Origin of the sequence: Bacillus sp. DHT2 (assembly GCF_026241455.1) — a bacterium.
Classification (GTDB): domain Bacteria; phylum Bacillota; class Bacilli; order Bacillales; family Bacillaceae_G; genus Bacillus_A; species Bacillus_A pseudomycoides.
Genome location: NZ_JAPHWH010000007.1, coordinates 173014 through 230684, shown reverse-complemented (window position 1 = coordinate 230684; position 57671 = coordinate 173014). Strand labels below are relative to the sequence as shown.

The window sequence follows — 57671 nt, the reverse complement described above, 5'->3', positions numbered from 1 at the left end:
TGATAATGTAATCCCGCAACATTTAGAGTCAATCACTGCAAAATTACGAGAAGCTGGTGTACAAGTTGAGACGAACGATGATCAAATTAAGGTAAATGGGGATCGTAAATTAAAGATTGTTGATATAAAAACACTTGTGTATCCAGGATTTCCGACAGATTTACAACAACCTTTTACAACTCTTTTAACAAAGGCGCATGGAACGGGAGTTGTAACGGATACGATTTACGGTGCTCGTTTTAAACATATTGATGAATTGCGCCGGATGAATGCACAAATTAAGGTAGAAGGCCGTTCTGCTATTGTGACAGGACCTGTTGCTTTGCAAGGAGCAAAGGTAAAAGCGAGCGATTTACGAGCGGGTGCTGCACTTGTAATTGCAGGATTAATGGCTGAAGGGATTACAGAAGTGACAGGGCTTGAACATATTGACCGAGGTTATGAAAATATAGTAGACAAGCTTAAAGGTCTTGGTGCGAACATTTGGCGAGAACAAATGACGCGGCAAGAGATTGAAGAAATGAAAAATGCATAATTTGCAATGATTGTTGGCAATGTACTCTTGATATGGAGTTTTGCTTATTATTGCAAGATGAAGATGAAGTGGTGGTGCTTCCGTTAATGGGGGATGAAGAATTACTGCTGACGAAAGCTACACTTTATAGAAGGAACCGGTTCACAAAATGCGGCATAAATATTAAGACTTAAAAGGAGAGGGATTATTGTGGAAAGAAGTTTATCTATGGAGTTAGTACGTGTAACAGAGGCTGCAGCATTATCATCAGCGCGTTGGATGGGACGCGGAAAAAAAGATGAAGCAGACGGTGCAGCAACATCAGCAATGCGCGATGTGTTCGATACAATTCCGATGAAAGGTACAGTTGTAATTGGTGAAGGGGAAATGGATGAAGCGCCAATGCTATACATCGGGGAAAAATTAGGTACAGGATACGGACCGCGCGTCGATGTTGCAGTTGATCCGTTAGAAGGAACGAATATCGTAGCAGCTGGAGGCTGGAATGCACTTGCTGTTATTGCGATTGCGGATCACGGTAATTTGTTACATGCTCCTGACATGTACATGGATAAAATTGCAGTTGGACCAGAAGCAGTTGGTGCAGTTGATATTGACGCACCTATTATTGATAACTTACGCGCTGTTGCAAAAGCGAAAAATAAAGATATTGAAGATGTTGTAGCAACAGTTCTAAACCGCCCGCGTCACCAAGCGATTATTGAAGAAATTCGCAAAGCTGGCGCTCGTATTAAATTGATTAATGATGGCGATGTAGCTGGAGCAATTAATACAGCATTTGATCGTACAGGTGTTGATATTTTATTCGGTTCTGGTGGTGCACCTGAAGGCGTTCTTGCAGCAGTTGCATTAAAATGTTTGGGCGGGGAAATTCACGGGAAGCTTCTTCCTCAAAATGAAGCAGAATTAGCTCGTTGTAAAAAAATGGGTATTGAAGATATAAATCGTATCCTTCGTATGGAAGACTTAGTGAAAGGTGACGACGCAATCTTTGCAGCAACAGGCGTAACAGATGGTGAATTACTACGTGGTGTTCAATTTAAAGGCAGTGTTGGTACAACAGAATCCCTTGTTATGCGTGCAAAATCCGGAACAGTTCGTTTCGTTGACGGACGCCATAGCTTAAATAAAAAACCAAATTTAGTAATTAAATAAAGAGAAAACAGAAGCAATATAAAAAGCGGAGGCAAATTTTCTTGTCTTCGCTTCTTGTATTTGTGTTACAACGTATTGATTAAAACTGGATAAAAGGGTTACAATAGTGAATATTACCCTACTTGAACTTATTGCCTTTCATTATTATGTATTTGCCTTCCGTATATTTTCCCTTTACCCATGTGAAAAGAGAATAATGTCAAAGTGTGGTGTCTGAATGAATTTGTCAATTGCAGCATTAGAAAACATGAAATTAAAAGAGTTATACGAGCATGCGAAAGAATTTAAGATTTCGTATTACAGCAAATTAACAAAGAAAGAGTTAATTTTTGCTATATTAAAAGCTCGTGCAGAAAAAGAAGGTTTCTTCTTCATGGAAGGTGTACTCGAAATTATTCAATCTGAAGGATTTGGGTTCCTACGTCCAATCAACTATTCTCCAAGCTCAGAAGATATTTATATTTCAGCTTCGCAAATTCGTCGTTTTGATTTGCGTAATGGAGATAAGGTTTCTGGTAAAGTACGCCCGCCGAAAGAAAACGAACGCTATTTTGGATTGCTGCAAGTCGAAGCAGTAAATGGTGATGATCCAGAATCAGCAAAAGAGCGTGTGCATTTCCCTGCATTAACACCGTTATATCCAAATCGTCAAATGAAATTGGAGACGGAGCCGAAGAAACTATCAACACGCATCATGGATTTAATTGCACCAGTTGGATTTGGACAACGTGGTTTAATTGTCGCGCCTCCAAAGGCTGGTAAAACGATACTATTAAAAGAAATTGCTCATAGTGTCACAACAAATCATCCAGAAGCAGAATTAATCGTACTCTTAATTGACGAACGTCCAGAGGAAGTAACGGATATTGAACGTTCTGTTAAAGGTGATGTTGTAAGTTCTACGTTCGATGAAGTACCGGAAAACCACATTAAGGTGGCTGAGCTTGTATTAGAACGTGCGATGCGTCTTGTAGAACATAAAAAAGACGTTATCATTTTAATGGATAGTATTACCCGTTTAGCACGTGCTTACAATCTTGTTATTCCACCAAGTGGACGTACGTTATCGGGTGGTATTGACCCAGCTGCGTTCCATAGACCAAAACGATTTTTCGGGGCAGCTCGTAACATTGAAGAGGGCGGTAGCTTAACGATTTTAGCAACAGCACTTGTTGATACAGGGTCTCGTATGGATGATGTTATTTACGAGGAGTTTAAAGGAACAGGTAATATGGAACTTCATTTGGATCGCTCGTTAGCTGAGCGTCGTATCTTCCCAGCGATTGATATTCGCCGTTCTGGTACGCGTAAAGAAGATCTATTAATTCCGAAAGAACATTTAGACAAGCTATGGGGCATTCGCAAAACAATGCGTGATACACCAGACTTTGTTGAAAGTTTCTTACGCAAGATGCGTCAAATGAAAACAAATGAAGAATTTTTACAAAACATTGTTGCAGATTCCAAAAGATATGTAACAACGAAGTAAAGGGAAACGGTGATGACTCGCTTATTTTTATGCTAAGCGAGTTTTTTCATGTCTTTTTGTGGAGAAGTTTAGCTGGTTAGAGTTAAATGAGCCGTCTCCGCTTTTAGGTATATCCAGTTTCAGCGGCAAGAATGGTCGGTGGCTTCGCTTCTTCCTACGAGGCAAAAGGCGCCTCGTAGGAAGAAGCTCCATCCCCCTCTCATTCTGAACGAGCCGCTTTCGCTTTTAATTTATAAAAGACAAAAACAGGTAGTTGCAAAATGAAGTTAGCCTTGTTATAATTTCATCATATGTGTTTCATCATTATAGTTGTATTCGCAGCTAAAGATGAAAAACTCTGTTTCGAAAATGATTCAGGGCGGAAGGAGATGAAAAGAATGAAAGCAGGAATTCATCCGGATTACAAGAAAGTTGTATTCATGGACACAAACACAGGCTTCAAATTCTTAAGCGGATCTACTAAAGGATCTAGCGAAACGGTTGAGTGGGAAGATGGAAACACTTATCCATTACTAAAAGTTGAGATCAGTTCTGATTCTCACCCATTCTACACTGGACGTCAGAAGTTTGCTACTGCAGACGGACGTGTTGACCGCTTCAATAAGAAATACGGTCTTAAGTAATAAAAAACATAAAACAGGCAAGTGTATCTATTCGCTTGTCTGTTTTTTTTGCGAAAATATTAAACCTTTACCCTACTTTGGATAAAAAAGTAGATGAAAGGAGAGCTCCATGTACTTAATAAATCAAAACGGTTGGGTTGAAGTGATTTGCGGAAGTATGTTTTCTGGAAAATCAGAAGAGCTCATCCGCCGCGTGCGCCGTACACAATTTGCAAAGCAACATGCGATTGTATTTAAACCATGTATTGATAACCGTTATAGTGAAGAAGATGTTGTATCACATAATGGATTAAAGGTAAAAGCAGTTCCTGTTTCAGCTTCAAAAGATATATTTAATCATATAACAGAAGAAATGGACGTTATTGCAATTGATGAGGTGCAATTCTTTGATGGGGACATTGTGGAAGTGGTGCAAATATTGGCAAATCGTGGCTATCGTGTCATTGTAGCCGGTTTAGACCAAGATTTCCGTGGTCTACCATTTGGACAAGTTCCTCAGCTGATGGCGATTGCTGAACATGTAACAAAATTGCAAGCAGTTTGTTCTGTATGCGGGTCTCCAGCAAGCCGTACACAACGTTTAATTGATGGAGAACCGGCTGCATTCGATGATCCAATTATTTTAGTTGGGGCTTCAGAGTCATATGAGCCGCGTTGTCGTCATTGTCATGCAGTACCTACAAAACAAAAATAAGTAAAACTCGCTACAGTAGGGCGGGTTTTTTTCGAAAATAGATGAAGAGTGGGGCTGCCTGTACTTTTAAAATAATATCTAGTTTCGGTGGCTTCGCTTCTTCCTGCGAGGAAAAAGGCACCTCTATGTCAGAAGCTCCATCCCCCTCCCATTCTGAGCGAGCCGCCTACACTTTTAAAATAATAATTTGCGTTTTTTTGATTAAGTACCATATACTATTTGTATTAAAGACTAGGATGTTGAGGTGAATGATGTGTTAGATCGTTTGCAAGCTGTAGAAAATCGTTATGAGAAGTTAAACGAGCTGTTAAGTGATCCAGAGGTTATTAGTGATTCGAATAAACTTCGTGAATATTCAAAGGAACAATCTGATATGCAAGAAACGGTAGAGGTGTACCGTGAGTATAAAGATGTTCGTGCGCAATTACGAGATGCGAAGGCAATGTTAGAAGAAAAGTTAGATGCTGACATGCGTGAAATGGTAAAGGAAGAAGTTTCTGAGTTAGAGGGACAAGAGAAAGAATTATCAGAGCGTCTGAAAATTTTACTTGTTCCAAAGGACCCGAATGATGATAAAAACGTTATTGTGGAGGTTCGTGGTGCTGCTGGTGGCGATGAGGCTGCTTTATTTGCTGGTGATTTATACCGTATGTATAGCCGTTATGCTGAGGTACAAGGTTGGAAAACTGAAATTATCGAAGCGAGTTATACAGAGTTAGGTGGATATAAAGAGATTATCTTTATGATCAACGGTAAAGGCGCTTTCGCAAAGTTGAAGTTTGAAAATGGTGCACACCGTGTGCAACGTGTTCCGGAAACAGAATCTGGAGGACGTATCCATACTTCTACAGCAACTGTAGCTGTATTACCGGAAGCAGAAGAAGTAGAAATCGATATTCATGAAAAAGATGTTCGTGTTGATACATTTGCTTCTAGTGGTCCTGGTGGACAAAGTGTTAATACAACGATGTCAGCGGTACGTTTAACGCATTTACCGACTGGTGTAGTTGTATCTTGTCAGGATGAAAAATCGCAAATTAAGAACAAAGAAAAAGCAATGAAAGTATTACGTGCACGTGTTTATGATAAATTTAGACAAGAAGCGCAAGCTGAGTACGATCAAAACCGTAAACAAGCTGTTGGTACGGGAGACCGTTCAGAGCGTATTCGTACGTATAACTTCCCGCAAAACCGTGTTACAGACCATCGAATCGGTTTAACGATTCAGAAGCTAGATCAAATCTTACAAGGTAAGTTAGATGATTTCATCAATGCCTTAGTGATGGAAGATCAGGCGCAAAAGATGGAGGCAGCTGAGTAATGCGTGTCTATGAAGCCCTGAAATGGGCTTCTTCTTTTTTACAAGAAAATGGGCGAGATGAAAATGCGGGAGAAATTGTCCTTTGTCATGTATTAAAGACGAATCGAACAGGCTTAATGATGAACATGCGTGAAGAAATGTCTGAGGAACAACAGAAGACGTTTACGAACTTTATCCACAAACATGTAGGTGGGATTCCTGTTCAATATATGATGGGATATGAAATGTTTTATGGTCGTTCGTTTTTCGTAAATGAAGAAGTATTAATACCAAGACCAGAAACGGAAGAGCTTATAGTAGGTGTATTAGATAGAATCCAGCGTATGTTTGGTAAGCAGGAACTGCATATAGCTGATATTGGTACGGGAAGTGGAGCAATTTCAATTACGCTCGCTTTAGAAAATCAAAATCTTCGTATGTATACAGTAGATATCGCACAGGAATCTATTGAAGTTGCGAAAGAAAATGCAAAAGCATTAGGTGCAAATGTAAGGTTCTATCATGGTGATTTATTATCACCGTTTTATGAAACGGGGCAAAAATTAGATGTTGTTGTTTCAAATCCCCCGTATATTCCAGAAGAAGACTGGAGAGGTCTTTCTCCGGTTGTAAAAGAGCATGAACCGAAGCGTGCGCTTGTTGGCGGGGAAGATGGGCTTGATTTTTATCGCCGTTTTATGGAAGAGTTGCCAAACGTCTTGCAAAGAAAAGCAATTGTTGCTTTTGAAGTAGGCATAGGGCAAGGTGAAGATGTTAAAAGGTTATTGCAGCAGACATTTCCGCATGCCCATGTAGAAGTTGTATTTGATATTAACGGAAAAGATCGTATGGTATTTGCGGAAATGGAGTAAGGATAGAACCTTACTCCATTTTTCTATATAAATCCATTTTGCCTTTTCAACATATAAGTCGCGGCTATGAAAAATAAAAGGTGACCTGCCCGCATCTGTGCACGGCTAGATGCTCTCTTTCATCCAAAAAGAAAGGTTTTAAATCTTTTTTTCAATTTGTATTTACATACACTCGAAAGTTTTTCTATAGATTTAGAATTTAATAGTTTAGAAAGAGGTAAGAGTGTCTACACTGTTTACAGAAGGGACGGTGTAGGAGATGAAAAAACAAGCGATTGCCTATTTTCTTTTATTATTAATTGGTGCACAGTTACTTGTGCAGTTTGGATATATGAAAGTTGATGCGAAGGGAAAAACTGTTATTCCGAAAGAAGCTGTTCGATTACGTATTTTAGCAAATAGCGATTCGAAGGAAGATCAGGCGCTAAAACGTAAAGTGCGCGATGAAGTAAAGATGCAAATTGATGGTTGGGTAGCAGATTTGAAATCGTTTGAAGACGCACGTCGCGTTATTCAGAGTCACATCCCAGAAATTGAAAAAACGGTTGCTAATACGTTAAAACGCGAAGGAAGTAAAGAATCATTTCAAGTTACATTTAGCAAAAACATTAAATTTCCTACAAAAGTATATGGGAATTTTATTTATCCAGCAGGGGAATATGAAGCAGTACTCATTTCAATTGGAAAAGGTGAAGGGGCAAATTGGTGGTGCGTGTTATTCCCGCCAATGTGTTTTCTAGATTTCTCTAGTGGATCGGCTGTAAAAAAAGAAGAGCATGTTGTAAAAGCAGAATCAATGGATGAGGAAGAACGGCCAGTAAAAATACAGGAAGAAAAAGAAGAGGTATCGGAAAAACAAAATCAAGATGTTCTGTCGAAACAAAAAAAGGGACAAGAAACATCGAAAAAAGAGGTTATTTCAAAAGTACAAACTCCTGTGAAAGAAACAAATGAAAAGATTGCACAAGAAAAAAGCGTAAAACAGGGAGAAAAACAGCCTGTGGAAAAAATAGAAAAACCTCTGGAGAAGAAACAAAAACAAACAATTGAAACAGTAGAAACAGAAGAGCAAGAGGAAAAACCGAAAGTGAAATTATTTATTGTAGAAGCATTCACATCGTTATTTTCTAAATAAGTACTAGTTTGGAATCCTTCCTCATATATAGAAATGAGGAGGGATTTGTTGTGAAAAAGACTTATTTTGCTACAAACGCTGATGTTGAGAGATTACATTCTTTTTTCGGACAAGCTAATAAAAAAGATGATAAAATAAATGAGTTATACGAGCAATTTATGATATTGGAAGATGACGGAGAGATACAAGCTGTAATTGGTTATGAACAAAAAGGAGAAAATGCACTCATTCGTTCTTGTTTGTTCACACCCATTGTGGATAACAAGACTTTCTTATATTTTTTTGAAATGTTTTTGCAGTATATGAAAGAGAAAAGTATGGGGCAAGTATATTTACTCACAAATCATCCACAATCTGTGACGATCTTTCAGTTTTTTAACTTTATAACTGTGGAAAAACATAAAGTTCCAGAGGATATTCAGCAGTTAGAACATTTTTGTGAAAATATAAAACAGCAGAATGTAATAATACTAAATTGTCAGCTATTCACAAAGTTATCCACTGATTAATTGGGTTTATCCACATTTTGTGGATAAACCTTGTTTGTCTTTTGGATAAATCTCATAGTAAACTAAATATAACAAGTATTTCATGGGAAAAAAGGACGTGGGAAAAAATGCATACAAATATGTGGACTGTGGATAATGTTGTGGAAATAAAAAAAGATTATCCACAATTACAAAAAGCAGCAAAATTACTAAGGGAAAATGAAGCGATTGCTTTTCCGACAGAGACGGTATACGGGCTAGGAGCAAATGCGATGAATGATGAAGCAATTGCGAAAATTTTTGAAGCGAAAGGCAGACCGAGTGATAATCCCCTGATTGTCCATATTGGTTCTAAATCGCAGTTAAAAGGAATTGTTAGAGAAATACCAGAGGTTGCAGAAGTCTTAATGAAGCACTTTTGGCCGGGACCATTAACAATTATTTTACCGAAAAAAGAGGGGATTTCTGAAAAGGTTACGGCTGGTTTAGATACAGTTGGAGTTAGAATGCCGGATCATCCAGTGGCGCTAGCTCTTATTGAAGAAGCGAATGTACCTGTTGCAGCACCCAGTGCCAATCGTTCTGGGCGTCCGAGTCCAACACTAGCATCTCACGTATATGAAGATTTAAATGGAAAGATTGCTGGTATTGTTGATGGTGGTGCGACTGGCGTTGGGGTTGAATCAACGGTAATTGATTGTACAAGTGAAGTACCGACGATTTTACGTCCAGGTGGGATTACGAAGGAACAGCTAGAAGAAGTGATCGGAACTGTTTCGTTAGATCCTGCGCTAAAAGATGAGAAAGAAAAACCGAAGGCACCAGGGATGAAATATACACATTATGCACCGAAAGCACCACTTAGTATTGTTGAAGGGTCTCGTGATTTTATTCAACAGCTTGTAGATCAGAAGAAAGACGAAGGGTATACGGTAGGTGTATTAACGACAGAAGAATATCAACATGAATATAAAGCGGATGTTGTATTGTCTTGCGGAGTGCGAAGTGATTTAGCAAGCGTTGCAACTAAATTATACGATGTGCTGAGAACATTTGATGCCAGCAAAGTAGATGTGATTTTTAGTGAGTCATTTCCGAATGAAGGAATTGGAAATGCGATCATGAACCGTTTAACGAAAGCGGCAGGGCATCATATTATTATTGAAGAGTAGGCGAGTTGAAAAATTAAAACCTATTTTTTAGGGTGGAAGAGAGGATCCGCTCATGCATAGAAGTGGTCAGTACCTTTTTGGCCCCATGCCGAGTGAAACCAGAAGGAGAGAAAGAGCGCGGGGTCACCTTTTGTTTTTCATGGCCCTAATGTGAATGTTGGATAATTGAAATGGATGTATCCTGTAAAAGCCCGATTAGTGGGGCTAATAATCAGTAGGGGATGAAGAAAACTCCCACTGATTAAAGTTTCACTTTATACAGAAAAATTTCGTAGATTCTATTTCTCCTCGGATGAGCATATTGTGAAGTAGCAAGTCCGAGGAGGGACATGGATGACGGTTGAACAACTAGTACCTTTGATTATAATGGCATTTGCCTTAGGGGTGGATGCATTTTCTGTAAGCCTCGGCATGGGTATGATAACGCTCAGAATGCGACAAATTATTTATATCGGTATGACAATAGGGCTGTTTCATATTGTTATGCCGTTTCTCGGTATGATACTAGGTCGTTTTTTATCAGAGAAATTTGGGCATATTGCGACTGTTGCTGGGGCTATTCTGTTAATTGGATTAGGATTTTATATTGTGTATTCTTCCATTTTAGAAAGTGAAGAAACAAGGTCTGCTCCGGTAGGAATTAGCTTATTGGTATTTGCATTTAGTGTAAGTATAGATAGCTTTTCAGTTGGGCTTAGCCTCGGGATTTACGGAGCGCAAATGGTTGTAACAATATTGATGTTTGGATTGGTCAGTATGATATTAGCATGGGGTGGTTTACTTATTGGAAGACATGCAAAGCATATGCTCGGTACATATGGTGAAGTACTCGGCGGTATTATTCTTGTTGGGTTTGGATTATGTCTTCTTTTTCCAATATAATCTTGCTATCATATAAGAAAATGGTACATTTAGTTTTTGACATTTTTATCAAGATAGTTATGTAGGTTTATTGTTTACGGGGCTATTTTATAAATAGTAGTACTTTGCTGGATGAAATGAAATTGGGAATGGTAACGGAAGCCTCTTTCCTGTACAACCTTACTGTTTCTATTATTGCTTGTCGCACTAAAAATAACTCTAACTCTTATACATAGAAGGGATGGTACAAGTGACAAGAGTAAAACAAATTTTGGGTATTATTATTAGCTTTTTCGTATTTTGGTTTAGTATGCTCGGTGTACAAATGTTTGCTGAGTTTTTAGATATAAGTTCTTTAAAATTTATTGAGGGAAAAACAGATACGGCTCGTATGTTTTATTCGCCGTATCCATTTTTTATCGTTTTTCTTATTACATTGCTCTCTTTATATTTCTTTGTTGTAAAGCTTGGAAAACCGAAGAAGGAAAATGCGCCTACGCTAGAAGAAAAGCGTGAAGAAATATAAAAAAAATCCCCCGCTTATAATGGCGGGGGATTTTTTGTTGTGGAATGAACGAGCTGTCGCCACTTTTAAATTGGCCTTACAAGCTCAAATTGTTCTCCTAATTTTGCGTAGTTGTGTCCTGCTAGGCGGCTTACTGGTTTTAGTCCTTCTGCATGAATTCGTCCGTTTTCATATAAATGTTCTGCGACGTGGAACCGGACAACGCGGCCGATAAGAAGGTCACATGCTGGGGAGTCTTCTGTTCCACCTAGTGGGATGGCGCGTTCTAATACGCATTCCATTCGAATATTCGCTTCTTTTACGCCTGGTACGGAGATGACATCACTTTCGATCGGGGTTAGTTTCGCTAATTCAATTTCACTTTGATTTGGAGGGAGGTTTGCAGCGGTTTCGTTGATGGCCTCCACATAGGATTCGTCGGAAATATGTACAACAAATTCACCTTTTTCAATGGCGTTTCGAGAAGTATCTTTTCTTTCTCCTCCTTTACGTTGTACGGAAACAGAAATGAGCGGCGGATTAGCAGCAACGATATTAAAATAGCTATATGGAGCCCCGTTTAAAACACCATCTTTTGTTACAGAAGTTACGAATGCTACAGGGCGCGGAATGATACTCCCTGTTAATAATTTGTAATTATCTTTTTCTGTTTGTTCGTTTGGATTAATCGAAAGCATATTTGTAATCTCCCTTCCTCGATATGAATACTTCTTTGTTTGTTTACAAGATAATGGAGGGAAACTCCTGCTAAAAAAATATTTTTTTGACGTTTTTTGTAAATGAGAAAAAAGAATAGGAGTAGATTCCAGCTTGGAATCTACTCCTATCATTAATAAATATATAAATACATTTTGATTTTTCAACATATAAGTCGCGGCTATGAAGAATAAAAGAGGATCTGCACTCATTTTCTCGCTTTGTTTTCACTTGGCATGGGGCTGGAAAAGGACCTGACCACTTCTATGCATGGCCGGATGCTCTCTCCCACCTAAAAAAAGTTTTTTTCAATTTGCACTTATATATCTTGAAATTGAGATAACTGATTAAAGTAAAACGTAAGCGCCAGGTCCAGTTAACGCAACGCCAACTGCAATAGCGATTAAGATCATGTTATATTCAAACCCGTTTTGTGTTACCCAGTAGCCATTTTTTCCGTGTACAGTAAAGATTGCAACTAGCATTGTACCAACGATAAATAATGAGCCAACCCAAGTGAAGATACCTGCAGCGAATAAGAAACCACCTAATAGCTCAGTTGCGCCAGCCATAAATGCCATGAATACGCCAGGGCGTAAGCCGATTGATTCCATCCAGCCGCCCGTTCCTTTCAGACCGTGACCACCAAACCAGCCAAATAATTTTTGAGTACCGTGACCCATGAATGTAATTCCGATAATAAGACGAATAAGAAGAAGACCGATGTTCATCATTTATAAAACCTCCAAAAAAGTTATTTACTTACCTTATGTAAGTTATGATAAATTAGTTGCTTACTTTAGTCAAGTGACTTTTTTATAAAATTTGAAGAAAATTTTACAAATCAATAATTAAAAATAAATATGTTGTAAAGACCTCTAGACAAGTGGAGGAGAAAATACAAGTAAGAAGTTAATTCTCATAATTGTTATTCAGACAATCTGAATTGACTGGAATTTTGCAAAGCGATACAATAAGGGTCTATTGGTAATAACGTAATTCTTTTCGAAAGCGTTTTTACAATATAATATTTGAAGTATGAAGTCTTATGTGTATCTCAATCTTTACTAGGGATTGCCCTATACATTTTCAACCTAATTATAAGGAGGACTATCCTATGTTTAAAAAATTATTTGGCCTTGGTTCAAAAACAAATGTAGAAACACTCGTAGCTCCATTAACTGGAGAAGTGAAAAATATTGAAGAAGTACCAGATCCAGTATTCGCTGGTCGTATGATGGGCGACGGTGTTGCAATCGTTCCCACTGAAGGTGTAGTTGTATCACCAGTAGATGGCGAAATCGTACAATTATTCCACACAAAACATGCTGTTGGAATTAAAGCGAAAAACGGTACAGAAATTTTAATCCATGTTGGTTTAGAAACTGTAAAAATGGAAGGCGAAGGTTTCGAGGCTCACGTATCTGAAGGACAAGCTGTGAAAGCTGGCGATAAATTAATTTCTTTCGATTTAGAATTAATTCGCGAAAAAGCAAAAAGCACAATTACTCCAATTGTTATTACAAATACAGATGCAGCTGAATCTATTAATACAACTGTAGGTGTTTCAGCTACAAAAGGTTCAACAGAAGTAATGAAAGTTACAATGAAATAATGATTTTTTGTAGGGAATCCATTTTATATGAAATGGATTCCTTATTTTATTTAGTCATAAGTTTTTTTCGTGGGATGTTTTAGTGATGTATGGTACTATATTGAAGGTACTTGGAACTAGGGTTTCACATATATGTGGATAAGGCGTATTTCTCTTAGAAAAAATAAAAGGGAAATGCGCCTTTTGTATGTTCACATTTCTTTTGTTCCATTGTAATGTACGTTATGATGAATGTAGGACATTCACCATAAGGAGTGGATTTGGATGAAGCGAGTGTTGTTTGTTTGCACTGGAAATACATGTCGTAGCCCAATGGCAGAAGCGTTGCTTCGTCACTATGGGGAAGAGAAATTTGAGGCGAAGTCTGCTGGTGTTTTTGTCAGTTTTGGAAGTGATGCATCTTTACATGCAAAAGATGCATTAGCAGAAAAGGGGATTAAAGTAGCGCATGCTTCGCAGCAAATAACGAATGAATTACTTGAGTGGGCTGATATGGTACTCACGATGACGGAAAGCCATAAACAACTTGTGGTTGAATATCATCCGAGTGCTAGGGAGAAAGTGCATACATTCTATGAATTTGTAGAGGGTACAAGTAAAGATATTTCAGACCCGTTTGGCGGTTCTCTTTCTATTTATCAATCAACATTAGTAGAGATGGAAAAACTTGTACAAACTTTATTGGAAAAATATTCAGAAGGTTAATGTTTCGTGTATAATACGATATTGGAGATGATCTTGCTTGGAATGAGCAAGTGAGTATCAAACTTTTGCAATCATTCATCAGTGGGGATAAGTAATCCTATTTGATAGAAGTTTCACTAAAATTTTGGAGGGGTCAAAATGAAAGTAGTAGTAGCATCTGATCACGGTGGAATGAATATCCGCAAAGAAATCGTAAGTTTATTAGAAGAATTGAATATTGAATATGTTGATTTAGGATGTGAATGTGAAGCAGGTTCTGTTGATTATCCTGATTTTGCATTTCCAGCGGCAGAAATGGTTGCAAATGGTGAAGTAGACCGTGGTATTTTAATTTGTGGAACAGGCATTGGTATGTCAATTGCAGCAAATAAAGTACACGGTATTCGCTGTGCGTTAGTACATGATACATTTAGTGCAAGAGCAACAAGAGAACATAATGATACGAATATGTTAGCGATGGGTGAGCGTGTAATTGGTGCTGGTTTAGCGCGTGATATCGCAAAAATTTGGCTAACAACTGATTATGAAGGCGGACGTCACGAAAATCGCGTAGGGAAAATTAAAACATACGAAGCGAAGTAATCTTCTATTAGGACATACTATAATTTGTTGAACCAATCTGTGAAAGGAAGAGGCGTCATGACGGAAATAGTAAAAATGAAAGAGCAGCTACAAATATCGCTTTCTGATTTTCAAGAGCAAGCTTCTTTACAAAGCGGGCAAATTTTTGTAGTGGGCTGTAGCACGAGCGAGGTGCTCGGAGAGAGAATTGGGACATCAGGAACGATGGAAGTGGCGGAAGCGATTTTTTTTGAGCTAAAACAATTTCAAGAGCAAGCTGGTATAGAGTTGGCATTCCAATGTTGTGAGCATTTAAATCGTGCTTTAGTAGTAGAGAGAGAAGTGGCAATGAAGTATCAATTTGAAATTGTAACTGTTACGCCTGTTAGATCAGCCGGTGGTGCATTAGCAACATATGCCTATCACAATCTAAAGGATCCTGTAGTCGTGGAATTTATAAAAGCAGATGCGGGCATGGATATCGGTGATACACTTATTGGTATGCATCTAAAACATGTTGCGGTTCCAATTCGTACACGTGTAAAAGAGATTGGAAGTGCACACGTAACGATGGCTAAAACACGTGCGAAACTTATTGGTGGGGCACGTGCTGTATATGCGGCAGTAGAAGAAACAGTTACTTGTAGCTAAAAATAAAGAAGAAACAGAAATACTGTATCCTTTATATAACATGTAAAGAGGTATGTAGTCTGACTTGGTAAAGGATAAAAGAAAAGACCGAACTCGGTCTTTTTTTCTTTTATGATATAGAAAGTCATGTTAGAATGTAGTTGAAAACATGAAGGTTCTAAAGAATTACAACTTGAATTTTCGTTTTTTCTCAATAAATAAGAAAAAACTATCGGGAATCAGTGTAATTCGTTCAGAAAAGGGGGATTTTGGTGGATCATTTAAAACGTCAAGATGAAAAGGTATTTGCTGCAATTGAAGCAGAACTAGGAAGACAGCGTTCAAAAATTGAATTAATTGCCTCAGAAAACTTCGTAAGTGAAGCTGTAATGGAAGCACAAGGTTCTGTTTTAACAAACAAGTATGCAGAAGGATATCCTGGTAAACGTTACTATGGCGGTTGTGAGCATGTAGACGTAGTAGAGGATATTGCACGTGATCGCGTGAAAGAAATCTTTGGCGCAGAGCATGTGAACGTTCAACCACACTCTGGTGCACAAGCGAACATGGCTGTATACTTCACGATTTTAGAGCAAGGCGATACAGTACTTGGTATGAATTTATCCCACGGTGGTCACTTAACACACGGAAGCCCTGTTAACTTTAGTGGAGTACAATATAATTTCGTAGAATATGGCGTTGATGCTGAATCACACCGCATCAATTATGATGATGTGTTAGCAAAAGCAAAAGAACATAAGCCAAAATTAATTGTTGCAGGTGCAAGTGCGTACCCTCGTGTTATCGATTTCAAGAGATTCCGTGAAATCGCAGACGAAGTTGGTGCATACTTAATGGTAGATATGGCACATATCGCAGGTTTAGTTGCAGCAGGTTTACATCCAAACCCAGTACCACATGCACATTTCGTTACAACAACAACACATAAAACATTACGTGGCCCACGTGGCGGTATGATTTTATGTGAAGAAAAATTTGCAAAGCAAATTGATAAATCAATCTTTCCTGGTATTCAAGGTGGACCACTAATGCACGTAATTGCTGCGAAAGCTGTTGCATTTGGTGAGACACTTCAAGAAGACTTTAAAACATATGCACAAAATATCATTAATAATGCACAGCGCTTAGCAGAAGGTCTTCAAAAGGAAGGACTTACACTTGTTTCTGGTGGAACGGACAACCATCTTATCTTAATCGATGTTCGTAACCTAGATATTACAGGTAAAGTTGCAGAGCATGTATTAGATGAAGTTGGTATTACTGTAAACAAGAACACAATCCCATTTGAAACAGCAAGCCCATTTGTAACAAGCGGTGTACGTATTGGTACAGCGGCGGTAACATCTCGTGGCTTCGGATTAGAAGAAATGGATGAAATTGCAGCAATTATTGCTCATACGTTAAAAAATCATGAGGATGAAGTTGCATTAGAAGAAGCACGTAAGCGTGTAGAAGCATTAACAGATAAGTTCCCAATGTATACAGATCTATAATAGATTAGATGAAGACTGCTGAAGCATATATTGTTTCAGCAGTCTTTTTTTCATTTGAAACACAAGTTCTTAATAGATAGTTTTTCAGAATACCTTCTATAAGTGATAGTTTCTACCGTAGAAGATATGAAATTGTAGTTTTCTCTGTCTGCGAGTGGCAGGATAAATGGGTTTTAAGGTAGTGAAATTTGGATATTTTCACATAGGAGAGCGGGTTAGCTAAGTGAGAACATAGATAACTTCCGAAGTATGTATACAAACAATGAATAATTTTTGGATATATAATGAAGGATACAACTTCCATAATTGGTAAAGATATTAGGTAGGTTCATAATAGGTTTGAAACTTTTCCAAATTTGCCCTTGAATATTAGTAGCGTTTTCTTTACAATCGTAAATAGTGTAAAACGGCGTGTACGCACGCATGAATATCATCTGAAGGAGAGATTCACATGGGAAAACTGTATGTATTTGATCACCCGTTAATTCAACATAAGATTACATATATTCGCGATAAAAATACAGGTACAAAAGAATTTCGTGAATTAGTGGATGAAGTAGCAAGCTTAATGGCATTTGAAATTACACGCGATCTTCCACTTGAAGAAATCGAAATTGAAACACCTGTAAGCAAAGCGAAAACAAAAGTGATCGCTGGTAAAAAGCTTGGTCTAATTCCGATTTTACGTGCAGGCTTAGGAATGGTAGACGGAATTCTGAAATTAATCCCAGCAGCAAAAGTAGGACACGTTGGTTTATACCGTGACCCAAAAACATTGCAACCGGTAGAATACTATGTGAAACTTCCAACGGATGTAGAAGAACGTGACTTTATCGTACTTGATCCGATGTTAGCGACAGGTGGTTCTGCAGCTGAAGCAATTAACTCTCTGAAAAAGCGCGGTGCGAAGCAAATTAAATTAATGTGTATCGTAGCTGCACCAGAAGGAGTAAAAGTAGTACAAGAAGAACATCCTGATGTTGATATTTATGTGGCGGCATTAGATGAAAAATTAAATGACCATGGTTATGTTGTTCCAGGTCTTGGCGATGCTGGTGACCGTTTATTTGGAACGAAGTAAGACAACAGACGAGAGGGAATTCCCCACTCGTCTTTTTTGTATAAATATTGAGGGCAGGGGAGGAGTGTGGTATTTTTTGTATATGCAACATAACTTGCATATTTTTCACATATAATATAGAAGTCAAACGTCTAATAAGCCCTATATTATAGAAGAAAAACGTTATATCGTAAAAATATAATCGTGACAAACTTGTGAACTTTTTCTTCTATTATAAGGAGAAAACTTGAAGGAATCAGATATCTTTGACCAGTATTTAGAAGGGGAACGTTTTCATTTTTGGCAAGAAATTACTAATACTCAAATTTTTTGATTTTTTACGATTTCTCGTTGACAGTGCTAATACCCTATTGTATGCTAACTACGGGGATGGATGGTAGGGCTTTCAGTGACAAATTTGCATCTATTCCGTGACGAAAAAGTAAACTTTTTATTTTGTATAGAATTTATGCAAGAAAATGAGTTATTATTAACACATCGTGAATGAGGGTTACATATTGGAGGGATGAATCCTTGCAAAAAAACGATCGCAACCCGGTAAAAGCTTATGCTTTAATGTCAGGTATTCTTGCTCAATTAGTTGGTTCCATTCTTGTTGGGATTTTTGGTGGGCAATGGATTGATAGTAAGGTTGGAACGTTTCCGTTGTTTCTTATTATAGGCTTATTGCTAGGATTAGGAACAGGGATTTACGCAATGATTCGACTCATTCGACATTACTATTCGGGAGAGCAATGATGATAGATGTACATGGACTTGTCCACAGACAAAAGAAATATATGTACTACTTGCTTGCGCTTCTAGTGCTAGGATGGGGATTTACCTCTTACAAGGATGTATTTCCTGGACTGATTATCGGAACGATTTTCAGTTTTCTTAGTTTGCGCATCATTGCACGTAGAACAGACAAGCTATTAGATCGCGTTACAAATGGAGAACACGTGAAATTTAAAGCGACGGCTGTTAGTACATATTCGAGATTTGCCACGATTGGGTTATTAATTTTATTTGCCGCGAAATATCAGCATTTAATTGCGATGTGGAGCTTAGGTGTAGGATTGCTGACAGGATATCTTGTCATGATCATAGATTTTCTTTATTTAGAGTATAAGAGCAGGGAAGAGAGGTGAATTACTAGTGGAACACGGTAAATTAGTTGAATTTCTAGGTTTAACGTTCGATTTGTCCTCAGTCATGATGGTTACTGTGGCAGCAGTTATTGTTTTCTTAATCGCTGTTATTGGAACTCGCACATTAGCTCTTCGTCCAACAGGAATGCAAAACTTTCTTGAGTGGATTTTAGACTTTGCGAAAGGGATTATTAACAGTACGATGGACTGGAAAACAGGTGGACGCTTTTTAACACTCGGCGTTACACTTATGATGTTTATTTTCGTATCAAACATGCTCGGCCTACCATTCATGTATTCAACAACTGAGGCTGGTGAACACATTGCATGGTGGAGATCGCCAACGTCTGACCCAGCAGTTACATTAACATTAGCCGTGATGGTAGTTACCCTCACCCATTATTATGGAATTAAGATGAAGGGTACAAAAGAATACTTAAAAGGATTTTTCCAACCTATGAAGTTCTTATTTCCTTTAAAGGTTATTGAGGAATTTGCTAACACATTAACGTTAGGTCTTCGTCTATTCGGTAACATCTATGCTGGTGAGATTTTATTAGGATTACTTGCTAAATTAGGCGGAAGTACAGTACTTGGAGCATTAGGTGCTATTGTGCCGATGTTAGCATGGATGGGATTCAGTGTATTCGTTGGTTCAATCCAAGCGTTTATCTTTACAATGTTAACGATGGTTTATATGGCTCATAAAGTAAGTCATGACCATTAATATACTTTAATAAGTAAGTAAAAAAATCTATTTTTTTATAATACAAAGGAGGACAAATTAAATGAGTTTAGGTGTAATCGCAGCTGCAATTGCAATTGGTTTATCAGCATTAGGTGCAGGTATTGGTAACGGTCTTATCGTATCACGTACAATCGAAGGTGTTGCTCGTCAACCAGAATTAAAAGGCGCACTTCAAACAATTATGTTCATCGGGGTTGCATTAGTTGAGGCACTTCCAATCATCGGTGTAGTTATTGCATTCATCGTAATGAACAAATAAGGGAGACTCCCCTTACATAGATGGCGAAGAGTGTTTTTGGACTTTCTTCGCCATTGCTTTATGAACGAAATGGTTGTCTTTTTTTTCATATAGTCAATTTAGATATCACGAAGGGAGTGAATCCTTGTGCCAACTTTAATTTTAGGAGCTGCCATTCCATTTGGAACGATTGCTTATACATTGTTAGTTTTCCTAATTTTATTAATTATGCTACGTAAATTTGCTTGGGGTCCTTTGATGGGAATTATGAAGGAACGTGAAGAGCATGTTGCTAGTGAAATCGATGCTGCAGAACAAAACAATGCAGAGGCGAAGAAATTAGTAGAAGAACAACGTGAAATGTTAAAACAATCACGTGTTGAAGCACAAGAGTTAATCGAAAGAGCGAAAAAGCAAGCAGAAGATCAAAAAGATGTTATTGTTGCTGCTGCAAAAGAAGAAGCAGAATCTATTAAAGCATCTGCTGTACAAGAAATTCAACGCGAAAAAGAGCATGCGATTGCTGCTCTGCAAGAACAAGTCGCTTCTTTATCTGTTCAAATTGCTTCTAAAGTAATTGAGAAAGAATTAAAAGAAGAAGACCAAGTGAAGTTAATTCGCGATTATATTAAAGAAGTAGGAGAAGCGCGATGAGCAATGAGATTGTAGCAAAACGTTATGCTGTCGCTCTTTTTCAAATTGCAAAAGAAAAACACGTATTAGAAATGTTTGAGGAAGAATTGCTCCTTGTACAAAACGTTTTTGTAAAAAACGGAGAACTACATAGCTTTTTAACACAACCAAACATTTCAAAGGAGCAGAAAAAAACGTTTCTTTCTAACGTGTTTGCTTCTGTTTCTGAATCAATTTTAAATACGTTATATATTTTAGTTGATAACAAACGTATTGAAATTCTACCTGAAATTGCAAATGAATATGTTGCTCTTGCTAATGAAGAACGTAACGTAGCTGATGCAACTGTATATTCAGTTCGTCTTCTATCAGAAGATGAAAAGCTTAACATTGCAGAATCATTTGCAAAAAGAACAGGAAAAGATGCAATCCGTATAAAAAATGTTGTAGATGAAGATTTACTAGGCGGCATTAAAGTACGCATTGGAAATCGCATTTATGATGGTAGTTTACAAGGAAAATTAGCACGTATTCAGCGTGAACTTATGAAGAATAGATAGGGGTGAAGCACATGAGCATCAGAGCTGAAGAAATTAGCGCACTGATAAAGCAACAAATTGAGAACTATCAGTCTGAAATCGAAGTTAGTGATGTTGGTACAGTTATCCAAGTTGGTGACGGTATCGCGCGTGCTCATGGTCTAGATAACGTTATGGCTGGTGAACTTGTAGAGTTCTCTAACGGCGTTATGGGACTAGCACAAAACTTAGAGGAAAATAACGTAGGTATCATTATTTTAGGACCTTACACAGAAATCCGTGAAGGTGACGAAGTTCGTCGTACTGGTCGCATCATGCAAGTGCCAGTAGGAAAAGAACTAATCGGTCGTGTTGTAAACCCATTAGGTCAACCAGTAGATGGTTTAGGCCCAATCAATACAACAAGCACTCGTCCAATCGAAAGTCCAGCACCAGGTGTAATGGATCGTAAATCTGTTCATGAGCCACTTCAAACAGGTATTAAAGCGATCGATGCTCTTGTACCAATCGGTCGTGGTCAACGTGAGTTAATCATCGGTGACCGTCAAACTGGTAAAACAGCAGTTGCACTTGATACAATCTTAAATCAAAAAGATGAAGATATGATTTGTATCTACGTTGCAATTGGACAAAAAGAATCTACAGTACGTAACGTAGTAGAAACACTACGTAAGCACGGTGCGTTAGAATACACAATCGTTGTAACTGCATCAGCTTCTCAACCAGCTCCATTATTATACTTAGCTGCTTATGCTGGTGTAACAATGGGTGAAGAGTTCATGTACAATGGTAAACACGTATTAGTAGTATATGATGACTTATCAAAACAAGCAGCCGCTTACCGTGAGCTTTCATTACTATTACGTCGTCCTCCAGGTCGTGAAGCATATCCAGGGGATGTATTCTACTTACATTCTCGCTTACTAGAGCGTGCGGCAAAATTAAGTGATGCAAGAGGCGGCGGTTCTTTAACAGCTCTACCTTTCATCGAAACACAAGCAGGGGACGTATCAGCTTACATTCCAACAAACGTAATCTCTATTACAGATGGACAAATCTTCTTACAATCTGATTTATTCTTCTCTGGCGTACGTCCAGCGATTGATGCAGGTACTTCAGTATCTCGTGTTGGTGGATCTGCTCAGATTAAAGCGATGAGTAAAGTATCAGGTACACTTCGTCTTGACCTTGCGTCTTATCGTGAGTTAGAAGCGTTCGCTCAGTTCGGTTCTGACCTTGATAAAGCAACACAAGCGAAATTAAACCGTGGTGCTCGCACAGTTGAAGTATTAAAACAAGGATTACACAAGCCGTTACGAGTAGAGAAACAAGTTATTATTCTTTACGCTTTAACACGTGGATTCTTAGATGATATTCCAGTAGCGGATATCACTCGTTTTGAAGAAGAATTCCATGCTTGGTTAGATTCAAATGCAGCTGAGCTATTAAGTGAAATTCGCACAACAAAGAAACTTGCGGATGACGACAAATTTGCAGCAGCAATCAACGGATTCAAAAAAGTATTCGTAGCTTCTGAATAATAAAAAGCGGAAGCGGCTTCTGCCGCTGAAACTAGATTATATAAACAGGCAATTCTTACAAGAATTGCTGACGGTTATGTAGAGGAAAAGAGTAGGTGCACCTATTCTTTTCCTTCAATCATGAGCAAGAATATCTTGCAATGTAGATTAGAAAGATGAACGAAAAGGATTCTTACTAATCGTGCCAACTTCCGGAAAAAAGGTGGTGAAAACCTGTGGCATCTTTACGCGATATAAAAGCGAAAATTAACTCGACTAAGAAAACGAGTCAAATTACGAAAGCGATGGAGATGGTATCTGCATCGAAGTTAAGTCGTGCAGAGCAAAATGCTAAATCTTTCGTTCCGTATATGGAAAAGATTCAAGAAGTAGTAGCGAGTATTGCGCAAGGTAGCAAAGGGATCAATCATCCAATGCTAACAGCGCGTCCTGTAAAACGTACAGGATACATCGTTATTACATCTGATCGCGGACTAGCAGGTGGTTATAACAGTAACGTATTACGTACAGTAAGTAACGTAATTCGTGAACGTCATAATATGGATTCAAACCAATATTCAATTATTGTGCTTGGACGACTAGGACGTGATTATTTAAAACGTCGCGGCTTTAACATTATTGATGAAGTAGTTGGATTATCTGACCACCCATCATTTACAGATGTTAAAGACCTTGCTTCTCGAGCAATCGCGATGTTCGCAGATGGTGCTTATGATGAACTGTACATTTACTACAATCATTTTGTAAGTAAAATTTCACAAGAAGTAACGGAAAATAAAATTTTACCGCTTACGGAAGTGACATCTGACAAACCGACGACAGCTTATGAATTTGAACCTTCTGAAGAAGATATCTTAAAAGTGTTATTGCCACAATACGCAGAAAGCTTAGTGTACGGTGCATTACTAGACGGTAAAGCAAGTGAACACGCAGCGCGTATGACAGCAATGAAAAGTGCTACAGACAACGCGATGGAAGTTATCGATTCACTTACACTTTCATTCAACCGTGCTCGTCAAGCAGCGATTACGCAAGAGATTACGGAAATCGTTGGTGGCGCAGCAGCGTTAGAATAGTAATATAAGGCGGAAGCGGTTCGTTCAGAATGGGAGGGGGATGGAGCTTTTGACGTAGAGGCGCTCTTTGCCTCGCAGGAAAAAGCGAAGTCACCGAGCATTCTAACCGCTGGAGCTAGATTAATAAAAAGCGGAAGCGGCTCTTTTGGAAGAGTCGCCCAAGCTATACTAATAAAAAATGAAAGCCGACTCTCATAGAAAGCTGGCTAATTTAAAGAAAGCTAGGAGGGAACCCGATGAATAAAGGGCGCGTTACGCAAATCATGGGTCCGGTTGTAGACGTTAAGTTTGACGGCGGAAAGCTACCTGAAATCTACAATGCCCTTAGAATTAAACAAGACGCAGTTAACTTAACTTTAGAAGTTGCACTTCACTTAGGTGATGATACAGTGCGTACAGTTGCGATGTCTTCCACAGACGGACTTGTTCGTGGTACTGCAGTAGAAGATACTGGCAAAGCGATTTCTGTTCCAGTTGGTGATGCAACACTTGGTCGTGTATTTAACGTATTAGGTGATGCAATTGACTTAGATGGTGAGGTTCCAGCAGATGTACGCCGTGATCCAATTCACCGTCAAGCACCTGCATTCGAAGAGTTATCTACAAAAGTAGAAATTCTTGAAACTGGTATTAAAGTAGTAGACTTACTTGCTCCTTACATTAAAGGTGGTAAAATCGGTCTATTCGGTGGTGCCGGTGTAGGTAAAACAGTATTAATTCAGGAATTAATTAACAACATCGCACAAGAGCACGGTGGTATCTCTGTATTCGCTGGTGTAGGTGAGCGTACTCGTGAAGGTAACGACTTATACCATGAAATGAGCGATTCTGGCGTAATCAAGAAAACTGCGATGGTATTCGGACAAATGAACGAGCCACCTGGTGCACGTCAACGTGTTGCATTAACAGGTTTAACAATGGCTGAACATTTCCGTGATGAGCAAGGACAAGACGTACTATTGTTCATCGATAACATCTTCCGTTTCACGCAAGCGGGTTCTGAAGTATCTGCCCTTCTTGGTCGTATGCCATCTGCGGTAGGTTATCAGCCAACACTTGCAACAGAAATGGGTCAATTACAAGAACGTATTACATCTACAAATAAAGGGTCTATCACGTCTATCCAAGCGGTATATGTACCAGCCGATGACTATACTGACCCAGCACCAGCTACAACGTTCGCTCACTTAGATGCAACAACAAACTTAGAGCGTCGTTTAACACAAATGGGTATTTACCCAGCGGTAGATCCATTAGCATCTACATCTCGTGCACTTTCTCCAGAAATCGTAGGAGAAGAGCATTATGAAGTAGCTCGTCAAGTACAGCAAACTCTTCAACGTTATAAAGAGCTTCAAGATATCATCGCTATCTTAGGTATGGATGAGATCTCTGAAGAAGATAAGTTAGTTGTACAACGTGCTCGTCGCATTCAGTTCTTCTTATCACAAAACTTCCACGTAGCGGAGCAATTTACAGGTCAAAAAGGTTCTTACGTACCTGTAAAAGAAACAGTTCGTGGTTTCAAAGAAATTCTAGAAGGAAAATATGATGACCTTCCAGAAGATGCATTCCGTCTTGTTGGTAGTATTGAAGAAGTTATTGAAAACGCGAAGAAAATGATGGCGTAAGGCCTTAGGAGGGACGAATTATGAAGACATTTCCAGTCAGTATTGTAACTCCTGATGGACCGGTTTACGAAAAAGAAGTAGAAATGGTAAGCGTGAAGGCAGAAAGTGGGGAAATGGGGATCTTATCAGGTCACATTCCAACTGTTGCACCGCTGAAAATTAGTGCGGTTCGTTTGAAAAATGGCGGTCACACTGATTATGTAGCAGTAAGCGGTGGCTTTATCGAAGTTCGTCCAGATAAAGTAACAGTATTAGCACCATCTGCTGAAGAAGCAAACCATATCGATATTCATCGTGCAAACGAAGCGAAGCGCCGTGCTGAGCAACGTATGCAAGATAAACAAGTACATGTTGACTTCAAGCGTGCAGAACTGGCGCTGCAGCGTGCAGTAAACCGTTTGAACGTTTCTGATATGAAATAAAAAAATCCGTAAAGGTTCATTCCTTTACGGATTTTTTTTGTTTTACCCGCTATTTTCCGGCAGCAATATTCCAGCTTAAAGTCAACTGTATTCTTAGGAGAACTAAAATTTGTGTATTCCAAAAATATTTCCAAAAATGGTACAATTATTATGTTTCTTCCTAGAGAAACTTACTATTTCGATTGAACAAAAGGAGATGAGAAAGTGATTAGTGAACTGAAACGGGAGGCACTAGAATCTTTAAGAGGAAGATGGGGATTGAGTGTTGGGGCAACACTTATATATTATCTTATGGCGTTTGCTATTATGTTTGGGATGTACTTTATATTTTTTATATCTGCTATGTTTTTTGTTTTTGCAGTAGGTGGAGTTGCAGATGGAGTGACAGATATATTTTATAAGGATATGTTTTCGGTTGGCACTCTTATTATTTTTATATTTTTATATTTTATTTTTATATTGGCTCTTTTTTCTTCGCAGGGAATTACGTTATACGGATACTATAATACCGTTTTCCAGTTAAGTAAAAAAGGTGATGTTACAATAGATTCTGTATTTGAAGGGTTTCGTGGTTTTAAAAGAATGATGGCTACTATGAGAGTGATGATTTTGATTCCTCTTTATTCAGGGATATGGCTACCGTTTTTAGTAATGCTGATATTGCCATTCTTAATACCAGGTGATAGTTCGGGATTTGTAGTTATTTTTATTATTTCAATGGTCATCACGATTATTCTTATGATTATGGCGTTTTTTTCGTACTCAATGACATTTTTTGTGTTAATTGAACATCCAGAGTATCCGGTTTTACGAGCAATGAAGGAAAGTAAAGCAATGATGAAAGGACATAAAATGGACTTATTCCTTTTATACCTTAGCTTTATTGGTTGGCTGATATTAGGTACGATTACTATAATCGGAGTATTATGGGTAATGCCGTATATGTATACGACAACAGCACATTTTTATCAGTACATATCAGAAAATAAATAGTTATGAGCCCCCAGCATAAACATGCTAGGGGTTTTTTTATAGGAATTCCATAAATTCTTTACCGCTTAGCGGCTTATGGTAGCCTTGCATATATTTACAGCCGTTATTGTGCAAGAATTGAAGTTGTTCTTTCGTTTCAATTCCTTTCGCAACAACGGAGGGATTCACTGTATTTGCAAGAGAGCGAACGATACGAATGGCTTTTTCAAAATAAAGAGGAATTTGAGTGTTTATGAAATGAGTTCGAATGATTGTATACCAAGTGATGTAAGGGGAATCGCACCCTATGTTACTTGGTTTTTCTTTTTCCCAATATATCGACATAGGAATTTGAAGTTTGTTATAATGAAGATAATAGTCTCATTATTTAGAAAAATTTAAAAATAATAAATAATGTAGGTTAGACATATTGTTTACTAAGTGAACTTGTTCTTAATTTAGGGGGGAGGACTTCAGGGTGGCAAATGTATATGAAAATAGTTATATGATTGTTGGCATCTTTTTACTATTGGGCATATTACTGCCGGTAGTGGCTCTTACATTAGGCAAGCTGCTGCGCCCACAGAAACCAAGTGCAGCAAAGGCAACGACGTACGAAAGCGGAATTGCACCCTATCATGATGCAAATGTTCGTTTTCATGCTCGTTATTATATTTTTGCATTATTGTTTGTCATTTTTGATGTGGAAACTGTATTTTTATATCCGTGGGCTGTCGCATATGACAGGCTTGGTTTGTTCGCGCTTATTGAAATGTTGATCTTTGTCATTATGTTGCTCATTGGTTTGGCCTATGCTTGGAAAAAGAAGGTGTTACAATGGTTATAAATTTTGAAGATTTACATCCAGGGGAACGAGCGGAATTAGAGAGAAATATCTTTTTTACAACACTTGAACAGATAAAAGGATGGGCGCGTAGTAATTCTTTATGGCCGATGACATTTGGACTTGCATGCTGCGCGATTGAAATGATGGGAGTTGGCTCATCGCATTATGATCTAGACCGGTTTGGGTCATTTTTCCGGACATCGCCGAGGCAATCAGATGTCATGATTGTTTCAGGAACAGTAACAAAGAAAATGGCACCAATTGTGCGTCGTTTATACGATCAAATGCCAGAACCGAAATGGGTTATTGCAATGGGTTCTTGTGCAACAGCTGGTGGCCCGTATGTGAACTCGTATGCTGTTGTGAAAGGGGTGGACCAAATCGTACCGGTAGATGTGTACATTCCAGGATGTCCCCCGAACCCAGCTGCTTTAATTTATGGGATTAATAAATTAAAAGAGAAGATTCGTTACGAAGCAAAGACTGGAAAGCAGGTGACGAATAGATGAGCGATCCGAATAAAGAGATAGAGGACATGAAAAAAGAGGCGGCAAGACATGCGAAAGAAGAAGCGCGGAAATGGCTTGCTGCTAGGCATGAGGTGGAAATGTCTAAGAGTGAGGTACAAGGAGAAGAAAAAGAGAAAGCGCTACCAAAAGATGCGGAGATAAATATAGAGGAAGCAAAACGACTTGCCGCAGAGGCAGCAAAAGCAAAGGAGGCAGCGTTAGCGAAGCAGAAAGCAACAGAAGGCGAAGCGATATCGGAAGAGGAAAGGGCAAAAGCGAAGGCGAAAGCCGCGGCAGCAGCAAAGGCAAAAGCGGCAGCGCTAGCAAAGCAGAAAGGAGCAGAAGGCGAGGCAATATCGGAAGAGGAAAAAGCAAAAGCGAAGGCGAAAGCCGCGGCAGCAGCAAAGGCAAAGGCGGCAGCGTTAGCGAAGCAGAAAGGAGCAGAAGGCGAAGCGATATCGGAAGAGGAAAGGGCGAAAGCCGCAGCAGCAAAGGCAAAAGCGGCAGCGCTAGCAAAGCAGAAAGGAGCAGAAGGCGAAGCGATATCGGAAGAGGAAAAAGCAAAAGCGAAGGCGAAAGCCGCGGCAGCAGCAAAGGCAAAGGCGGCAGCGTTAGCGAAGCAGAAAGGAGCAGAAGGCGAAGCGATATCGGAAGAGGAAAGGGCAAAAGCGAAGGCGAAAGCCGTGGCAGCAGCAAAAGCAAAGGCAGCCGCGTTGGCAAAACAAAAAGCAACAGAAGGCGGAGCGCCATCTAACGATGAAAAGGCAAAGGCAATTGCAGTGGCGAAAGCAAAGGCGGCAGCTGCTGCCAAGGCAAAAGGTGCTGCGGGTAAGAAGGAAGAAGAGCCGGAGCAGGAAGAACCATCACCGAATCAGCCATATTTAGATGCTTATGTAAAGATTATTAAGGAGAAGACAGGCGAACATTCATTAGTAGATTACTATATTAATAAACTTTCAAAAGATGTACCAACGCTTGTTGTTGAGCCGAAGAATTACTATGAAGTGATGGAATTATTAAAGTGTCATGAAGGACTTGCCTTTGATTATATGTCGGAGTTACATGCGACGGATTTCGTTACACATATGGAAGTGTATGTCCATTTGTTTTCATATGGAAAGCGTCAATCTGTAGCAGTGAAGGTGAAGGTAGATAGGGAGGCGCCGCGGGTAGCATCGATTGCGCCGCTATGGCACGGGGCGAACTGGCCAGAGCGAGAAGCGTATGATTTGCTTGGTGTTGTCTTTGAAGGTCATCCCAATTTAACGCGTATTTTAATGCCAGATGATTGGGCGGGTTATCCGCTTCGAAAAGATTATGAGCCTTTGGATGTGGAGGTGTAGCATTATGATCCGTACAGAAGAAATGCTTTTAAATGTAGGACCGCAGCACCCGAGTACGCACGGTGTATTTAGGCTTGTTATTAAAATTGATGGGGAAATTATTAAGGAGGCTACACCTGTCATTGGGTATTTACACCGTGGAACAGAGAAAATCGCAGAGAGCTTGCAGTATACACAAATTATTCCTTATACAGATCGAATGGACTATTTATCAGCGATGACGAATAACTATGTGATTTGTCACGCTGTTGAGACAATGATGGGCCTTGAAATTCCAGAGCGTGCAGAATATTTGCGAGTACTTGCAATGGAGCTTGGCCGCGTTGCGAGTCACCTCGTTTGGTGGGGAACAAACCTTCTTGATATTGGAGCGGTTAGTCCGTTTCTATATGCATTCCGGGAGAGGGAGATGATTATTAATCTCTTAAATGAACTCTGTGGTGCGCGGCTAACGTTTAATTACATGCGAGTGGGCGGTGTAAAATGGGATGCTCCAGATGGCTGGATCCGAAAGGTCCGTGAGTTTGTTCCATATATGAGGGAGCAATTGAAAGGCTATCACGACCTTGTGAGCGGAAACGAAATTTTCTTGAATCGTGTGAAGGGCGTTGGAATATATAGCGCGGAAGATGCGCTTTCTTATTCGCTTAGCGGGGCAAATTTACGCTGCACAGGTGTGAAGTGGGATCTTCGCAAGGATGAACCGTACTCTATTTATGATCGCTTTGATTTTGATATTCCGGTAGGAAATGTGGGGGATGCTTGGGATCGTTACGTTTGTCGGATGGAGGAGATTGAGGAGTCTCTCAAAATTATTGAGCAGGCGGCTGAGCAATTCCCATCAGAAGGGTCAGTGTTGGCGAAAGTGCCGAAAATTATTAAGGCACCAAAGGGCGAGGTATTTGTCCGGATCGAGTCGCCGCGCGGAGAAATTGGCTGTTATATTGCTAGTGAAGGAAAGAAAGAGCCGTATCGCTTAAAGTTCCGCAGGCCATCTTTCTACAACCTTCAAATTTTACCGAAGCTTTTGAAGGGCGAAAATATCGCGAACTTAATTACGATTTTAGGTGGCGTTGATATTGTGCTTGGGGAGGTTGATGGGTGATGATAGAGCGGCTCTTAGAGTCATCGGCAAGCTGGACAAATTTTTTCATCTTTTTTGGGTTAGCGGTGCTTCTTTTATTTGCTGTCCTTGGATTTGTTACATATGGGATTTTAGCAGAGCGAAAAGTGATGGGATTTATGCAAGGGCGGATTGGTCCGAACCAGGTCGGCGGCAGATTCGGTTTACTGCAAACAGTTGCTGACGTTTTAAAGCTTTTATTAAAAGAAGATAGCATTCCGAAAGCCGCAGATAAGCCGCTGTTTATATTGGCACCTGTTATTGCATTTGCACCAGCTTTTATGGTGCTTGCAGTCATTCCATTTACGGATAAATTTCAGTTTGCAGATATTGGAGTCGGGCTTCTTTACTATATTGCTGTATCAGGGATTACAACGATTGGTGTTGTGACCGGGGGATGGGCATCAAACAATAAATATTCACTTTTAGGCGGGATGCGTGCGGCAGCGCAAATGATTTCCTATGAAATTCCGCTTGTAATGAGCGTCATTGGTGTTGTCTTATTAGCTGGCAGTCTTAATTTAAATGAAATTGTAGCGGCGCAGGAGAAGGTTTGGTACATTTTCGCACAGCCAATCGGTTTTGTAATTTTCTTAATCGCAGCGGTTGCAGAGTTGAACCGGACGCCGTTTGACTTACCAGAGGCGGAATCGGAACTTGTTTCTGGATATCATACAGAGTATTCGGGGTTTCGCTGGGCATTCTTTATGCTTTCTGAATATGTATACTTCTTTGGAATGGCTTCGCTCATTACGGTGCTCTTCCTAGGAGGATGGAATCCAGTTATGTTCCTTGGTTTTATTCCTGGAGCTGTATGGTTTGCCTTAAAGTTTAGCGCGGTGGTCTTTCTCTTAATTTGGTTCCGCGTTACGTTTCCACGTATCAGGGGCGATCAATTAATGGAGTTTGGCTGGAAGGTATTATTGCCAATCGCACTTGCGAATATTTTCTTAACGGCATTGATTAAGGAGTTGTTCTTCTAATCCATGAGGGGGGTGCCACTAAGATATGAAAGGACTATTTAAAGGATTAAAGTATACGCTTAGCAACTTAAGTAAGAAAAAAGTAACGTACGATTATCCCAATCAACCATTGCCACTACCAGATCGCTTTCGAGGGATTCAAAAATTTTATCCAGAAAAGTGTATTGTTTGTAACCAATGTGCCAACATCTGCCCAACTGACTGTATTCAACTAACAGGGAAGAAGCATCCGGATCCGGCGAAAAAAGGAAAAATCATTGATACGTACGATATTAACTTTGAAATTTGTATTCTGTGCGATTTATGTACAGAGGTTTGTCCAACAGAGGCAATCGTTATGACAAACAATTTTGAGCTAGCGGAGTATACGCGTGATGATTTGTTTAAAAATTTGCAGTGGCTAGATGAAAATGATGAGAACGTCAGAAAGGAGAATAAAGCATGAACGGCGAGTTGATAGCGTTTTTTTTACTATCCTTAACGGCAATTATCGGTGGTATTCTTATGCTGAACTTAACGAAAGTCATGCATATGATGCTCGCTCTTGTGTTTACGTTTCTTAGCATTGCGGGATTGTATTTTCTATTATCGGCAGAGTTTGTTGGAGTAGCGCAAATCTTAATTTATTCCGGGGCGATTACGATTATTATGATTTTTGGCATTATGTTAACGAAACATGACGCTGAAAATGAATCTAGTTTTAGTTTTCGTAAATGGCTCATTTTCTTCGCAGTAGTAGTGTTTGGCGGGGTGATGTATTTCGCTGTTAATAATATAGATTTTACAAATCGAAGTGTACAAGGAAGTGTACCACTTCATGAACAAAACACACTTCAAATTGGTACACTCTTATATTCGAAATATGTCATTCCATTTGAATTAACGTCGGTTATTTTACTTGTTGCACTTGTTGGGGCAATTGTACTTGCGAAGAAGGATGAGAAAGAGGGGGATTCCAATGAGTAGTGTTCCAACTTCCGCCTACTTAGCTCTTGCCATTATTCTGTTTTGCATTGGTTTATTCGGGGCTTTAACAAAGCGGAATACGGTCATTGTTTTAGTTTGTATTGAACTGATGTTAAATGCGGCGAATTTAAACCTAGTCGCCTTTAGTAAATTAGGTTTTTTTCTGAACTTAACAGGACAAATCTTTTCGCTGTTTACGATGTCTGTTGCCGCAGCTGAAGCAGCAGTTGGACTTGCAATATTAATTGCGTTATATCGTAAACATGCAACAGTTAACGTAGATGAAATGGATTCGCTTAAGGGTTAGCATTGTGACCGAAAAGGGGGAAGGAAACAATGATCGATTATGCATGGCTCATACCGCTTTTCCCGCTTACCTCGTTTTTTTTGCTCGTTATGTTTGGGGAAAAATTGAGAGAAGGAAGCAGCTTACTTGGTATCTTTCTCACATTTCTTTCCTTTGTGGGTGCGGTGACTGTATTAATAGAACGGTTTTCATCAGAAACAGTAAAGCATCAGTGGTTATGGCTCCGAATTGGTGATGTGGATCTTTCGTTTGGTTTTGAGATTAACGCATTAAATGCTTTGATGCTTTTTATTGTGACACTCGTTAGCTTCCTTGTACATGTGTATTCAAAAGGGTATATGCATGGTGATGAGAGGTTGCCCGTATTTTATGCGTATTTAGGGCTCTTTACATTTGCGATGCTCGGGCTTGTTATCTCGACGAATTTACTACAGCTTTATATATTTTGGGAATTAGTTGGACTGGGCTCGTTTTTACTAATTGGTTTCTATTTCTTTAAAGAGGAAGCGAAGGCTGCTGCGAAAAAAGCATTTATTATGACGCGTATTGGAGATGTAGGTTTATTTATCGGGATGATTTTACTCTTCTGGCAGGCTGGTAGCTTTGAATATGAAGTAATCTTTAAAGCGATGAAAATGGGAGACATATCACCTACTATGATAACGCTCACGGCAATCTTGATCTTTATTGGTGCCATGGGGAAATCAGGTCAGTTTCCGCTTCATACGTGGCTACCGGATGCGATGGAAGGGCCAACGCCTGTATCTGCGCTCATTCACGCGGCAACGATGGTTGCAGCAGGTGTGTACTTAGTGGCAACGATGTTTCCGCTATTCTCTGCAAGTCCTGCAGCGATGCAAACAGTCGCGGTTGTTGGCGCCTTTACTGCAATCTTTGCTGCGTCCATTGGCCTCGTACAAACGGATATAAAAAGAGTCCTCGCATATTCAACAGTGAGCCAGCTCGGCTATATGATGCTCGCGCTTGGCTCGGCAGGATACGTTGCTGGAGTCTTTCATTTAACGACACATGCTTTCTTTAAAGCATTGCTTTTCTTAGCGGCAGGAAGCGTCATTCATGCGGTGCATACGCAAAACATTAATGAAATGGGCGGATTGCAGAAGAAAATGAAAGTGACGGGGCTACTCTTCTTAATCGGCACGCTAGCAATTAGTGGTGTCCCGCTCTTCTCAGGTTTTTTTAGTAAGGATGAAATTTTGGCGGCGACGTGGATGCACGGCAATTATGTTTTGTTTGTCCTTGCGGTTCTCGCAGCATTTTTAACGGCGTTTTACATGTTCCGGTTATACTTTCTCGTTTTTACAGGAGAGGCGAAGAAAGAAGAGGATGTGCATGAATCTCCGCGCGTCATGACATTTCCGATGATTGTCCTTGGTATTCTTGCAGTTTTGGCAGGGTATATCAATACGCCTTGGTTTGGCACGTTTCTTGGGGACTGGCTTACAAAGAATGTCCCGTTCCAAGTAGAGCAAAGTCATGGTCCGGTGTGGATTATGATTGTTGCGACACTCGTTTCGTTTGCGGGCATTCTCGCGGCATATCTTATCTATGGGAAACGATCTATTTCTAGAGATCGGGATGGCGGAAAAGAAACAGTCCTATATAGCCTCCTTAAGGAAAAATATTATGTAGATGAACTGTATAGTGTGACTGTGCTCCCGCTCGTAAAAGGAATCGCTTATGTGCTTCACTTATGTGAGGTCTATATTGTGGAAGGAATCGCCCAGTTAATCAGAGGTATTGTGAGAGGGGCAAGCATTGTTGGTTCTAAACTTCAAAACGGAAACGTACAAGTATACGGAACCGCAGTGGCTGTTTCCGTGGCGACATTAGTTGTCATTCTGTTATATACGGGGGGGTATTGGCAATGAATGCATTATTATTATCATTCTTCATTTTCTCCCCGCTTCTAGGGATTCTCTTACTTACGTTAACACCGAAAACGGAAGTGCGTGCAGTGCGAGTCCTCGGTTTGTTCGGAACAATTCTTCCGCTTGGCATCGCGATTGTTCTGGCTAGTACATATGCTTCCGGAAAGAGCTTAACGATGTTTGCTGAAAAGGTGAAATGGATTCAATTCGGACATTTTCCGGGCGTAGATGAAAAGTTGTTTTCTATTTACTATGAGCTTGGTATCGATGGCTTTTCGCTTGTGATGATGATACTCACGGCGCTTTTAGCAACACTTGCGGCGATTACTGCCTTTTCCATTCAAAAAAATATAAAAGGTTTTTACATGCTTTTGTTAACACTTGAAATTGGGATGCTCGGTGTCTTTGCAGCAGAAAATTTACTTCTATTCTTTGTCTTCTTTGAAATTACATTACCACCGATGTTTTTGCTTATTGGAAAGTGGGGGAAATTGAACAGTGAAAAAGCTGCCTATAGTTATTTGATTTATAACGGAATTGGATCAGCGATTTTACTCATTGTTTTCTCTATCCTCTTTGCAAAAACGGGTACAACAAATATTGCAGATTTAAAAGATATTTTGACTGGGGTGGACACGGCGCTTCTGGGCGATATTTCAAGTTCATTGCAGCTCGGTTTATTCATTGCACTTATGATAGCCTTTGCTATTAAGCTACCGGTATTCCCTTTGCATCGCTGGATGGTGAATGTGCATGTCGAGGCCCATCCTGCTGCGGTGATGCTCCATGCGGGTGTTCTGCTCAAGATTGGAGCATACGGCATCGTTCGCTTTGGGAAGGGGCTATTCCCGGAGCAGTTTCAAGACTTTGCGATGCTACTGGCGATTTTAGGGGTAATCAACTTGCTATACGGTGCTTTTCTAGCGATCATTCAAACAGATTTTCGAAAGGTACTCGCTTATTCCAGTATTTCGCATATGGGAATCGTTTTAATGGGACTTGGGGCACTGAATGCAGCCGGTATGAAGGGAGCGCTATTTCAAGTCGTATCTCACGGTTTAATTGCAGCGCTACTATTTTGCTTGCTCGGCATGATTGAGGGGCGTTTTGGCACGTCTGACATTACGAAGCTTGGTGGCCTTGCAAAACAAGTTCCTGTGTTAAGTGGTTTCTTATTAGCAGGAAGCATGGCTTCGCTTGGCCTTCCGGGCATGTCTGGGTTTGTTAGTGAGTTTCTTGCATTCCTCGGACTATTTCAAGGGAAGCCAATGCTCGCGGCGATCGGTGCGCTTGGCATCATTTTAACAGCGGTATATGTCCTAAGGGCTACGCTTCAAGTGACATTTGGAAAGAAGGAATTGGCAGCGAGGCCGGATGTCCGCGGCTGGGAATACGTTCCGATTGTACTCTTGCTCACTTGTATTCTTGCAATTGGTATTATGCCAGAACTGTTAGGAACGCCGTTGCAATACACAGTAAAAATATTGGGGGTGAGGTAGGATGGATATGAATACATTACTTAGCTTATCTTGGCATTTAATGGTACCGGAGTTCATCATTCTTGGAGCGGCCATCCTTCTCTCGCTTCTTGACTTATTTCTAAAGTTTGATCGTAAGTATTTAGGGCTTGGGGCGATTGGAGCGGCAGTGCTATCGCTAATCGCATTAATTACATTGTATGGTGAACCGGCTGGAGACATTTTAAGTGGTTCGTTTGTACTAGATGGATTTTCAAAAGGGTTTAAAACGTTACTATTAATTGGAGCCATCCTCGTTTTATGTATGGCGATGAGCGATGATAAAAAAGAGCCGATTCAAGATAAAGGGGAATACTATTATTTATTTTTAATGGCAGTTCTCGGGGCGATGTTTATGGCGTCTAGCGTCGACTTTATTACGCTCTTTATTGGCCTAGAGTTGTTATCACTGTCTTCGTACATTTTAGTTGGGATTCGAAAGACAAATCGTGCTTCGAATGAAGCGGCGATGAAATATGTTATTAATGGCGGAATTGGGACGGCTATTACGCTCTTTGGAATGAGTTACTTATACGGCATTACGGGGGCTACTAATATTATTGGTATGCAGGAAGTTCTCATGCAAGGTGTGGATGGCAGCATTCAACTTTTGTTATCGCTTGCTTTCTTGCTTCTGTTTGTTGGGCTGTCCTTTAAAATTGCGACGGTGCCGTTTCATATGTGGGCACCAGACGTATATGAAGGGGCCGTGACACCTGTTACAACTTTCCTCGGGACAATTTCTAAAATCGCCGGTTTTATTATGATGATAAGATTGTTCCTTATGGTATTCGGCGCTATACCTGTTCATGGAAGTGAGCAAACAGTATTTGCTAACATGAGCGTATATATTGCCGTGCTCGCTATTATTACAATGATCATTGGTAATGTCGTGGCACTCAAGCAATACAGCGTAAAGCGCCTATTCGCCTATTCTGGCATAGCGCACGCTGGATATTTACTCGTTCCGCTTGTAGCGTTATCACCATTTACAATGGATAGTATGTGGTTTTATATGTTGGCATACCTGTTAATGAATATAGGAGCTTTTGCAGTCATCCACGGATTAATCTTACAAAGCGGAAAGGAAAATTTCACAATTTTCTCTGGTTTATACAAACGCTCTCCGTTTGCCTCTGCAGCGATGACCATTTTCATTCTGTCTTTGGCAGGAATTCCAGGAACAGCTGGTTTTATCGGAAAGGTTAATATTTTCTTAAGTGCCTTCACTGCTAGTCCAGCCCATTACGTGCTGGCATCAGTCATGATGGGCACAACGGTTATCTCGTTTGTATATTATTTCCGTATTTTGCAGCAAATGTTCTTTCGAAAGAGTAGTGAAGAAGATCCGGTACACTTACCGATCAATTTGAAAGTCGTCATTAGTTTTTGTTTAATTGCAACTGTATTACTCGGAATTCTACCGGCAATTGGCTACAATTTCTTTTATGAATATTTTCCATTGATGAAAGATTTCTTCTTCACAGGGAACGTGGTACAATAGTGAAAACAAAAAGTGTAGAGTCATCGCTCTACGCTTTTTATTGTGGAGCAATGAGAGGGGTAAAGTGAAACTTTCGTTAGCGCGAGACCTTATCCTTCACGAATGTGATGCTCGAACAAAGTAAACTCTAATAGGTAGTGCCCCTTCTTTCGGAGGGATACTTTATACTGCCTGTTTGGGCGGGAAAAAGTGTGGTTTCCATTTATATGGGATCGTTTTGCATCCTAGGTGATGGTAAGCCAAACAAAAGGAGTCGATTTTTTTGGCGCAACTTTTAGGGCAACAAGCACTGATTGCGATTGTTTCGCATTTATTGTTTATTACCATTACGTGGTGGGCCTTACAAGGTATCCATATCGAACGCCTGATGAAATCTGGAAAGGTATTGCAGACGAGGATTTTACTCATTCTTGTTACGATTGCCATTGGGACATCTGTCAGCAACTTTTTTCTTGATTATTTAGGGTATTCGAAGAGTTTAACGTATTTAGTCAAGTAAGTGTATAGAACCTCATATCTCCGTTAACAATGGGGATAGGAGGGGATGAAACTTGAAAAGCTTAAAAACAATTCTTATTGTTGTCGTAAGTATTGTCGTATTCTTGGTCGGGTATAAAGAGATAAAGCCCGTAAGTGACGAAGAGAAAATGGAGAGTATGATCGCAGCTCTTGAAAAAAATGGAGCAGAGGTAGAGCGGTGGTCATGGTTAGCACGAGAAACCAAAACCATTTCTAATATACATACGTTTCAAAAATTGTTAAATGAAGTGAAAGAAAAAGCGGATATTCAAAAATGGGAATTGGAAACATCTCATGATGGATATAAAGCAACAGCATACAAAAAATTTTCTTCTTATGAAGAACGAATAGTAGTAACTTGGAGTAAGGAAAATAGTAAAGAAAACACTTTCATTATCTTTGAAGTAAGCGGGTCAAAATGGGACCCTAAAAACATTCGGGAAATGGATAAAATTTTTAGTACAAAACCTACAATTTACACTTGTGTTCAAGGTGTACTGAGTGATAAGATTGAAGGTGTTTTGCAAAATAAAACCAATCAGGTTTTGAAAGATCTTTCAGCAAGAGCGATCGAGAAGATAGAAGAAAGAGCATTTGTGTCAGTCTCCGCATATAATAAAAAGTGGAATGACGCTCTTTCAACAAATAGAGAGAAAATCAATGTGCAAATAGCAATACGCTCTACAGACAGCAAAGATACAATTGTGGTTGGCACACCGATCATAACTTCTGAGTATTGAATAGATATTGAAAAAAGGACACGGAGGGGAATAAATTGGAAAAAATCATCGTCCGTGGCGGAAAGCGGTTGAATGGCACAGTGCGTGTTGAGGGCGCAAAAAATGCTGTATTACCTATAATCGCTGCAGCCCTATTAGCGAGTGACGGAAAGAATGTACTATCTGAAGTACCAGTTTTGTCTGATGTATACACAATTAATGAGGTATTACGTCATTTAAATGCTGAAGTCGTATTTGAAAATAACCAAGTAACAATTGATGCTTCAAAGGAGTTAAATATTGAAGCACCATTTGAATATGTACGTAAAATGCGTGCGTCCGTTCAAGTAATGGGACCACTATTAGCACGTAATGGTCGTGCTCGTATTGCACTTCCTGGTGGATGTGCAATTGGTTCACGTCCAATTGACCAACATTTAAAAGGCTTCGAAGCAATGGGAGCGAAAGTAAAAGTTGGTAATGGCTTTGTTGAAGCTTATGTAGATGGACAATTACAAGGCGCGAAAATTTACTTAGACTTCCCAAGCGTAGGTGCAACAGAAAACATTATGTCTGCTGCTACATTAGCAAAAGGGACAACAGTACTTGAAAACGCAGCAAAAGAACCAGAAATCGTTGACTTAGCTAACTTCTTAAATGCAATGGGAGCAAAAGTACGCGGAGCTGGAACTGGAACGATTCGTATCGAAGGCGTTGATAAATTATATGGTGCACACCATTCTATTATTCCTGACCGTATTGAAGCAGGAACGTTTATGGTTGCAGCAGCAATTACTGGTGGAGACATCTTAATTGAAAATGCTGTACCAGAACATTTACGTTCTATCACAGCGAAAATGGAAGAAATGGGTGTTAAGGTTATTGAGGAAAACGAAGGCGTACGTGTTATCGGCCCAAGTAAATTAAAAGCCGTTGATATTAAAACAATGCCTCATCCAGGTTTCCCAACAGACATGCAATCACAAATGATGGCATTGTTATTACATGCGGATGGAACAAGCATGATTACAGAAACGGTATTTGAAAACCGCTTCATGCATGTGGAAGAATTCCGTCGTATGAATGCAGACATCAAAATTGAAGGCCGTTCTGTTATTATGAATGGACCTAACAACTTACAAGGTGCAGAAGTAGCAGCAACTGACTTACGTGCTGCAGCGGCATTAATTCTAGCTGGTTTAGTATCAGATGGTTACACACGTGTAACAGAATTAAAACACCTTGATCGTGGATATGTAAACTTCCATGAGAAACTAGCTGCATTAGGTGCAACAATTGAACGTGTAAATGAAAAAGTAGAAGAAGTAACGAAGCAACAAGTTTCTGACCTTCACGCTTAAGTTTGAGTAGTCTCTATGTCTTTTTGACATAGAGGCTATTTTTATTGGGCTATTATTGTTATAGTCAACAAATTCCTTTTTTATGCCTGTCCACCTGAAAAATTTAGAAAATTCTTTCCTTTGAGATTGCATCCTGTCATACCAGTACTTTATATTTTCCCTTTGCAGAAGTTCCTCCCGATATGTTCTAAAAGCTTGTCACGTTCCATAAGAATGAAATGAGTCTAATTTCATAGTGGGGGAAAAAGATGAAAATTTCAAAGCCACTTTTCATTACAATGGCGCTCTTAGTGGCGCTCGTCATTATTGTACCGACCGTACTTGTTATTCCGTTTACGAAAGCGAAAGTAAGTCAGCCGCCCGAACATCCTCCAGCCATGCAAAGTGTGCCAGCTCCTAAAAAGGTAAATACTGCTGTCCAAGTTACTGTGTATCGTAATGCACAAAAGAAGGTAGAAACGATGCCGATGGAAGAGTATGTTACAGGTGTAGTAGCTTCTGAGATGAATGCTAGCTTTGAAATGGAGGCATTAAAAGCACAGGCATTGGCAGCGAGAACATTTATTGTACAGCGTATGCTAGGTGGAAGTAAGAAAAACAATGCGGATGTGACAGATACGGTTAATGATCAAGTGTACAACAGTAAAGAAGAGCTAAAGAAGACATGGGGCAAAGATTATGAGAAAAATTTGAAGAAGATTGAAGAAGCTGTGTCTAAAACAGCCGGACAAGTTTTAACCTATGATGGTAGTCCCATTACGGCGTCCTTCTTCTCAACAAGTAACGGTTATACAGAAAATGCTGCAGACTACTGGGGGAGCGACTTACCATATTTAAAAAGCGTAGACAGTCCATGGGATCAAGCTTCTCCAAAATTTGCGAGTGAGCAAACTTTTACTGTAGATGATTTTCAAAAGCGTCTTGGCGTAAAGGTGCTTGCAAATGGAAAAGTCGGTAATATTAAAGACCGTACAGAAGGAAAACGGGTGAAGGATGTAGAGTTTCAAGGAAAGGTATTAACAGGGAAAGAAGTACGAACAAAACTGGGATTACGCTCCTCTGACTTTACATGGAAACAACAAGGAAAGAGCATTGTCGTCATAACGAAAGGTTTCGGCCATGGCGTTGGCATGAGCCAGTATGGTGCCAATGGAATGGCGAAAGAAGGAAAAGGATATACGGATATTGTTGCTCATTACTATAAAGGTATCGAAATTAAAACGCTAAACGAGTATGAAGGAAAGTTAATGGCGAAGAATTGATGCTTAAGGGTTACTGACAGTTGGGTGCTGCTCGTTTGAAAATATATCAACGCTTTTTGGAATATATCAATCGTTCGACAAAACTTAGTGATTATTTGACAACAAAGGAGCTCATCCCAATGAGCTCCTTTTGTCATTATTTGTAGAAAACGAAAGAAATGTTAACGGCTTTTGTCTCGTTTTGTTGTGTTATAATACAGTTGTATGTGTATATATAAAATAATAACAGGGGGCATGAAATATGATGATGGATGTACCACTTCTCATTCCAGCAATGATGGAACGAGCGGAGAAATATTTTTCAAAAAAGGAAGTTGTTTCGCGCACTGCATCGCGTATTCAAACATTAACATACGGGGAGATTGCGAAGCGGACAAGACGGCTTGCTAGTGTACTAAATAAAATGGGGATTGATAGAGGGGACAAAGTTGGAACAATCGCTTGGAACCATCACCGCCATTTGGAAGCATATTTTGCAATTCCAGGAATTGGGGCGGTGTTACATACGATTAACTTACGGCTCTCCGCAGAGCATATTTCTTATATCATTAACCATGCTGAAGATAAAATCATTCTCGTTGATGAAGATATGGTCCCTGTATTAGAAAATATTCAACACGAAATTCCTCATGTGAAAGCATTTATTATTATGACAGATGATCACGAACTACCTCACACAACACTATCACCAGTATATCATTACGACAAACTACTCGAAGAAGGCGACGAAACATTCCCATTCATAACAGACTTAGATGAAAAAGAACCTGCGGGTATGTGCTATACTTCCGCAACGACAGGAAAACCGAAAGGCGTTGTGTATACACACCGTAGTATTGCACTCCATAGTTATACGCTCGGCCTTGTGGACGGCGGGAATCTATCAGAAGTAGACACTTGTATGCCTGTCGTTCCGATGTTCCATGTAAACGCATGGGGGCTTCCGTTTGCAGGTACATGGTTCGGCACAAAGCTCGTCTTACCAGGACCACACTTTACACCGGAAATATTAGCTCAGCTTATTGAGCGTGAGAAAGTGACAATTACTGCTGGTGTACCAACAATTTGGATTGGGTTACTGCAAGAGGTTGAAAAATATCCGTATGATATTAGTAGTATTCGTACGATATGGTCAGGTGGATCAGCAGCACCAGGAAGCATGATTCGCACGTATGAGGAGAAATATGGAATTGCTTTTAGGCAAATATATGGAATGACAGAAACAAGCCCAGCTGTTGTAATTAACTGTCCAAAGTCATATCAGCGCGATTTACCGAAAGAAGAATATTATGAACTACGCTCCCGCCAAGGTTACTTATTCCCAGGCCTTGAAATGAAGGTAATTGGTCAAGAAGGGGAGATCAAATGGGATGGTGAAGAAATGGGAGAGCTTTGCCTGCGCGGACCTTGGATTGCGGGTAGTTATTATAACGATGAACGTACAGCAGATTCCATGCAGGATGGCTGGTTACATACAGGAGATATTGTAACTGTTGATCCAGAAGGGTTTATTAAAATTGCTGACCGTACGAAAGATTTAATTAAAAGCGGCGGTGAATGGATTTCCTCCGTTGATTTAGAGAACGCTTTAATGGCACATGACAAAGTACTAGAGGCATCTGTCGTTGCCGTGCCACATGAAAAATGGCAAGAACGCCCTGTTGCCTGCGTTGTCTTAAAAGAAGGACAAACAGTAGAACAAGAGGAGCTCTATGCATTATTAGAAGACCAGTTCCCGAAATGGTGGATGCCGGATGGCATTTTATTCGTGGAAGAGATTCCAAAAACATCTGTCGGGAAATTCCTGAAAAGGGCACTTCGTGATCAGCTGAAAAGTTATATGGTGAAGCAGCAGTAATAGTTGTATGCTAAAATCAATCAAAAAGGAGCTAATTTAGCTCCTTTTTATTTTTGAGATAAATATCATAATCTTCCATTAACTGTTTGGTATAATGAGATAAAAACTCATCTGGAGGAGAAAACATGGCGTTATTGGAGTTAAAACAATTGGGTAAGACGAACCAGTTGCAGGCGATTCAGCTTGAAATTGAAAAAGGGCAATGTGTTGTGCTGCAATGTAACAATCATACGGCGAAGATTTTACACCGCATTATAATCGGTGAAGAAGAGGCATCGGCTGGAAGTGTTTTATTTGACGGGGAACCGATTCAAAAGCAAGTCTACTCGCGCATTGGTTTTTGTTTTTTAAAAGATGAGGCATATAACCGCTTAAAAGTAAAAGAATACTTCGCCTTTTTATCCGGATTGTATGACTCGAATATTAGCATAGAAGAAGTTGTCCAGTATGTTGGTTTACTAGATAAAATGAACGTCAAAATTGAAAAGCTATCATTTTCTGAAAAACGCCGTCTTCACATTGGGCGGGTCATGATTCATAATCCGGATTTAATTATTTTTGAAGAGCCAGAGCAAAATGTAGATATAGAGAGCACAATTATCATTCGAAAAGCAATTATGAAGATGAAAGAACAAGGGAAGGCCATCTTTATTACATCATCCTTTTTATCAGATGCACTTTCTTTAACAGAAGATGTGTATGTATTAAATCCAGATGGCGTTAAAAAAGTAGAAATCGAACAGGAAGAAGGGGAAGAGATAGATCAAGAAAATATCGTTCAAATGATTCCGCAAATGAAGCTCGAACGAATCCCAGCAAAAGTGAACGATAAAATCATTTTGCTTGATCCGATGGAAATTCATTTTATTGAAACGCAAAATGGAACAACGCATATTCATGTTCGCGAAGGGGACTTTGTATGTGCGTTAACATTAAGTGAGTTAGAAGAAAGATTAAAAGGTTTTGGATTCTTTCGATGTCACCGCTCTTATCTTGTTAACTTACAGCGCGTACGAGAAGTGATTACTTGGACTCGTAATAGCTTTAGCTTAATCTTGGATGATGAACGAAAAAGCTCTATTCCACTTTCTAAAGGTCGAATGGATGAATTAAAAGGTGTCATTGGACTATAATGATGCTCCAGTAAGTGGAAAATAGGATTCATTCACCGGTAAAAAGACTCCTTTTACCGGTATTTTACTGCGTAACCCCTTTGTTTTTCATATGATTGAGCCAAGAACAGCGAACACAACAAGCCGAGGCGGCAAACGAGTCGCTGAAGCGAAATTATCTATAGAAGAAAAACAAAGGGGATGACAAAATGACATTGGCAATTGAAATGAAGGATGTAATGAAAACCTTTAATGAAAAAACAGCACTTCGAAATGTAAGTATTGAAGTAAAGCAAGGAGAAATCTTCGGGTTTCTAGGACCAAGTGGATCAGGGAAAACAACAACAGTGAAAATTTTAACTTCCCAATTGCTTCACAGTGTTGGAAAAGTGAAAGTACTAGGAAAAGATATTACAGGTCCAAACAGCATCGATTACAAACGAATTGGTATTTTAACAGATAACAGTGGTCTATATGAAAGACTTAGCATTTATGATAACTTACTATTATTTTGCGACTTATACGATTGTCCTAAAGAAAGAATTGATGAAGTACTATCCCAAGTGAATTTATTAGAAGATAAAAAAACACCAGTCAAAAAATTATCAAAAGGGATGAAGCAGCGCGTTACGCTAGCACGAGCAATTCTGCATAAACCGGATATTCTCTTCTTAGATGAACCAACATCAGCACTTGATCCAGTCAACGTCCAAAACATTCATAACATCTTAAAGGACCTAAATAGAGAAGGAACAACGATTTTCTTAACGACGCACAATATGGATGAAGCAGAAACGCTTTGTGACCGCATTGCTTTCTTATGTGGAGGGGAAATTGTAGCACTTGATACACCAGAAAATTTAAGACTTCAATACGCGAAAGACAAAATCGAAGTCGTGCTAAAGGATAAGAAAAAAGAAACAGTGAAAAAAGACGAATTAGGCGCAAAACGTATTTCTGAGTGGATGAAAAATGGTGAATTATTATCGATTCATTCTTATGAGCCAACACTAGGAGATATCTTTATTGAAGTAACTGGGAGGGGATTATAATGACATTTTCAATGAGACGTGTATCGGCGATTTTACGGAAAGAGATGCAGGATTTGAAGAATAACGCACAAATATTATTAATGGCGATTTTACCACTTGGATTGGCATTGTTTTATAAGCAAATGGGACAAGGGAAGGAGTTTATGGGAGGCTTTGTAATCGTCATGATATTATGTATGGTTACAACAATCTCACAGGCAACTCTTATTGCGGAAGAGAAGGAGAAACATACGTTACGAGTGCTTATGCTATCTCCTGCTTCTCCATTTGAAATCATTATTGGAAAAGCACTACCAATCATTGTTTTAACGTTTGCTATAAGTTTTCTTAATTTATTTATACTAGATGTTTTACAAGGGAATATGTTGTTCATGTTTCTGTTAATGTTATTAGGAACATTAGTGTTCATCATATTTGGGACAATTATCGCTCTTTTAGCTAAAAATTTAGTGCAAGTTTCTGTTATTGCATCACCGGTTGCAATGGTCTTACTCATGACTCCAATTTTAAGTAATGTTATAAAAAATGACATTTTGAAAAACATACTATCGTATTTACCGACTAATCATATTTTTGAAGCGTTCGTAAGTGTTGTGGAGGGGAAAGGCTTCTCTGCAATTGCTGCAGATCTAATCAATGTCTCTATTTGGTTAGTCATTTCAATTATTGTTTGCCTCTTCGTCTACAAAAAGAAACAACTAGACTAAAAAACTGAGCCAATCCGCTCAGTTTTTCTTTTTTCTATCATTTCCTCGGAAATTTCGCAATTCCTATACATATTTTTACAGATTTTGTCGAAAAGTAATTAGTTATAGGTTGTATAGGATGAATGAATATTGTTCAAAATGATTGCTGAGGTGATGATAGAATGCGAGGAAGGAATAATAAAAAGTCGCAAAAGGTAGTTCATTTATTTCAAAAACGGTGGGTATTTCCGGCAATCTATATTGCATGTGCAGCGGTAATCTTGACGGTTGCTCTATGGTTCCAGGCAGCTAATCCAAAGAAAGCGCCTAATAAAGAGCAAAGTGCGCCGTATGGTCAAACGGAAAATCCAGTAGTACCAGTAACAAAGTCTTCGGAAGTTGTGAAAATGCCAGCTGCAAAGAATGTAGATGTTGTTGTGAAGAAGAAGTTTTATGAAGATGGAGCAGCAGAAGAGGAGCAAGAACAAGCACTTGTCTTTTATAACAACACATATTCTCCTAATAAAGGAATCGATGTTGCTGCGAAAAATGGAAAAGAATTCGATGTTACAGCTGCTTTAAGTGGTACAGTAACAAAAGCTGAAAAAGATTCGCTTCTCGGTTATGTCGTAACAGTGGATAACGGAAATGGTCTTGCAACATCTTATCAAAGCTTAGGCAGTGTAAAAGTAGAAAAAGGTGCAAAAGTTGCACAAGGTGAAGTATTAGGAAAATCCGGTCTAAGTGCAATGAATAAGGAAGCAGGTTCTCATGTACACTTTGAAGTTCGTAAAGATAATGTAGCTGTCAATCCAGAGCGTTACCTTAACAAACTTGCGACAGACGTAAAAGCAGAAGCAGGAGCAGCAAAAGAAACAAATGGTTCAGCTGATGAAAAAGGTAAAAAAGAAGAGAAATCAACAAGCGGTTCAGCTGATGAAAAAGGTAAAAAAGAAGAGAAATCAACAAGCGGTTCAGCTGACGAAAAAGGTAAAAAAGAAGAGAAATCAACAAGCGGTTCAGCTGACGAAAAAGGTAAAAAAGAAGAGAAATCAACAAGCGGTTCAGCTGACGAAAAAGGTAAAAAAGAAGAGAAATCAACAAATGGCGCAGCTGATGAAAAAAGTAAAAAAGAAGAAAAATCAACAAATGGTTCTACGGAATCATCTAGCGATTCTTCTTCTACACAAGAATAATAAAACGAAAAAATCAGCTCTCACTAGGGAGTTGATTTTTTTATTTTTATATAAAAATGATTCATTTCGAGAGGGAAATAGCAATAACAAGGAAATTTGACGGAATTCTCGAATATATATTAAGAAAAGGAGGGGATTACTCTGTCATTTGTATTTGTTCTGTCGATTGCCCTTATTTTGTTGTTTATTTTATTTACTTTATATTATTACATTGCCAGTAAGAAAGAAGTTCCCCACCATCAATTATTAGAAGAAGAATGTGATCATGAAGAATGACGCCTTTGACAAGAGGCGTCATTCTTTGGTTTTTGTAGGGCAATCCATCAAGTGAAAATTGTCATTGTTAACGTATTTCTCACACGAATTTGTAATTTTTCTTAACTTAGTCCGTAAAAATACCGAACTTGTAGCATATATCAGTAGTGCGGGCAATACAATGATATAAACCAATGCAAAGAGAGTGTTTGAGGTGAGAAATCGTGGGTCATTTCATTATAAATTCCAGAATGTTTAAAGCTTACAAACAGCACTCGAATTTACTTCTTAGTCATATGCAGCGAGTCTCATTTCACACTTCTCACATCCAATTTAGGGAGGCGAGTGGTGTGCACGATTACATCAAAGAGAGAACTATCAAGATTGGCAAGTATATCGTGGAGACAAGAAAAACAGTTCGTGTGATTGCAAAAGAATTTGGGGTATCAAAGAGTACAGTCCATAAAGATTTAACAGAACGTTTACCAGAGATTAATCCAGAGCTCGCAAATGAAGTGAAAGAAATTCTTGATTATCATAAGTCGATTCGCCACCTAAGAGGCGGGGAAGCGACGAAGCAGAAGTACCGAAAAGAAGATACAGAAAGAATCGTGCAGCAATAATTCATTATACGGCAAACATTCCTTGGTCATGACGGAACATTTTTCAGAAGAATTATCTTTTCAAATATTACGTTTTCGTTAAATTTATGATAAAATCAGAAATTAGGTGTAAAAGAATTCGGGTACAACCTGATTTTGAATATCAAGGAGGAAAACACAGGAATGTTTGCGAGAGATATCGGAATTGACCTAGGCACAGCTAACGTATTAATTCATGTAAAGGGTAAAGGGATCGTTTTAAACGAACCGTCTGTTGTAGCAATTGATCGCAATACTGGAAGAGTATTAGCGGTAGGTGAAGAAGCAAGAAGTATGGTAGGACGTACACCTGGTAATATTGTAGCGATTCGTCCGCTTAAAGATGGTGTAATTGCAGATTTCGAAATTACAGAAGCAATGTTAAAGCATTTTATTAACAAGCTGGACGTGAAGAGCTTCTTTTCAAAACCTCGCATTTTAATTTGTTGTCCAACAAACATTACATCTGTAGAACAAAAAGCAATTCGTGAAGCTGCTGAACGCTCAGGTGGTAAAACAGTATTCTTAGAAGAAGAACCAAAAGTAGCTGCTGTTGGTGCCGGTATGGAAATCTTCCAACCGAGCGGAAATATGGTTGTTGATATCGGTGGAGGTACAACAGATATTGCCGTGCTTTCAATGGGTGATATTGTTACCTCCTCCTCTATCAAAATGGCTGGCGACAAGTTTGATATGGAGATCTTAAACTATATTAAACGTAAGTATAAGCTATTAATCGGAGAACGCACATCAGAAGATATTAAAATTAAAGTCGGTACAGTATTCCCAGGTGCACGTAGTGAAGAACTTGAAATTCGCGGACGTGACATGGTAACGGGCTTACCACGTACAATCACAGTATGTTCAGAAGAGGTTACAGAAGCATTAAAAGAAAATGCGGCTGTCATTGTACAAGCTGCAAAAGGTGTATTAGAGCGTACACCACCAGAACTATCTGCAGACATCATTGACCGCGGTGTGATCTTAACAGGCGGAGGCGCATTATTACATGGTATCGACATGCTTCTAGCAGAAGAATTAAAAGTACCAGTACTAATCGCTGAAAACCCAATGCACTGTGTTGCTGTTGGTACAGGCATTATGTTAGAGAATATTGATAAATTGCCACGTCGTATGTTGAAATAGTCATATAAAGGGTAGTAAAAAGTGCGAAGGAACTATTTCCTTCGCACTTTTTTTGTAAATAAAAGAAAGTAAGAGGAGGTTTGTAACATCAATTAAGAAAGCGTTTTCTTGTGTCGGATATGACAATAGTTGTTAGGTTATTGTCATAGTTTGTAAATAAAAATTATGTTATAATCATCTTTGTGAATTTCGTGTGAACTCAATGTAAAATCTATGTAAATTCGTTTTGGATTTACATTGGTGAATTTGAGTCGTTCTTACCATTCATAGGCGTAGGAGAAGCTCTAATTTAAATATACTTCTAAACTAAATAATTATAAAATAATAACATTTCACAGGGGGCACGATCATGAAAAAGGTTATTACATATGGAACTTTCGATTTATTGCACTGGGGACATATTAACTTATTGAAGAGAGCGAAAGATTTAGGAGATTATTTAATTGTCGCCGTTTCTTCAGATGAATTTAACAAATTAAAAAATAAAAAATCTTATCATAGCTATGAGAATCGTAAAATGATTCTAGAAGCGGTTCGGTATGTGGATGAAGTAATTCCTGAACATAATTGGGAGCAGAAAGCAAAAGATGTTGTTAATCATAATGTAGATATTTTTGTTATGGGTGATGATTGGGAAGGGGAATTTGATGAATTAGATGAATACTGTGAAGTTGTATATTTACCACGTACAGCTGGAATTTCTACTACAAAAATAAAAAAGGAACTAGTACAAGTTGCTAGATAAACTTAGATGATTAGAGAAATTAGCGTAGAAATATATCTTATTTTATTTAAAATTTTACATAGCATCATGAAAATTTTCCCAATAAAAAGAAAAGTAACTTTTATTATGTCTTATGGAGAAAATCTCATTTTTATTTATGATGAAATGAAACGGAAAAAAATTGATTGTGAGGTAATTTTCTTATATAAATCTACATGTAAATATGAAGTGGATAGCTACTCGAATGTGAAGTCTTTTAAATTTGAAACGAAAAATATCCTTCATACAATTAAATCAATCTATCATTTGTCTACTTCCCAATATGTTATTATTGATAATTATTTCGGATCATTAGCGAAAGTTAAATTTAAAAAGGGGGTGCAATGTATTCAAATTTGGCACGCAGCAGGTGCTATAAAAAAATTTGGATTGTTGGCACCTTCTTTTAATAAAAGGAGCCTACGAGCTCAAAAGCGCTTTCTTGATGTTTATAGAAATTTTCATAAGATTGTTGTAGGTTCGGATGCTCTTGCAAGCATTTATAAGGATGCTTTTGGGTTATCGGACGACAGGATATTAAAAACAGGTATTCCGAGAACCGATTTGTTTTTTTATGAACAGCGCAAGAGAGAAATTAAAGAAAATATTCTATTAATAAATCCGACTTTAAAAAGTAAGAAGATCATTTTATATGCTCCAACCTTTAGAGATAAAGAGTTATTAGATTTTGAGTTGCATTTGGATATGGAAGCTATGTATAAAGCACTAAAAGATGAGTATATCGTTTTAATCAAGCTCCATCCGGCAGTAAGAAATAAGTTGGAGTATAAGGATAAGTATACAGGATTTTTATATGATTATTCGCTGTATCCCAATATAAATGATCTATTTTTAGTAACAGATATTTTGGTAACAGATTATTCATCTGTTCCTTTTGAGTTCTGTCTTTTAAATAAGCCAATGGTCTTTTTCTCATATGATTTGAAGAAGTATACGAAAAAAAGAGGAATTATTGGAGATTACACAACCACTGTTCCAGGATCAATTGTGTACAATACCAGTGAATTAATCCAGGTTATTAAAAGCAATTCGTTTGATATGGAAGTCTTAAAAGGTTTTAAGTTGAAGTGGAATAAATATTCTCAAGGGAATTCAAGTGAAAAATTAGTTAACTATTTATTTAATCGTGAAGTGTAATTGGTAAATATCTATTTAAAAGTTAATGTGCTAGGCTTTTTGATGTCCGTTCAATTGGAGAAGTCGTCAAGATATTAATATTTATAAAGGGAGTTAATTTAATGGTTTTACCTAAATTAAGTATAGTAGTACCTATTTACAACGTAGAAGGTTATTTAGAAGAGTGCCTTGATTCACTATTAGAGCAAGCATATAACAATTATGAAGTAATTATGGTTGATGATGGTTCACAAGATAATAGCTCTGATATTATGTTTCAGTATGCTGATAAGTATGAAAACTTTCATGCATTTAAAAAATCTAATGGTGGCCTAGGGAAAGCTAGAAACTTCGGGTATGAATTTATTACAGGGGATTATGTTACATTTGTTGATTCAGATGACATTATTCCTACGGGCTCATATAAAGCCATGATGAATACAGTTTTACAAACTGGTTCGGATTTTATCATAGGAAATGTTATAAGATTCAACTCTACAAAAGAATTTCCATCTGTATTACATAAAAAAGTATTTAGTGAAAATAAGCTAAAAACACATATTACTGAGTCGCCAGAATTACTGTACGATACAACTGCATGGAACAAAATCTATAAAGTTAGTTTCTGGGAAGAACATGAATTTCAATTTCCAGAAGGAATGTTATATGAGGATATTCCGGTAACAATTCCAGCGCATTTTAAAGCAAAAAGTGTAGATGTATTAACAAGTATTGTATATAAATGGAGAGCGCGGGATGCTGGTGATCAATCTATTACACAGCAAAGAACAGATATTAATAATTTAACAGATCGTTTGAAAGCCTTAGGAATGGTAGATCAACATTTTAGTGAAAATAATATTGATGGACTAGTAAAGGAAGAAAAAGATTTTAAATATCTTAGTATTGATTTACTAGTATACCTTAACCAACTTGATAGAGCTGATGAAGAGTATATAGACACGTATTTTAAGAGTGTATCGGAGTATCTGAAAAATGTAGATATGTCAGTTTTTAAGAGATTAAAAGTTATTGATCGGTTAAAGTATCAGCTGGTGCAAAATAATGAGAAACAAAAGTTATTACAGTTATTAGAGTTTCAAAAAACTGAATTGAAAAATTCTAAACCAATTAAAAAGAATGATGTTTATGTTGCCGATTACCCGTATATTGATCAATTACCAATGGAATTAAGAATATTGGAGGAAGAATTTGAGACAGTTAAAAGAGTAGAAAGTGCAAGTTGGAACGGAAATTGTCTAGAGATTAAAGGTTATGCTTATATCAAAAATTTAAATGTGAAAAGAAAATCTGATGCTGAGATCAGTGTCTTCATTAGTGATGAGCAAGGCTCGATTAGAATTCCGGTGAAAGATGTAACAATTCATAAACGAACAGACATTACAGCCAAAATGGGTATAGCTATAAGTTCAAAGATTCCTTTAAAAAGAGCATTTAACTACAACTGGTCAGGATTTGAAATTAAAATCAACTTTGATGATATTATAAAATCTTATGAGTTAACAAATGATAAATATTATATTTTCTATTCTATTAAAAACGATGGAGTTGAGAGAACAGTTAGATTAGGACAACCAGTTGCTGGTTTAAAAACAAAGCCTAAGTACAGGGTTTTTGATGGAAATATTATTTATCCAAAGTATAATGCTGCATGGGATATTCGCTTAGAAGTGAATCAAACAAAATCGACAGTGAAAAAAATATATAGAAATAAGAAGCATCTAATCTTTGAAGGAAATACTTTATTCTCATTTGAAAACTCAAAGCTATTACTTATTAATTATGAGCTAAGAAAGTCTATTATAAAACCTTTACAAAAAACAGATAATACAAATGCATTTATGGCAAAAATAGAGGTATCTAAGTTAAGCAAGGTAAAAGACCGTGGGGAATGGTTTGGACATATTGTTGAAAATGGAGAGAAAAATCCTTTAACTCTTATGCCAATTCAATTCAATGAAATTAGTAGTATTGGTGTAAATGAAGTAGAAATTGATCACAGCTCAGCAGGGAACTTGCTAGTTAGACTGGATAAATTCTTCCCTAAAGTAGAAACATTAAAAATTGTTAATAACAGAGTTGAGCTGAGCATTAAAGTTGCAAACAATTTTTATCTTGGCATTGACAGGGAAAATATTGAACACAATTTAATGATTGAAAAAATGAATGGACAAGAACAGATAAATATGAAAATGAGTAAGTCTGAAATCAATAAGGGACATACACTTTTATATTTTGAATTTCCATTATATAAAGACAAGGTATCTATGTTTGAAAGTGGACGTTGGCAGTTAAAGTTAAAGACAACTGGACAAAAGAATTTAGAAAGTAGAATAGAATTTAAGAAAGAAAATATGGATAGTGTTCGAACAATTTTTCAAGATTATAAATATGTAATTTACCGTTCAAAGAATACTAATCTTTTAACATTGAGAGTGGAACCTGAGTGGAAGTGGATTGAAAGGGGTCCAAGAAGGCAAGAGGTAATTAGAAAAGTGCTATATCCTTTAATGAGATTATTACCTTTGAAAAAGAAAGATGTAGTATTTGAATCTTATTGGGGCAAAAATTTCGAATGTAATCCAAGAGCTGTCTATGAGTATATTGATGAATATAAAAAAGACTACAAAACAGTTTGGTTTTTAAGAGATCATCATACAAATGTACCAGGAAACGCAGAAACAGTTAGAATTAATTCGTTAAAGTATTATTATCATTTGGCAACAGCTAAACATTTTGTAAACAATGTAAACTTCCCTGATTTTTATGAAAAGCGTAAAAATGTAACTGAAATTCAGACGATGCATGGAACACCGTTAAAAACTTTAGGTTTAGATGCACCAGGAGAAGTCGTTGGTGAAGTTCAGAAGGAGAAGTTTTTAAGAAGATGTCACCGTTGGGATTATTTATCAGTTCCAAGTGATTATGTTTCTGATATTGCCAAAAGCGCATATGATTTCAATAATAAGTTTTTAAAAGTTGGTTATCCGAGAAATGATAAATTATTTAGAGATAATAATAAAGAGAGTATTAATAAAATCAAAGAAAAGATGGGTATACCTGTAGATAAAAAAGTGATTGTTTACGTTCCAACATGGAGAACAAAGGGTAAATTTAGAATGCCTATAAATCTAAATCAACTAAAACAAAATTTTGGTGATGAGTATATATTTATTGTTAAGCTACATCATTTTTCGAAAAAAGGATTCTCATTAAGTGAGTATGAAGGTTTTGCTTACGATTATAGTCATTATGATGATATTCGAGATATGTATTTAATAGCTGATATTTTGATTACTGACTATTCATCAGTTATGTTTGATTATTCATTATTAAATAAACCAATGCTATTTTACACGTACGATTATGATAATTATAAAAATAAATTACGAGGTATGTATGTTGATTTTGAAGAAGAGGCACCAGGTCCACTTATCGAAGATACAGAGACACTTGTAAAAGAAATTCAGGATATTGCTACATTCTCAAAAAAGTATCAAGAGAGAATCATACGTTTTCAAGAAAAATATAATCAATTTGATGATGGAAGAGCATCTGAAAAAATTGTTAACGAATTGTTTTAAAATTGGCTTGAAAGTTGAATATAGGGAGTCTAAGAAATAATCTAAGACTTTAGGGCAGAGGAACATTTATATTATGATTTGAAGAAAGTATATATTCAATCTTTATATACAGTGTTAGCCAATAAGGTGGCATACATGTTAGATAATCTACAACTAACTATTGAAATGGATAAAAAAGCTCGTGGAAATGAATTAAATCTTTTTTTTTCAGAAGCTTACAGTGAAAAGTGGACTGTGCTATTTAATAAATTTAAAAAACAATAATGGATTAAGATTTACTTATTTCCAGTTTTAGTTTGTGAAAAATAAGATTTATAACTCAGTTATTATATTTTAAGTAAAAGAACTCAAAGCTAAGTGAACTATATTTATGTCACTTAGCTTCTTACGTAAATAGTGATGTTTCTAACGTTTTTAAAGTGGTAAGAGGGGGATTGTGTTGAAACAAATTACAGTAATTGGTGCAGGAAGCTGGGGAACAGCGTTATCTATGGTTCTTGCGGATAACGGACATGAAGTAAGAATTTGGGGAAATAAAGCGGAACAAATCCATGAAATTAATGAGAAGCATACGAATGAAGCATATTTACCGGGGATTCAACTTTCTAAAACAATAAAAGGATACGAGTCTCTAGAGGAAGTAATGGATGGGATAGATACGGTACTATTAGTTGTTCCAACGAAAGCGATTCGTAGTGTAATGCAGCAACTAAAGGACGTCGTAAAACAACCGATAACAGTTATCCATGCGAGTAAAGGAATTGAACCAGGATCATTTAAACGTATCTCAGAAATGATTGAAGAAGAGATGCCGAAAGAGTTAATAGAAAGTGTTGTTGTTCTTTCAGGGCCAAGCCATGCAGAAGAGGTAAGTCTTCGTCATCCTACTACTGTAACTGCTGCGTCATATCATCTACAGGCCGCAGAAAAAACACAAAAGCTATTTATGAATACAAATTTCCGTGTTTATACAAATCGAGATGTGATTGGTGTTGAATTAGGCGGGGCACTAAAGAATATTATTGCCCTTGGCGCAGGAATCTCAGATGGTCTTGGTTACGGAGATAACGCAAAAGCAGCGTTAATTTCCAGGGGACTAACGGAAATTACACGATTAGGGTGTGAGATGGGAGCAAATCCGCTTACTTTTGCGGGATTAACAGGTGTCGGTGATTTAATTGTGACTTGTACAAGTGTTCATAGTCGAAATTGGCGAGCTGGAAATTTACTTGGTAAGGGTCATAATTTAGAAGAAGTATTAGGGAATATGGGCATGGTGGTAGAAGGTGTTCGTACAGCTGAGGCAGCATATCATTTAGCTGAAAAAATGAGTATTGAAATGCCGATTACGATTGCGATATATAATGTTTTATTTAATGGAAAAAATGCAAAAGAAGAGGTAGACGCATTAATGGGAAGAACGGGAAAAGGCGAGGTTTCGCGTTAATGTATCGTAAGTATGAAGCGACTGAATTAGAAGGTGTGTAAATAACATGGGATTTATAAGAAGAATAAAAAATCACCGTATTGTAAAAAAACTATGTAAGGCAGTATTTCTTTTCTGTAGTTGTTTGCCTCCCAAAAAGAAGTTAATTTTATTTGAGAGTTATTCCGGAAAACAATATAGTTGTAATCCACGAGCTATGTATGAATACATGTTACAAAATGACATGGACTTTCAAATGGTTTGGAGTGTAAATAAAAATTACACAGCGCAGTTTGATAAAGAAAATATCCCATATGTAAAAAGATTTTCAATTCGTTGGTTTATTTTATTGGCACGTGCGCAGTATTGGGTAACAAATAGTAGAATGCCACTTTGGCTTTCTAAGCCAAGGCATACTATTTATATACAAACTTGGCACGGTACACCTCTTAAGAAATTAGCGGGTGATATGAAAGAAGTTCATATGCCGGGTACAACAACTGAAAAGTATAAGGACAATTTTCATCGTGAAGCACAAAACTGGGATTATTTACTTTCCCCTAATGTATATTCGACTGAAATATTTAAGAGGGCTTTTCAATTTCAAAAAACTGTTGTTGAAGCAGGATATCCTCGTAACGATTTCTTATATGTAAATAATAATTCTAAGGCAGTCGATATATTAAAGAAACAGAATGGATTACCTATAGATAAAAAAATTATTTTATATGCCCCAACGTGGCGAGACGATCAGTTTTATAGTAAAGGTCGATATAAATTAGATTTACAATTAGATTTAAGTCTTTTGCAGAAACAATTAGGTTCAGATTATATCATTTTGTTACGTATGCACTACTTAGTTGCAGAACAGTTTGATTTAGAACCGTATAAAGGGTTTGTGTATGATTTCTCTAAGCATGTCGATATAAATGAGCTGTATTTACTATCTGACTTGTTAATTACAGATTACTCTTCAGTCTTTTTTGACTATGCGAATTTGAAACGACCAATCATTTTCTACACGTATGATATTGACTCGTATCGTGATAAGTTAAGAGGTTTTTATTTTGACTTAGAGACAGAAGCTCCTGGTCCAGTTGTGATGAATACGGAAGAAGTGCTTGAGGAAATATTAAGATTCGAAACTCTAGGTTTGGGTGAATTTGCAGGGGAATATAATACCTTCTATAATAATTATTGTTATTTAGAAGATGGTTTTGCTTCTAAACGAGTAGTAGAGAAAATATTCTTCGGAGAGGCACAGTAAAGATGAACTCAATGATTATGGTATTAAAAGAACAGGTAAACAGTCTATATTTAATTCAACGTTTATCTATTTATCAAGTAAAAAGTACAAATA

General features: G+C 38.2%; 63 protein-coding genes (2 of these 63 only partly in view). 60 read left to right on the top strand and 3 right to left on the bottom strand.

Features of this window, described 5'->3' with window-relative positions:
- The 12 genes from murA (ORL93_RS18290) to ORL93_RS18235 all read left to right on the top strand — a co-directional run.
- On the top strand, positions 1-535 hold the final stretch of the coding sequence (gene murA / locus ORL93_RS18290) for a UDP-N-acetylglucosamine 1-carboxyvinyltransferase (RefSeq protein ID WP_018764919.1). It extends 755 nt beyond the left edge of the window; the window shows 535 of its 1290 coding nt (coding positions 756-1290); its start codon lies off the left edge, out of view; it ends in the stop codon at positions 533-535.
- 189 nt (positions 536-724) lie between these two features.
- The gene (glpX, locus tag ORL93_RS18285) at positions 725-1690 is read left to right on the top strand and encodes a class II fructose-bisphosphatase (RefSeq protein WP_003209232.1); all 966 of its coding nucleotides are present in this window, start codon (positions 725-727) and stop codon (positions 1688-1690) included.
- Between the two features lie 217 nt (positions 1691-1907).
- Complete coding sequence (gene rho / locus ORL93_RS18280) at positions 1908-3179, top strand: transcription termination factor Rho (protein ID WP_003202242.1); 1272 nt, start codon at positions 1908-1910, stop codon at positions 3177-3179.
- A 377-nt stretch (positions 3180-3556) separates the two neighbouring features.
- Positions 3557-3802, top strand: coding sequence for a type B 50S ribosomal protein L31 (locus ORL93_RS18275; protein ID WP_000643436.1), 246 nt, complete (start codon positions 3557-3559; stop codon positions 3800-3802).
- A gap of 109 nt (positions 3803-3911) precedes the next feature.
- Entirely contained in the window at positions 3912-4496 is a 585-nt protein-coding gene (locus ORL93_RS18270) for a thymidine kinase (RefSeq protein ID WP_006096669.1), read from the top strand.
- 253 nt (positions 4497-4749) lie between these two features.
- Complete coding sequence (gene prfA, locus ORL93_RS18265; protein WP_026008495.1) at positions 4750-5817, top strand: peptide chain release factor 1; 1068 nt, start codon at positions 4750-4752, stop codon at positions 5815-5817.
- Positions 5817-6668: a peptide chain release factor N(5)-glutamine methyltransferase gene (prmC, locus tag ORL93_RS18260; RefSeq protein ID WP_018764920.1), complete on the top strand. Its 852-nt coding sequence runs from the start codon at positions 5817-5819 to the stop codon at positions 6666-6668. The genes prfA and prmC overlap by 1 nt, the downstream gene beginning before the upstream one ends.
- Positions 6669-6927: 259 nt before the next feature.
- On the top strand, positions 6928-7803 hold the full coding sequence (gene spoIIR, locus ORL93_RS18255; protein WP_018764921.1) for a stage II sporulation protein R: 876 nt from the start codon (positions 6928-6930) through the stop codon (positions 7801-7803).
- A 50-nt stretch (positions 7804-7853) separates the two neighbouring features.
- On the top strand, positions 7854-8312 hold the full coding sequence (locus ORL93_RS18250) for a GNAT family N-acetyltransferase (RefSeq protein WP_018764922.1): 459 nt from the start codon (positions 7854-7856) through the stop codon (positions 8310-8312).
- Between the two features lie 107 nt (positions 8313-8419).
- Positions 8420-9463, top strand: coding sequence for an L-threonylcarbamoyladenylate synthase (locus ORL93_RS18245; protein ID WP_016112693.1), 1044 nt, complete (start codon positions 8420-8422; stop codon positions 9461-9463).
- Between the two features lie 333 nt (positions 9464-9796).
- The gene (locus ORL93_RS18240; RefSeq protein WP_265959351.1) at positions 9797-10345 is read left to right on the top strand and encodes a manganese efflux pump MntP; all 549 of its coding nucleotides are present in this window, start codon (positions 9797-9799) and stop codon (positions 10343-10345) included.
- A 229-nt stretch (positions 10346-10574) separates the two neighbouring features.
- Positions 10575-10850: a DUF3935 domain-containing protein gene (locus tag ORL93_RS18235; protein WP_018764923.1), complete on the top strand. Its 276-nt coding sequence runs from the start codon at positions 10575-10577 to the stop codon at positions 10848-10850.
- Positions 10851-10915: 65 nt separating this feature from the next.
- Here the strand turns inward: ORL93_RS18235 and ORL93_RS18230 are convergent, their stop codons facing one another.
- On the bottom strand, positions 10916-11527 hold the full coding sequence (locus tag ORL93_RS18230) for a flavin reductase family protein (RefSeq protein ID WP_003202262.1): 612 nt from the start codon (positions 11525-11527) through the stop codon (positions 10916-10918).
- A gap of 366 nt (positions 11528-11893) precedes the next feature.
- A complete protein-coding gene (locus ORL93_RS18225) occupies positions 11894-12280 on the bottom strand; it encodes a DoxX family protein (RefSeq protein ID WP_016112690.1) in 387 nt (128 codons plus the stop codon).
- A 383-nt stretch (positions 12281-12663) separates the two neighbouring features.
- Between ORL93_RS18225 and ORL93_RS18220 the strand changes: the two genes are divergently transcribed.
- From ORL93_RS18220 to ORL93_RS18135, 18 genes are all read left to right on the top strand, one after another.
- Positions 12664-13161, top strand: coding sequence for a PTS sugar transporter subunit IIA (locus ORL93_RS18220; protein WP_003202266.1), 498 nt, complete (start codon positions 12664-12666; stop codon positions 13159-13161).
- Between the two features lie 264 nt (positions 13162-13425).
- Positions 13426-13866, top strand: a complete 441-nt coding sequence (locus ORL93_RS18215) for a low molecular weight protein arginine phosphatase (protein WP_265959350.1) — start codon at positions 13426-13428, stop codon at positions 13864-13866.
- Between the two features lie 138 nt (positions 13867-14004).
- The gene (rpiB, locus tag ORL93_RS18210) at positions 14005-14448 is read left to right on the top strand and encodes a ribose 5-phosphate isomerase B (protein WP_003202270.1); all 444 of its coding nucleotides are present in this window, start codon (positions 14005-14007) and stop codon (positions 14446-14448) included.
- 57 nt (positions 14449-14505) lie between these two features.
- Positions 14506-15078: a TIGR01440 family protein gene (locus tag ORL93_RS18205; RefSeq protein ID WP_265959349.1), complete on the top strand. Its 573-nt coding sequence runs from the start codon at positions 14506-14508 to the stop codon at positions 15076-15078.
- A 251-nt stretch (positions 15079-15329) separates the two neighbouring features.
- Positions 15330-16571 carry a serine hydroxymethyltransferase gene (glyA, locus tag ORL93_RS18200; protein ID WP_018764927.1) on the top strand — a complete coding sequence of 414 codons (1242 nt, stop codon included), beginning with the start codon at positions 15330-15332 and terminating at the stop codon, positions 16569-16571.
- Between the two features lie 451 nt (positions 16572-17022).
- Positions 17023-17652, top strand: a complete 630-nt coding sequence (upp, locus tag ORL93_RS18195) for a uracil phosphoribosyltransferase (RefSeq protein WP_003202275.1) — start codon at positions 17023-17025, stop codon at positions 17650-17652.
- A 373-nt stretch (positions 17653-18025) separates the two neighbouring features.
- Complete coding sequence (locus ORL93_RS18190; protein ID WP_003202277.1) at positions 18026-18139, top strand: DUF4024 domain-containing protein; 114 nt, start codon at positions 18026-18028, stop codon at positions 18137-18139.
- 26 nt (positions 18140-18165) lie between these two features.
- Positions 18166-18390, top strand: coding sequence for an AtpZ/AtpI family protein (locus ORL93_RS18185; protein ID WP_001171217.1), 225 nt, complete (start codon positions 18166-18168; stop codon positions 18388-18390).
- Complete coding sequence (locus tag ORL93_RS18180) at positions 18390-18782, top strand: ATP synthase subunit I (protein ID WP_265959348.1); 393 nt, start codon at positions 18390-18392, stop codon at positions 18780-18782. The genes ORL93_RS18185 and ORL93_RS18180 overlap by 1 nt, the downstream gene beginning before the upstream one ends.
- A gap of 7 nt (positions 18783-18789) precedes the next feature.
- A complete protein-coding gene (atpB, locus tag ORL93_RS18175) occupies positions 18790-19509 on the top strand; it encodes a F0F1 ATP synthase subunit A (protein ID WP_006096655.1) in 720 nt (239 codons plus the stop codon).
- Positions 19510-19570: 61 nt separating this feature from the next.
- Positions 19571-19789, top strand: a complete 219-nt coding sequence (atpE, locus tag ORL93_RS18170) for a F0F1 ATP synthase subunit C (RefSeq protein ID WP_000052064.1) — start codon at positions 19571-19573, stop codon at positions 19787-19789.
- Positions 19790-19915: 126 nt separating this feature from the next.
- Positions 19916-20422 (top strand): F0F1 ATP synthase subunit B, encoded by a 507-nt coding sequence (gene atpF, locus ORL93_RS18165; RefSeq protein ID WP_003202282.1) that lies wholly within the window; start codon positions 19916-19918, stop codon positions 20420-20422.
- On the top strand, positions 20419-20961 hold the full coding sequence (locus tag ORL93_RS18160; protein WP_265959347.1) for a F0F1 ATP synthase subunit delta: 543 nt from the start codon (positions 20419-20421) through the stop codon (positions 20959-20961). Before atpF ends, ORL93_RS18160 begins: the two co-directional genes overlap by 4 nt.
- Positions 20962-20972: 11 nt before the next feature.
- Positions 20973-22481 (top strand): F0F1 ATP synthase subunit alpha, encoded by a 1509-nt coding sequence (atpA, locus tag ORL93_RS18155; protein WP_006096654.1) that lies wholly within the window; start codon positions 20973-20975, stop codon positions 22479-22481.
- 215 nt (positions 22482-22696) lie between these two features.
- The gene (atpG, locus tag ORL93_RS18150; protein ID WP_003202288.1) at positions 22697-23557 is read left to right on the top strand and encodes a F0F1 ATP synthase subunit gamma; all 861 of its coding nucleotides are present in this window, start codon (positions 22697-22699) and stop codon (positions 23555-23557) included.
- A 236-nt stretch (positions 23558-23793) separates the two neighbouring features.
- Positions 23794-25188: a F0F1 ATP synthase subunit beta gene (atpD, locus tag ORL93_RS18145; protein WP_006096653.1), complete on the top strand. Its 1395-nt coding sequence runs from the start codon at positions 23794-23796 to the stop codon at positions 25186-25188.
- Positions 25189-25208: 20 nt separating this feature from the next.
- The gene (gene atpC / locus ORL93_RS18140) at positions 25209-25610 is read left to right on the top strand and encodes a F0F1 ATP synthase subunit epsilon (protein WP_006096652.1); all 402 of its coding nucleotides are present in this window, start codon (positions 25209-25211) and stop codon (positions 25608-25610) included.
- Between the two features lie 204 nt (positions 25611-25814).
- A complete protein-coding gene (locus tag ORL93_RS18135; RefSeq protein WP_097795137.1) occupies positions 25815-26603 on the top strand; it encodes a DUF975 family protein in 789 nt (262 codons plus the stop codon).
- A 36-nt stretch (positions 26604-26639) separates the two neighbouring features.
- On the opposite strand, the gene ORL93_RS31550 is transcribed toward ORL93_RS18135, so the two are convergent.
- Positions 26640-26927, bottom strand: coding sequence for an EAL domain-containing protein (locus ORL93_RS31550; protein WP_097795138.1), 288 nt, complete (start codon positions 26925-26927; stop codon positions 26640-26642).
- A gap of 133 nt (positions 26928-27060) precedes the next feature.
- Between ORL93_RS31550 and ORL93_RS18125 the strand changes: the two genes are divergently transcribed.
- From ORL93_RS18125 to ORL93_RS17980, 30 genes are all read left to right on the top strand, one after another.
- Positions 27061-27429 (top strand): NADH-quinone oxidoreductase subunit A, encoded by a 369-nt coding sequence (locus ORL93_RS18125; protein WP_265959346.1) that lies wholly within the window; start codon positions 27061-27063, stop codon positions 27427-27429.
- The gene (gene nuoB / locus ORL93_RS18120) at positions 27420-27938 is read left to right on the top strand and encodes an NADH-quinone oxidoreductase subunit NuoB (RefSeq protein ID WP_018764931.1); all 519 of its coding nucleotides are present in this window, start codon (positions 27420-27422) and stop codon (positions 27936-27938) included. The genes ORL93_RS18125 and nuoB overlap by 10 nt, the downstream gene beginning before the upstream one ends.
- A complete protein-coding gene (locus ORL93_RS18115; RefSeq protein WP_265959345.1) occupies positions 27935-29281 on the top strand; it encodes an NADH-quinone oxidoreductase subunit C in 1347 nt (448 codons plus the stop codon). Before nuoB ends, ORL93_RS18115 begins: the two co-directional genes overlap by 4 nt.
- Positions 29282-29285: 4 nt before the next feature.
- Positions 29286-30386 (top strand): NADH-quinone oxidoreductase subunit NuoD, encoded by a 1101-nt coding sequence (gene nuoD, locus ORL93_RS18110; protein ID WP_097795141.1) that lies wholly within the window; start codon positions 29286-29288, stop codon positions 30384-30386.
- Positions 30386-31387 (top strand): NADH-quinone oxidoreductase subunit NuoH, encoded by a 1002-nt coding sequence (gene nuoH / locus ORL93_RS18105; RefSeq protein ID WP_018764933.1) that lies wholly within the window; start codon positions 30386-30388, stop codon positions 31385-31387. Before nuoD ends, nuoH begins: the two co-directional genes overlap by 1 nt.
- A gap of 25 nt (positions 31388-31412) precedes the next feature.
- Positions 31413-31832, top strand: coding sequence for an NADH-quinone oxidoreductase subunit NuoI (gene nuoI / locus ORL93_RS18100; RefSeq protein WP_003202066.1), 420 nt, complete (start codon positions 31413-31415; stop codon positions 31830-31832).
- Entirely contained in the window at positions 31829-32353 is a 525-nt protein-coding gene (locus tag ORL93_RS18095) for an NADH-quinone oxidoreductase subunit J (protein WP_016112671.1), read from the top strand. The genes nuoI and ORL93_RS18095 overlap by 4 nt, the downstream gene beginning before the upstream one ends.
- Positions 32346-32660, top strand: coding sequence for an NADH-quinone oxidoreductase subunit NuoK (nuoK, locus tag ORL93_RS18090; protein ID WP_265959344.1), 315 nt, complete (start codon positions 32346-32348; stop codon positions 32658-32660). The genes ORL93_RS18095 and nuoK overlap by 8 nt, the downstream gene beginning before the upstream one ends.
- A gap of 29 nt (positions 32661-32689) precedes the next feature.
- Positions 32690-34552, top strand: coding sequence for an NADH-quinone oxidoreductase subunit L (gene nuoL, locus ORL93_RS18085; protein ID WP_098161210.1), 1863 nt, complete (start codon positions 32690-32692; stop codon positions 34550-34552).
- Entirely contained in the window at positions 34549-36051 is a 1503-nt protein-coding gene (locus ORL93_RS18080; RefSeq protein WP_033799257.1) for an NADH-quinone oxidoreductase subunit M, read from the top strand. The genes nuoL and ORL93_RS18080 overlap by 4 nt, the downstream gene beginning before the upstream one ends.
- A gap of 7 nt (positions 36052-36058) precedes the next feature.
- Positions 36059-37573: an NADH-quinone oxidoreductase subunit NuoN gene (nuoN, locus tag ORL93_RS18075; protein WP_029427058.1), complete on the top strand. Its 1515-nt coding sequence runs from the start codon at positions 36059-36061 to the stop codon at positions 37571-37573.
- 262 nt (positions 37574-37835) lie between these two features.
- Entirely contained in the window at positions 37836-38072 is a 237-nt protein-coding gene (locus tag ORL93_RS18070) for a DUF1146 family protein (protein ID WP_003202077.1), read from the top strand.
- A gap of 52 nt (positions 38073-38124) precedes the next feature.
- Positions 38125-38832 (top strand): YwmB family TATA-box binding protein, encoded by a 708-nt coding sequence (locus ORL93_RS18065; RefSeq protein WP_018764938.1) that lies wholly within the window; start codon positions 38125-38127, stop codon positions 38830-38832.
- Positions 38833-38867: 35 nt separating this feature from the next.
- Positions 38868-40172, top strand: coding sequence for a UDP-N-acetylglucosamine 1-carboxyvinyltransferase (gene murA / locus ORL93_RS18060; protein WP_003209210.1), 1305 nt, complete (start codon positions 38868-38870; stop codon positions 40170-40172).
- A gap of 248 nt (positions 40173-40420) precedes the next feature.
- On the top strand, positions 40421-41434 hold the full coding sequence (gene spoIID, locus ORL93_RS18055; protein ID WP_097795143.1) for a stage II sporulation protein D: 1014 nt from the start codon (positions 40421-40423) through the stop codon (positions 41432-41434).
- 241 nt (positions 41435-41675) lie between these two features.
- Positions 41676-43292 (top strand): long-chain fatty acid--CoA ligase, encoded by a 1617-nt coding sequence (locus tag ORL93_RS18050; protein ID WP_265959343.1) that lies wholly within the window; start codon positions 41676-41678, stop codon positions 43290-43292.
- A gap of 125 nt (positions 43293-43417) precedes the next feature.
- The gene (locus ORL93_RS18045; RefSeq protein WP_003202086.1) at positions 43418-44425 is read left to right on the top strand and encodes a LytTR family transcriptional regulator DNA-binding domain-containing protein; all 1008 of its coding nucleotides are present in this window, start codon (positions 43418-43420) and stop codon (positions 44423-44425) included.
- 188 nt (positions 44426-44613) lie between these two features.
- Positions 44614-45456: an ABC transporter ATP-binding protein gene (locus tag ORL93_RS18040; protein ID WP_003209202.1), complete on the top strand. Its 843-nt coding sequence runs from the start codon at positions 44614-44616 to the stop codon at positions 45454-45456.
- A complete protein-coding gene (locus ORL93_RS18035; protein ID WP_018764943.1) occupies positions 45456-46163 on the top strand; it encodes an ABC transporter permease in 708 nt (235 codons plus the stop codon). The genes ORL93_RS18040 and ORL93_RS18035 overlap by 1 nt, the downstream gene beginning before the upstream one ends.
- A gap of 161 nt (positions 46164-46324) precedes the next feature.
- Positions 46325-47338 (top strand): stage II sporulation protein SpoIIQ, encoded by a 1014-nt coding sequence (gene spoIIQ / locus ORL93_RS18030; protein ID WP_018781192.1) that lies wholly within the window; start codon positions 46325-46327, stop codon positions 47336-47338.
- Positions 47339-47479: 141 nt separating this feature from the next.
- On the top strand, positions 47480-47614 hold the full coding sequence (locus tag ORL93_RS18025) for a hypothetical protein (protein ID WP_042511388.1): 135 nt from the start codon (positions 47480-47482) through the stop codon (positions 47612-47614).
- Positions 47615-47943: 329 nt separating this feature from the next.
- Positions 47944-48216 carry a sporulation transcriptional regulator SpoIIID gene (spoIIID, locus tag ORL93_RS18020; RefSeq protein WP_018781193.1) on the top strand — a complete coding sequence of 91 codons (273 nt, stop codon included), beginning with the start codon at positions 47944-47946 and terminating at the stop codon, positions 48214-48216.
- A 162-nt stretch (positions 48217-48378) separates the two neighbouring features.
- On the top strand, positions 48379-49380 hold the full coding sequence (mreB, locus tag ORL93_RS18015; protein ID WP_003202097.1) for a rod shape-determining protein: 1002 nt from the start codon (positions 48379-48381) through the stop codon (positions 49378-49380).
- 349 nt (positions 49381-49729) lie between these two features.
- Positions 49730-50125 (top strand): glycerol-3-phosphate cytidylyltransferase, encoded by a 396-nt coding sequence (tagD, locus tag ORL93_RS18010; protein ID WP_033797525.1) that lies wholly within the window; start codon positions 49730-49732, stop codon positions 50123-50125.
- 6 nt (positions 50126-50131) lie between these two features.
- Positions 50132-51301, top strand: coding sequence for a CDP-glycerol glycerophosphotransferase family protein (locus ORL93_RS18005; RefSeq protein WP_265959342.1), 1170 nt, complete (start codon positions 50132-50134; stop codon positions 51299-51301).
- Positions 51302-51402: 101 nt separating this feature from the next.
- A complete protein-coding gene (locus ORL93_RS18000) occupies positions 51403-54885 on the top strand; it encodes a bifunctional glycosyltransferase/CDP-glycerol:glycerophosphate glycerophosphotransferase (protein WP_265959341.1) in 3483 nt (1160 codons plus the stop codon).
- A gap of 78 nt (positions 54886-54963) precedes the next feature.
- The gene (locus ORL93_RS17995; protein WP_265959340.1) at positions 54964-55149 is read left to right on the top strand and encodes a hypothetical protein; all 186 of its coding nucleotides are present in this window, start codon (positions 54964-54966) and stop codon (positions 55147-55149) included.
- Between the two features lie 175 nt (positions 55150-55324).
- Positions 55325-56332 (top strand): NAD(P)H-dependent glycerol-3-phosphate dehydrogenase, encoded by a 1008-nt coding sequence (locus ORL93_RS17990; RefSeq protein WP_097795148.1) that lies wholly within the window; start codon positions 55325-55327, stop codon positions 56330-56332.
- A 46-nt stretch (positions 56333-56378) separates the two neighbouring features.
- Positions 56379-57578: a CDP-glycerol glycerophosphotransferase family protein gene (locus tag ORL93_RS17985; protein WP_265959339.1), complete on the top strand. Its 1200-nt coding sequence runs from the start codon at positions 56379-56381 to the stop codon at positions 57576-57578.
- A gap of 2 nt (positions 57579-57580) precedes the next feature.
- On the top strand, positions 57581-57671 hold the beginning of the coding sequence (locus ORL93_RS17980) for an ABC transporter permease (RefSeq protein ID WP_265959338.1). It continues 713 nt past the right edge of the window; 91 of the gene's 804 nt are visible here — the first part of the coding sequence; it begins with the start codon at positions 57581-57583; its stop codon lies off the right edge, out of view.

Coding starts and splice junctions, on each gene's coding strand:
- rho (WP_003202242.1), top strand. CDS start 1,908: ATGAATTTGTCAATTGCAGCATTAGAAAACATGAAATTAAAAGAGTTA.
- ORL93_RS18275 (WP_000643436.1), top strand. CDS start 3,557: ATGAAAGCAGGAATTCATCCGGATTACAAGAAAGTTGTATTCATGGAC.
- ORL93_RS18270 (WP_006096669.1), top strand. CDS start 3,912: ATGTACTTAATAAATCAAAACGGTTGGGTTGAAGTGATTTGCGGAAGT.
- prmC (WP_018764920.1), top strand. CDS start 5,817: ATGCGTGTCTATGAAGCCCTGAAATGGGCTTCTTCTTTTTTACAAGAA.
- spoIIR (WP_018764921.1), top strand. CDS start 6,928: ATGAAAAAACAAGCGATTGCCTATTTTCTTTTATTATTAATTGGTGCA.
- ORL93_RS18245 (WP_016112693.1), top strand. CDS start 8,420: ATGCATACAAATATGTGGACTGTGGATAATGTTGTGGAAATAAAAAAA.
- ORL93_RS18240 (WP_265959351.1), top strand. CDS start 9,797: ATGACGGTTGAACAACTAGTACCTTTGATTATAATGGCATTTGCCTTA.
- ORL93_RS18230 (WP_003202262.1), bottom strand. CDS start 11,527: ATGCTTTCGATTAATCCAAACGAACAAACAGAAAAAGATAATTACAAA.
- ORL93_RS18225 (WP_016112690.1), bottom strand. CDS start 12,280: ATGATGAACATCGGTCTTCTTCTTATTCGTCTTATTATCGGAATTACA.
- ORL93_RS18220 (WP_003202266.1), top strand. CDS start 12,664: ATGTTTAAAAAATTATTTGGCCTTGGTTCAAAAACAAATGTAGAAACA.
- ORL93_RS18215 (WP_265959350.1), top strand. CDS start 13,426: ATGAAGCGAGTGTTGTTTGTTTGCACTGGAAATACATGTCGTAGCCCA.
- rpiB (WP_003202270.1), top strand. CDS start 14,005: ATGAAAGTAGTAGTAGCATCTGATCACGGTGGAATGAATATCCGCAAA.
- ORL93_RS18205 (WP_265959349.1), top strand. CDS start 14,506: ATGACGGAAATAGTAAAAATGAAAGAGCAGCTACAAATATCGCTTTCT.
- upp (WP_003202275.1), top strand. CDS start 17,023: ATGGGAAAACTGTATGTATTTGATCACCCGTTAATTCAACATAAGATT.
- ORL93_RS18190 (WP_003202277.1), top strand. CDS start 18,026: ATGGTAGGGCTTTCAGTGACAAATTTGCATCTATTCCGTGACGAAAAA.
- ORL93_RS18180 (WP_265959348.1), top strand. CDS start 18,390: ATGATAGATGTACATGGACTTGTCCACAGACAAAAGAAATATATGTAC.
- atpE (WP_000052064.1), top strand. CDS start 19,571: ATGAGTTTAGGTGTAATCGCAGCTGCAATTGCAATTGGTTTATCAGCA.
- ORL93_RS18160 (WP_265959347.1), top strand. CDS start 20,419: ATGAGCAATGAGATTGTAGCAAAACGTTATGCTGTCGCTCTTTTTCAA.
- atpA (WP_006096654.1), top strand. CDS start 20,973: ATGAGCATCAGAGCTGAAGAAATTAGCGCACTGATAAAGCAACAAATT.
- atpD (WP_006096653.1), top strand. CDS start 23,794: ATGAATAAAGGGCGCGTTACGCAAATCATGGGTCCGGTTGTAGACGTT.
- atpC (WP_006096652.1), top strand. CDS start 25,209: ATGAAGACATTTCCAGTCAGTATTGTAACTCCTGATGGACCGGTTTAC.
- ORL93_RS31550 (WP_097795138.1), bottom strand. CDS start 26,927: ATGTCGATATATTGGGAAAAAGAAAAACCAAGTAACATAGGGTGCGAT.
- nuoB (WP_018764931.1), top strand. CDS start 27,420: ATGGTTATAAATTTTGAAGATTTACATCCAGGGGAACGAGCGGAATTA.
- ORL93_RS18115 (WP_265959345.1), top strand. CDS start 27,935: ATGAGCGATCCGAATAAAGAGATAGAGGACATGAAAAAAGAGGCGGCA.
- nuoD (WP_097795141.1), top strand. CDS start 29,286: ATGATCCGTACAGAAGAAATGCTTTTAAATGTAGGACCGCAGCACCCG.
- nuoH (WP_018764933.1), top strand. CDS start 30,386: ATGATAGAGCGGCTCTTAGAGTCATCGGCAAGCTGGACAAATTTTTTC.
- nuoI (WP_003202066.1), top strand. CDS start 31,413: ATGAAAGGACTATTTAAAGGATTAAAGTATACGCTTAGCAACTTAAGT.
- ORL93_RS18095 (WP_016112671.1), top strand. CDS start 31,829: ATGAACGGCGAGTTGATAGCGTTTTTTTTACTATCCTTAACGGCAATT.
- nuoK (WP_265959344.1), top strand. CDS start 32,346: ATGAGTAGTGTTCCAACTTCCGCCTACTTAGCTCTTGCCATTATTCTG.
- nuoL (WP_098161210.1), top strand. CDS start 32,690: ATGATCGATTATGCATGGCTCATACCGCTTTTCCCGCTTACCTCGTTT.
- ORL93_RS18080 (WP_033799257.1), top strand. CDS start 34,549: ATGAATGCATTATTATTATCATTCTTCATTTTCTCCCCGCTTCTAGGG.
- nuoN (WP_029427058.1), top strand. CDS start 36,059: ATGAATACATTACTTAGCTTATCTTGGCATTTAATGGTACCGGAGTTC.
- spoIID (WP_097795143.1), top strand. CDS start 40,421: ATGAAAATTTCAAAGCCACTTTTCATTACAATGGCGCTCTTAGTGGCG.
- ORL93_RS18050 (WP_265959343.1), top strand. CDS start 41,676: ATGATGATGGATGTACCACTTCTCATTCCAGCAATGATGGAACGAGCG.
- ORL93_RS18045 (WP_003202086.1), top strand. CDS start 43,418: ATGGCGTTATTGGAGTTAAAACAATTGGGTAAGACGAACCAGTTGCAG.
- ORL93_RS18040 (WP_003209202.1), top strand. CDS start 44,614: ATGACATTGGCAATTGAAATGAAGGATGTAATGAAAACCTTTAATGAA.
- ORL93_RS18035 (WP_018764943.1), top strand. CDS start 45,456: ATGACATTTTCAATGAGACGTGTATCGGCGATTTTACGGAAAGAGATG.
- spoIIQ (WP_018781192.1), top strand. CDS start 46,325: ATGCGAGGAAGGAATAATAAAAAGTCGCAAAAGGTAGTTCATTTATTT.
- mreB (WP_003202097.1), top strand. CDS start 48,379: ATGTTTGCGAGAGATATCGGAATTGACCTAGGCACAGCTAACGTATTA.
- tagD (WP_033797525.1), top strand. CDS start 49,730: ATGAAAAAGGTTATTACATATGGAACTTTCGATTTATTGCACTGGGGA.
- ORL93_RS18005 (WP_265959342.1), top strand. CDS start 50,132: ATGATTAGAGAAATTAGCGTAGAAATATATCTTATTTTATTTAAAATT.
- ORL93_RS18000 (WP_265959341.1), top strand. CDS start 51,403: ATGGTTTTACCTAAATTAAGTATAGTAGTACCTATTTACAACGTAGAA.
- ORL93_RS17985 (WP_265959339.1), top strand. CDS start 56,379: ATGGGATTTATAAGAAGAATAAAAAATCACCGTATTGTAAAAAAACTA.